Origin of the sequence: Nannocystis sp. RBIL2 (assembly GCF_026626745.1) — a bacterium.
Lineage (GTDB): Bacteria > Myxococcota_A > Polyangia > Nannocystales > Nannocystaceae > Nannocystis.
Genome location: NZ_JAPNJW010000001.1, coordinates 1,490,858 through 1,548,528, shown reverse-complemented (window position 1 = coordinate 1,548,528; position 57,671 = coordinate 1,490,858). Strand labels below are relative to the sequence as shown.

General features: G+C 70.6%; 43 protein-coding genes (2 of these 43 running past the window's edge). 16 read left to right on the top strand and 27 right to left on the bottom strand.

What is annotated here, in order from left to right; all coding sequences use genetic code 11:
- Positions 1-1,267: the 3' portion of a hypothetical protein gene (locus tag OV090_RS06085; RefSeq protein WP_267702531.1), read on the top strand. Its footprint begins 122 nt before the window's first position; 1,267 of the gene's 1,389 nt are visible here — the last part of the coding sequence; the start codon falls outside the window, past its left edge; the stop codon is at positions 1,265-1,267.
- Positions 1,268-1,389: 122 nt separating this feature from the next.
- Here the strand turns inward: OV090_RS06085 and OV090_RS06080 are convergent, their stop codons facing one another.
- Positions 1,390-1,923 carry a hypothetical protein gene (locus OV090_RS06080; protein ID WP_267702530.1) on the bottom strand — a complete coding sequence of 178 codons (534 nt, stop codon included), beginning with the start codon at positions 1,921-1,923 and terminating at the stop codon, positions 1,390-1,392.
- Positions 1,924-2,025: 102 nt separating this feature from the next.
- A complete protein-coding gene (locus OV090_RS06075; protein ID WP_267702529.1) occupies positions 2,026-3,675 on the bottom strand; it encodes a hypothetical protein in 1,650 nt (549 codons plus the stop codon).
- 147 nt (positions 3,676-3,822) lie between these two features.
- On the opposite strand from OV090_RS06075, the gene OV090_RS06070 reads away from it, so the two are divergent.
- Positions 3,823-5,496, top strand: coding sequence for a hypothetical protein (locus OV090_RS06070; protein ID WP_267702528.1), 1,674 nt, complete (start codon positions 3,823-3,825; stop codon positions 5,494-5,496).
- 197 nt (positions 5,497-5,693) lie between these two features.
- On the opposite strand, the gene OV090_RS06065 is transcribed toward OV090_RS06070, so the two are convergent.
- Positions 5,694-6,269 carry a hypothetical protein gene (locus OV090_RS06065; RefSeq protein ID WP_267702527.1) on the bottom strand — a complete coding sequence of 192 codons (576 nt, stop codon included), beginning with the start codon at positions 6,267-6,269 and terminating at the stop codon, positions 5,694-5,696.
- 618 nt (positions 6,270-6,887) lie between these two features.
- Positions 6,888-8,186 (bottom strand): helix-turn-helix transcriptional regulator, encoded by a 1,299-nt coding sequence (locus OV090_RS06060; RefSeq protein WP_267702526.1) that lies wholly within the window; start codon positions 8,184-8,186, stop codon positions 6,888-6,890.
- A 143-nt stretch (positions 8,187-8,329) separates the two neighbouring features.
- Here OV090_RS06060 and OV090_RS06055 point away from each other — a divergent pair, with 143 nt between their 5' ends.
- Both OV090_RS06055 and OV090_RS06050 read left to right on the top strand, forming a co-directional pair.
- Positions 8,330-9,706: a hypothetical protein gene (locus tag OV090_RS06055; RefSeq protein WP_267702525.1), complete on the top strand. Its 1,377-nt coding sequence runs from the start codon at positions 8,330-8,332 to the stop codon at positions 9,704-9,706.
- 767 nt (positions 9,707-10,473) lie between these two features.
- A complete protein-coding gene (locus tag OV090_RS06050) occupies positions 10,474-11,511 on the top strand; it encodes an SDR family oxidoreductase (protein WP_267702524.1) in 1,038 nt (345 codons plus the stop codon).
- Positions 11,512-11,514: 3 nt separating this feature from the next.
- Here OV090_RS06050 and OV090_RS06045 read toward each other — a convergent pair whose 3' ends face one another.
- Positions 11,515-11,727, bottom strand: a complete 213-nt coding sequence (locus tag OV090_RS06045; protein WP_267702523.1) for a hypothetical protein — start codon at positions 11,725-11,727, stop codon at positions 11,515-11,517.
- Positions 11,728-11,946: 219 nt separating this feature from the next.
- On the opposite strand from OV090_RS06045, the gene OV090_RS06040 reads away from it, so the two are divergent.
- Positions 11,947-12,342, top strand: coding sequence for a hypothetical protein (locus tag OV090_RS06040; protein ID WP_267702522.1), 396 nt, complete (start codon positions 11,947-11,949; stop codon positions 12,340-12,342).
- Positions 12,343-12,634: 292 nt separating this feature from the next.
- Here OV090_RS06040 and OV090_RS06035 read toward each other — a convergent pair whose 3' ends face one another.
- The 5 genes from OV090_RS06035 to OV090_RS06015 form a co-directional block, all read right to left on the bottom strand.
- Complete coding sequence (locus OV090_RS06035; protein ID WP_267702521.1) at positions 12,635-13,489, bottom strand: hypothetical protein; 855 nt, start codon at positions 13,487-13,489, stop codon at positions 12,635-12,637.
- A gap of 216 nt (positions 13,490-13,705) precedes the next feature.
- The gene (istB, locus tag OV090_RS06030; RefSeq protein WP_267702520.1) at positions 13,706-14,494 is read right to left on the bottom strand and encodes an IS21-like element helper ATPase IstB; all 789 of its coding nucleotides are present in this window, start codon (positions 14,492-14,494) and stop codon (positions 13,706-13,708) included.
- Positions 14,491-15,561 carry an integrase core domain-containing protein gene (locus OV090_RS06025; protein ID WP_267702519.1) on the bottom strand — a complete coding sequence of 357 codons (1,071 nt, stop codon included), beginning with the start codon at positions 15,559-15,561 and terminating at the stop codon, positions 14,491-14,493. The genes istB and OV090_RS06025 overlap by 4 nt, the downstream gene beginning before the upstream one ends.
- Positions 15,468-16,037: a hypothetical protein gene (locus OV090_RS06020; protein WP_267702518.1), complete on the bottom strand. Its 570-nt coding sequence runs from the start codon at positions 16,035-16,037 to the stop codon at positions 15,468-15,470. Before OV090_RS06020 ends, OV090_RS06025 begins: the two co-directional genes overlap by 94 nt.
- 75 nt (positions 16,038-16,112) lie before the next feature.
- Entirely contained in the window at positions 16,113-16,985 is an 873-nt protein-coding gene (locus OV090_RS06015; protein ID WP_267702517.1) for a tetratricopeptide repeat protein, read from the bottom strand.
- A 375-nt stretch (positions 16,986-17,360) separates the two neighbouring features.
- On the opposite strand from OV090_RS06015, the gene OV090_RS06010 reads away from it, so the two are divergent.
- The gene (locus tag OV090_RS06010; RefSeq protein WP_267702516.1) at positions 17,361-17,816 is read left to right on the top strand and encodes an SMI1/KNR4 family protein; all 456 of its coding nucleotides are present in this window, start codon (positions 17,361-17,363) and stop codon (positions 17,814-17,816) included.
- A 385-nt stretch (positions 17,817-18,201) separates the two neighbouring features.
- Positions 18,202-18,375 carry a hypothetical protein gene (locus OV090_RS06005; RefSeq protein WP_267702515.1) on the top strand — a complete coding sequence of 58 codons (174 nt, stop codon included), beginning with the start codon at positions 18,202-18,204 and terminating at the stop codon, positions 18,373-18,375.
- A gap of 77 nt (positions 18,376-18,452) precedes the next feature.
- Here the strand turns inward: OV090_RS06005 and OV090_RS06000 are convergent, their stop codons facing one another.
- From OV090_RS06000 to OV090_RS05960, 9 genes are all read right to left on the bottom strand, one after another.
- Complete coding sequence (locus tag OV090_RS06000; protein ID WP_267702514.1) at positions 18,453-19,109, bottom strand: hypothetical protein; 657 nt, start codon at positions 19,107-19,109, stop codon at positions 18,453-18,455.
- A 434-nt stretch (positions 19,110-19,543) separates the two neighbouring features.
- The gene (locus OV090_RS05995; protein WP_267702513.1) at positions 19,544-19,924 is read right to left on the bottom strand and encodes a GFA family protein; all 381 of its coding nucleotides are present in this window, start codon (positions 19,922-19,924) and stop codon (positions 19,544-19,546) included.
- An 89-nt stretch (positions 19,925-20,013) separates the two neighbouring features.
- Complete coding sequence (locus OV090_RS05990) at positions 20,014-22,065, bottom strand: M13 family metallopeptidase (RefSeq protein ID WP_267707070.1); 2,052 nt, start codon at positions 22,063-22,065, stop codon at positions 20,014-20,016.
- 19 nt (positions 22,066-22,084) lie between these two features.
- Positions 22,085-22,360 carry a hypothetical protein gene (locus OV090_RS05985; RefSeq protein WP_267702512.1) on the bottom strand — a complete coding sequence of 92 codons (276 nt, stop codon included), beginning with the start codon at positions 22,358-22,360 and terminating at the stop codon, positions 22,085-22,087.
- A gap of 360 nt (positions 22,361-22,720) precedes the next feature.
- Positions 22,721-23,638: an MBL fold metallo-hydrolase gene (locus tag OV090_RS05980; RefSeq protein WP_346660384.1), complete on the bottom strand. Its 918-nt coding sequence runs from the start codon at positions 23,636-23,638 to the stop codon at positions 22,721-22,723.
- 164 nt (positions 23,639-23,802) lie between these two features.
- A complete protein-coding gene (gene tnpB, locus OV090_RS05975; RefSeq protein WP_267702510.1) occupies positions 23,803-24,018 on the bottom strand; it encodes an IS66 family insertion sequence element accessory protein TnpB in 216 nt (71 codons plus the stop codon).
- A 224-nt stretch (positions 24,019-24,242) separates the two neighbouring features.
- Positions 24,243-24,608: a PQQ-binding-like beta-propeller repeat protein gene (locus OV090_RS05970; protein WP_267702509.1), complete on the bottom strand. Its 366-nt coding sequence runs from the start codon at positions 24,606-24,608 to the stop codon at positions 24,243-24,245.
- 242 nt (positions 24,609-24,850) lie between these two features.
- Positions 24,851-25,768, bottom strand: a complete 918-nt coding sequence (locus tag OV090_RS05965) for an FHA domain-containing protein (protein WP_267702508.1) — start codon at positions 25,766-25,768, stop codon at positions 24,851-24,853.
- 32 nt (positions 25,769-25,800) lie between these two features.
- Positions 25,801-27,930, bottom strand: coding sequence for a protein kinase (locus tag OV090_RS05960; protein WP_267702507.1), 2,130 nt, complete (start codon positions 27,928-27,930; stop codon positions 25,801-25,803).
- A 21-nt stretch (positions 27,931-27,951) separates the two neighbouring features.
- On the opposite strand from OV090_RS05960, the gene OV090_RS05955 reads away from it, so the two are divergent.
- The 3 genes from OV090_RS05955 to OV090_RS05945 all read left to right on the top strand — a co-directional run bounded on the left by OV090_RS05955 (position 27,952) and on the right by OV090_RS05945 (position 31,897).
- On the top strand, positions 27,952-28,881 hold the full coding sequence (locus tag OV090_RS05955; protein ID WP_267702506.1) for a hypothetical protein: 930 nt from the start codon (positions 27,952-27,954) through the stop codon (positions 28,879-28,881).
- 74 nt (positions 28,882-28,955) lie between these two features.
- Positions 28,956-30,530 (top strand): thrombospondin type 3 repeat-containing protein, encoded by a 1,575-nt coding sequence (locus OV090_RS05950; RefSeq protein WP_267702505.1) that lies wholly within the window; start codon positions 28,956-28,958, stop codon positions 30,528-30,530.
- Positions 30,530-31,897 carry a hypothetical protein gene (locus tag OV090_RS05945; protein WP_267702504.1) on the top strand — a complete coding sequence of 456 codons (1,368 nt, stop codon included), beginning with the start codon at positions 30,530-30,532 and terminating at the stop codon, positions 31,895-31,897. Before OV090_RS05950 ends, OV090_RS05945 begins: the two co-directional genes overlap by 1 nt.
- Before the next feature lie 195 nt (positions 31,898-32,092).
- On the opposite strand, the gene OV090_RS05940 is transcribed toward OV090_RS05945, so the two are convergent.
- Entirely contained in the window at positions 32,093-33,307 is a 1,215-nt protein-coding gene (locus tag OV090_RS05940) for a CHAT domain-containing protein (RefSeq protein ID WP_267702503.1), read from the bottom strand.
- A 325-nt stretch (positions 33,308-33,632) separates the two neighbouring features.
- Between OV090_RS05940 and OV090_RS05935 the strand changes: the two genes are divergently transcribed.
- Entirely contained in the window at positions 33,633-33,977 is a 345-nt protein-coding gene (locus OV090_RS05935) for an RCC1 domain-containing protein (protein ID WP_267702502.1), read from the top strand.
- Between the two features lie 3 nt (positions 33,978-33,980).
- Here the strand turns inward: OV090_RS05935 and OV090_RS05930 are convergent, their stop codons facing one another.
- From OV090_RS05930 to OV090_RS05915, 4 genes are all read right to left on the bottom strand, one after another.
- Complete coding sequence (locus tag OV090_RS05930; protein WP_267702501.1) at positions 33,981-34,388, bottom strand: response regulator; 408 nt, start codon at positions 34,386-34,388, stop codon at positions 33,981-33,983.
- Positions 34,385-39,700 (bottom strand): AAA family ATPase, encoded by a 5,316-nt coding sequence (locus tag OV090_RS05925; protein ID WP_267702500.1) that lies wholly within the window; start codon positions 39,698-39,700, stop codon positions 34,385-34,387. The genes OV090_RS05930 and OV090_RS05925 overlap by 4 nt, the downstream gene beginning before the upstream one ends.
- Positions 39,701-40,261: 561 nt before the next feature.
- Positions 40,262-40,669: an ester cyclase gene (locus tag OV090_RS05920; protein WP_267702499.1), complete on the bottom strand. Its 408-nt coding sequence runs from the start codon at positions 40,667-40,669 to the stop codon at positions 40,262-40,264.
- A gap of 13 nt (positions 40,670-40,682) precedes the next feature.
- Complete coding sequence (locus tag OV090_RS05915) at positions 40,683-49,376, bottom strand: non-ribosomal peptide synthetase/type I polyketide synthase (RefSeq protein ID WP_267702498.1); 8,694 nt, start codon at positions 49,374-49,376, stop codon at positions 40,683-40,685.
- A gap of 1,179 nt (positions 49,377-50,555) precedes the next feature.
- Here OV090_RS05915 and OV090_RS05910 point away from each other — a divergent pair.
- Complete coding sequence (locus tag OV090_RS05910; protein ID WP_267702497.1) at positions 50,556-51,392, top strand: hypothetical protein; 837 nt, start codon at positions 50,556-50,558, stop codon at positions 51,390-51,392.
- Positions 51,393-51,432: 40 nt separating this feature from the next.
- Here OV090_RS05910 and OV090_RS05905 read toward each other — a convergent pair whose 3' ends face one another.
- A complete protein-coding gene (locus tag OV090_RS05905; protein ID WP_267702496.1) occupies positions 51,433-52,365 on the bottom strand; it encodes a hypothetical protein in 933 nt (310 codons plus the stop codon).
- Between the two features lie 198 nt (positions 52,366-52,563).
- Here OV090_RS05905 and OV090_RS05900 point away from each other — a divergent pair, with 198 nt between their 5' ends.
- The 4 genes from OV090_RS05900 to OV090_RS05885 all read left to right on the top strand — a co-directional run bounded on the left by OV090_RS05900 (position 52,564) and on the right by OV090_RS05885 (position 56,319).
- On the top strand, positions 52,564-53,664 hold the full coding sequence (locus OV090_RS05900) for a histidine kinase (RefSeq protein WP_267702495.1): 1,101 nt from the start codon (positions 52,564-52,566) through the stop codon (positions 53,662-53,664).
- Positions 53,661-54,428 carry a response regulator gene (locus tag OV090_RS05895; RefSeq protein WP_267702494.1) on the top strand — a complete coding sequence of 256 codons (768 nt, stop codon included), beginning with the start codon at positions 53,661-53,663 and terminating at the stop codon, positions 54,426-54,428. Before OV090_RS05900 ends, OV090_RS05895 begins: the two co-directional genes overlap by 4 nt.
- 10 nt (positions 54,429-54,438) lie before the next feature.
- Positions 54,439-55,164 carry a hypothetical protein gene (locus tag OV090_RS05890; RefSeq protein ID WP_267702493.1) on the top strand — a complete coding sequence of 242 codons (726 nt, stop codon included), beginning with the start codon at positions 54,439-54,441 and terminating at the stop codon, positions 55,162-55,164.
- A gap of 330 nt (positions 55,165-55,494) precedes the next feature.
- Entirely contained in the window at positions 55,495-56,319 is an 825-nt protein-coding gene (locus OV090_RS05885) for a class I SAM-dependent methyltransferase (RefSeq protein ID WP_267702492.1), read from the top strand.
- Positions 56,320-56,358: 39 nt separating this feature from the next.
- On the opposite strand, the gene OV090_RS05880 is transcribed toward OV090_RS05885, so the two are convergent.
- Both OV090_RS05880 and OV090_RS05875 read right to left on the bottom strand, forming a co-directional pair.
- Positions 56,359-57,528: a DUF2169 domain-containing protein gene (locus tag OV090_RS05880; protein WP_267702491.1), complete on the bottom strand. Its 1,170-nt coding sequence runs from the start codon at positions 57,526-57,528 to the stop codon at positions 56,359-56,361.
- A protein-coding gene (locus OV090_RS05875) for a hypothetical protein (RefSeq protein ID WP_267702490.1) crosses the window boundary here: on the bottom strand, positions 57,525-57,671 show its final stretch. The gene runs 750 nt beyond the window's last position; 147 of the gene's 897 nt are visible here — the last part of the coding sequence; its start codon lies off the right edge, out of view; it ends in the stop codon at positions 57,525-57,527. The genes OV090_RS05880 and OV090_RS05875 overlap by 4 nt, the downstream gene beginning before the upstream one ends.

The following is a 57,671-nucleotide window of genomic DNA, read 5'->3' as shown; positions in this document are numbered from 1 at the left end:
CCTCACCGAGGGCGCTACCCCCACCGAGGGCTCGAGCTCCACCGAGGGCTCCGACCCCACCGAGGGATCGAACGCGCCCACGTACTACAAGGACATCGCTCGCATCGTCAACAATGAGTGCCTCGGCTGCCACCGGGACGGCGGCGTGGCGCCGTTCTCCCTGGAAGACCCCGAGGCCGCAGCGTCGTTGAGCGGATTGCTAGCGGCTTCGGTCCTGTCGCGCACGATGCCGCCGATGCCGGTCAACAACGACGGCTCGTGCCACACGTACAAGAACGCGCGGTGGCTGAGCGACGAGGAGATCGCGCTCTTCCAGGGCTGGTCGCAAGCCGGCGCGCCGCTCGGCGACCCCGCGGACGCACCACCACCCCCCGTGGACGACAGCCCGAAGCTCACCGGCGAATTGGCGACCTTCGACATCGGCCTCGATTACACGCCCCAGCCCGCCCCGGGCGAGCAGGACGAATATCGCTGCTTCGTCGTCGATCCCGGAATCACCGAGGACTCCTTCATCACGGGCTACGACATCCTCCCGGGCGACCCCCGCGTCGTGCACCACGTGTCGCTCTTCTACCTGCTGGACGCCGAGGCCGAGGCCGCGGCCGCGGCGCTGGACGAGGCCGACCCCGAGCCCGGGTATCGCTGCTTTGGTGCCGCCGGCGTCCAGAAGTCCATCCTGTACGGCGTCTGGGTCCCTGGCAGCGGGGCCACCCTCCTCCCCGAAGGCACAGGGATCTTTCACGGCGCAGGCCGCCAGGTGGTCGTGCAAGTCCACTACAACGTGCCGGTGCCAGGCCTCTACTCCGACCGCTCGAAGGTGACGTACCAGATCGAGCAGGGCGCGACGTTGGAGCGGGCGTACCTGGTGCCGGCCGGCAGCTTCGAGTTCTCGGTGCCTCCCGGTGACCCGAAGGCCAACGTCAGCGCCGAGATGACGATGGAGATGCTCGGGTGGTACGCCGGAATCACCATCCCCGGCGGACTCCGCGTCTGGGGCTCGATGCCTCACATGCATGTGATCGGCAAGACGCAGCAGACCACGCTGCACCAACAAGGATCTGAGCAATGCCTCACCGACGTCGACCGTTGGGACTTCCATTGGCAGGATCTGTGGTGGTACGAAACCCCGATCGACGTGTCCCCCAACGACACCATCAGCATCTCGTGTAACTTCGACACGTCGGGACGCGAGATGCCCACGACTTGGGGCGAGGGAACCCAGGACGAGATGTGCACGAACATCTTGTACGCGACGTTGCTTGACTGAACGGCATCCACGGGCCCCGACTCGCGGGCCGCGCCCGCGCGCCTCCTTCTCGCCGAGGGATCGGCGTGGGCGAGCCGGGACCGCGGTCGATCACGCGGCGCAGTCGCGTCTCAGCAACCGCATCACTCCGGGACACGGACGACGACGGGCTCGCTCGCTGCAGCACAATAAGGGCCGCACTCCATGCCATTAGGCCAATTACCCATGTACTCGGGATGGTGCGTCTCCTCGATCTGGACCAGGTCGTCACGCATCACGGTGATCGTGAGCTGCTCCGGGCCGGTGATGATCTTGCCCTCCTCCCGGATCTCGACGAGCTCGATCGCCAGGCCGTCGCCGTCGTGAGCGACATCGACGACCCAGCGCACGGGCCCATCTTTGGACTCGCCCATGGCCGTGAGCGAGGAGCGGTCACAGGCGGGATCGGGGGCGTCGTCAGCGGCCAGGACGCACTCCCACTCGAGAGTCATGTCGGCGGATTGCAGGCGGAACAGGTATTTGCCCGCCCGGAGGTGGCCGCCCGTGGTTCCTTCGTCGACGACGCGGATCCACGGCTCCGAGGCGCACCCTGACTGGGTGCAGACATCCGGCTCGGGGCAGGCGGCCCCGGACATGAGGGCGGCGAGAGCCAGGTGCGTCCGGAAACGTTCAATCACGCCCGCATTTTAGCATGCAGCCCCCGCGTCCTCACCCAGCGGGGGACTGCCCGCGGGGCTGGCATCCTCCGTCTCGGGCAGGACCAGCCCGCGGCGGGCAGCTCACTCGCCGATGATGCAGTCCCATCCGTCGCTGCCCGGGGCGCAGGTGCCATTCTCGTCGCACTCGCCGTCATCGACCCAGGGGCAGGGGTCTGCGGGTGGGGCGATGTCGCCCTTGTTGCGGACGATCTTGCGGGTCCCGCCGACGTCGATCGGCTCACCCCATTTCACGGCCTCGGTCTGCGGGAGCTCGGCGTTGTCCACGACCCGGAGATCGCCGCCGACATGGGTGAGCCCGGCGAGGTCTGCGAGCGTCGTCAGCGTGTCATTGTCGCGGATCTCGAAGTTGCCGACGACGCTCTCGAGCGCGGACAGATCGGGCAGAGCTGCGATCTTGGGGTTGTATTCGAGTACCAGCGAGGCCATCTCGGAGAAGCCGGCGAGGCCCGAAAGCGCGGTCAGCTCGGCGTTCTCGCGGATCCGTACCGCGCCGACGGCGGTCAGGCCGGGCAGCAGCAGGTCGGTGAGCGCCGAGCGCTCGATGTCCAGGGCGCCGAAGGAGCGGAGGTTGGCGAGGGCGCTGATGTCGACCAGGCTCGGATTGTCGCTGAGATCCAGCGAACCGTGGACGACGGTCAGCGACTCGAGGCCGCTCAGGTCGACGAGATTGTCGACCTCGAGCAGCGTCAGGCTGTCGAGCTCGGGGACGCCGGCGAAGGTGTCGAGGCTGGAGACCTGCGAGCGATAGATCCAGATCGAGTGCGCCTCGTGCCACTCGATGGCGAGGGCGTCGAGCGACGTCAGCTCCGACAGGAGGTAGAGGGTGACCTGGACCGGCTCGCCGCCGGGCGTGCCGACCTCAGTGAGCGCCTCGAGGCCGTGGAGCGTGGTGATCGGGAGCTGCCCGAGGTACAGGCGCCCGTCGATGCCCTGCAGGCCGCGCAGGCCGCCGAGGTCCGCGAGCTGCGGGCACTCGTCGATCGACAACCGGCCGCCGATGTGCGCGATGTTGTGCAAGCCCTCGAGGGACGTCAGCGCGGAGAGTTCGGCGAGCTCGAGCGTGTCGGGCAGGTCGGTCAGGCCGGCGAGCGCTTCGACCTCGGTGAGCTTGGGGAGGCCGCTGATCGTCAGCGGACCGCCTATGTGCTCGAGGTTGTGAAGACCGGCGAGCGACTCGAGCTCCTCGAGCCGTTCGAGGTCGAGCGCGCCCGCGAGGCTCGTCAGGCCGGCGAGCGGCTCCAGGCTGGTGATCGCGAGGTGCTCGAGCTCGACGCTGCGCACGGACACGAGGCCCTCCAGGCCCGCGAGCGAGAACAGCTGCTTCTCGCCGACGTCGTCGATGTAGAGCGAGCCGGCGATGCGCCGCAGGCTGGCGAGCGGGGTCAGATCGGTGACGGTGCCGGTGATCTGCAGGGAGCCGTCGATGTCGGTGCAGCCGGCGAGGATCTGCAGCTCGTCCTGGGTCTGCACGACGGTGTCGAAGACGCCGTCCTGGTCGAGCTCCCACTTGTGATGCGGATCGATCGGCGGGCAGGGGATCGACGGCTCGCTCACCGTGGTGGTGGGGTCGGTGGCGGTAGCGGTGGCGTCGGTCTCCGTGGCGAGGGTGTCGGTCGCGGTGCCGCTCGTCGGGCCATTACCGGCAGGCGGGACACAAGCGAGGGAGATGGCCACGACGCCGAGCGAGGCGAAGAGGAGCGGACGATGCACGACTCGTCACGATACCCTGGCGGCGCCAGTCTCGGACATAGGTCCGAGGCCGAGAAATGCGGACCGCGTGCGAAACCGAATTCGCGGTTCGCGCGTCCGTCGGCGCCTCTGGACAGACTGCTCGCGGGATGTGACCCTCGGGTCGTCATGCCCATCTCGATACGGCCCTTTATCATCCTCGTCGGGGCGGCGCTCGCGGCCTGCAACAACGATTCAGGCGAATCGACCGACAGTCCGACCGGGTCGACCTCGACGAGCACGACCACCGGCATCGGCACGACCGATGATACCACCACCGATTCGCCGACCGGCGGCGGTTCGACGACCATGCCGACGACGAGCGGCGAAACCACCGACGGCGAGCCGCTGACCCGCGTCGAGAAGATCCTCGCGGCGCTCGATGTGGCGATGTACGAGTGCCCCGAGCGGATCTGGCCCGACGTCGAGGCCAATTATCGCGCGCGCCAGGTGCTGCTGGCCTCGGAGTCGGAGAACCGCGCCTGGGTGTGGAATTATCAGCAGGGCGACGGCGAGCCGCCGAGAGTCACCGAGGGGCCGCTCGACACGCTGCCGCCGGAGTGGACCGCCTTCTTCAACATCAACCAGCTCGGCGGAGCGCTGACCCTGGGGATCTCGCTCGACGGGACGCAGGAGACCAATGATGCGATCACGATGAACGGCGGGGTGCTCTGGCCCGACTTCGCCACCGCCTTGACCTTCCACGAGGGTTTCCACTTCCTCAGCGACCAGAACGACTGGAACGTCGGCAATGGCAGCCGCTCCGCGCCGTACCCCGAGCCGTGGGAGCCCCGCTACCTGCGCGCGCAGCTGCTGCGGTCGCTGCTGGCCGAAGTGCACGGCGAGGACGGCCTGGCCGCCGCGGCGCACTGGCGCGAGCGCCTGCACTCCGAGCACGCCGAGGAGATGGCGGCGAGCCGCCGCTACGATTGCACCGAGGGCTCGGCGGAGTACGTCAGCCTGATGATGAGCGCCCTCGCCGAGCTCGGATGCGACGCCGCCGACGATGAATTGCTCGCGCTCGCGGTCTCTCACCTCGCCGACGGCATCTTCCTCGGCGGCGACACCTTCGACAGCGGTCGTGAATTCTATGACCTCGGCGTGCTCTCCGGCCTGCTCCTGCGCCGCGACGCCGTCCCGGGCTGGGAGCTCAAGGTCGAGGACGGCGACCCGCCCGCGGACCTGCTGCTCGCCGAGGTCGCCGCCGCCGCCCAGCCGGACGACGGGGCGCTACAGGCGGACGCGCAGGCGGCCGTCGATGCCCGCAACACCGTCGTCGGCGCCGAGATCGAGCCGATGCTGGCCGCGATGCAGGACCCCGAGTTCACGCGCATCGTCGTCAGCATGAACTGGATCGCCGGCTCGTTCGGCGTCGGCGGATTTTACTACCTCACCGAGGACCCGAACCAATCGGAGGTCTTCCTGACCTTCTCCGCGACCATGGACCCGCCGTCGAGCGTGCCGATCGAGATCGAAGGGCTCACGGTGCTCGCCGGAGTCACCACCCCTTGCGTGCTCTCGGGCGGCAGCGCCGTCGTCCTGACCGTCCCCACCGCCGACGTCGCGCTCGCCGGCAATCTGGCCACCACGATCAACCCGAAGGTCCAATTCACCGACCTCGAGGTCGAGCTGACGATGGATGACGACAACTTGCCGTGGCTCTGCCCCACCGACGCCGGCGGCTCCAACGGAGCGCCTGCGCCGCAGCCGAACCTCGAACTGCACACCCTCCGCGCCTCCGGCAACGGAAAGAAGGCGGTCCTGTGGCCCCGCGCGGCCGCTCGGGCCAGCCATGGGCATTGACGGGATCGATACGTGCGTCGTCCTCACCCCCGGCACCCTGCGCTGCCGGGGTTATGACGGCGGGGGACCCAAGCTCCACGGCCGGAGGCCGTCTGGCCGTAGAGACAGAGTTGCCGGCCTCTTCCGGGCCCACCACCGTGCAGAGGCTCCACCCAGCACGTCGGCCAGGCGCATGTCCTTCGGGCCGTCTATCCTGTTCACGACGACTCGACGTCGCCCTCGGCGCTCATGTAGTAGGCGTTCCCGCAGTGGAGCACGTAGCTGCCCTGCTCGATCCACGCGCGCACGCCCGCGGGGTCGCCGTCGTTGCGACCGAGCGCGTCGTCGTGCAGGTGGAACGGGAACGGGACGAGCGCGTAGTGCCAGATCTGGGGGTGCTTGAAGGCCAGGACCGGGGCGTCGCCGACGTGGATGAACCCGATCTCCTCGACGGCGGCGTCGAGGATCGCCTCCCACTCGAGCGCGTCGTCGAAGGCGATCGCCCGCGTCGTCACCGCGCCGGTCGACAGGTCGAACGACACCGCATTGAGCGGGTGGAGGTTCTCGGCCGCCAAGCGCGGCGTGCCGACAAACAGGATCGTCGGCTTGCGCTCGGTGTTCGCGCCGACGAGCCAGCCGTACTCGGGGCAGCTCTTGAGCCAATAGCGGCGCCCGGGGTCGACGAACGCTGCGACCGCCTCGCGCGGCAGGCCGACCCGCGCGGCGATGGCGGCCGCGTCGTACGCCTGCAGGTCGACCGCTTCGAGGAATTGCTTGTCGAGGAACCAGGTCACGCGCGCCCAGCATACCCGCGGGGCGTGCGCGCTCGCAACTTCGACCGGTTCAATGGCAACGCCGTGGCAACGCCCGGCAACCCGACCTGAATTCGCGGCTATAGGCCTTCACAGGGTAGCAACCAGTTTTTCGAGCCCAAAACACGCCCGACGTAAGATGGAGACCTGCCCGTGCCCGTCCCCGAGCCCGCACCCCGCGCCCGCGCTCGTGCCTGAGCCGGCTCCCCGCCTCAGCCAGTCCCACACTCCCAGCCAAACGCCGCGTCGGAGCCGGCCCCATTCCGGGAGCAAGCCGATGATCGCGTTCCAGTCGGCGACCTCCTCGCCGGCGCCGCCGACTCCGTTCGGCGGACTCTGTTCGTACGGGCTCGCCGTTTCCACGCTTCCGGCTAGCTTGAACCAGCGGTGGTGAGCATGTACTCCGTCGACGTCTGGCCATTCTTTCGCGGCTCGAAAGAATCTCAGCGGAATCCAGACGACATCTCTGGCTGAACACGTCAATAACCATAAACCACGCCGACTTTGCATAGCACGCCTGCACGCCGAGCTGAGTACCTGCTCGTCGCCCACCTGCGCAGCGGGGAGAGCCCGTGGCGCAGGAACGCGATCGAACGGCGCTCACCCCCGCGCCAGCCCATTGAGGCGGGTGAGGTGGCGGGCGAGCTGGCTGCGGTTGTCGACGCCGAGCTTGGCATAAATGGTCTGTAGCTGCTTGGCCACGGTGCTCGGCGCCACGCCGCGCGCGCTGGCGATTTGTGCATTGCGGAGGCCACGCGCTACGCCGGTGGCGACCTCGCGTTCGGAGGGGGTGAGCACCGAGTCGGGGTCGGCGACGCTCACGTCCACTGCCAACACCCGCAGCCTGTCCTCGGCGAAGGCCACGTCGAGCGACCCGGCGCTGCGGGCCTGGAGCAGGGCGGCCAGCTCCACCCGCGAACGGACACGCAGCTTCTTGAGGATCTGCGTCACACACGACGACACGGTCTTCTCCGGCAGACCGAGCGCATAGCTGGCTTGTTTGTTGGTCGCGCCCAGCGCCAGGTGGCGGAGCACGCTTTGCTCGGTCGAGGTCAGCGCGCGCGGGTCGAGCACGCCGGGGCGGTTGGCGTAGGCGGCGAGGTAACGGCGGCCGTCTCGCTCCCAGTGCTCCACGAGCGACCAGCGGCCGGCGACCAGGCCGCGCCACAGATCGAGGGCGCGCTCGGGGGAGCCGCGCAACTCGGTGCTGCGCGCGCGGTCCATGGCCTGCACCGCTTCGGTGAGCGCACGCCGTGCGTCTCCATCGGCCGCGACCTCGGCGCTGGCGTCCTCGACCCGCCCCGCCGGCGACAGCAAGGCGTCGCGGCTCATCGCACGCGCCGCCAGCTTGCGCCGCAAACGCAACCCCGCCACCAGATGCAAGCCCACGCGCTGCCAGATCCCGCGCACGCGCGGCGACGGGGCCACGACGGCGGCGGACGGTGCCGACAGGGTGACGCTGCCACCCTCGGTGTCCTGGGCGAACATGCAGAATCCGTCGGAAATCCCCGCGGGTGCCATCACGCGGCGAAAATGCTCGACCACCGGGGAGCCTCGGCCGAGGACCTGCTCCAGTCCGCCGCAGGTCACCAGTCGTTTGCGCAGCAGCTCGAAGATCGCGTCGGGGGCGGTCTCGTTGAGCTCGAGCAGGCGCGCCTGGAACGCCGGCGAGAGAGCCCGCGCGGCGAACACTGGGCTGCGGGCGTAGTCTGGAGCGGTGCTGTCACCGGTGAATGCGTACAACCCCGCGCCCACGTCGAGGTCGGGTCGGGCGCGCGCGGTCACGGCCTCGAGCCACTCGGTCTCCGTGCCGTCGAGCTGGTAGGCGGCCTCGACGAGATCGATGGCGGTCGTGCCGCGGACGAGCGGGGGGCGGCTCGTGGGGATGCGGGTGAACATGCTCGGTCTCCGAAAGGGTGACGCCGAATGGCCAATGCGCCGGGTGATCGGAGTATGGCGGAGCTGCGCAAAACCTTGGAGCATGTCGTGCGGGCGGTGAGTTTTTTCGGGGTGCATCCTCGCGCGCCGCCCAAGGAGCTTTCATGCCGTCACTTCGCTCGTTGCCAGGGTCCGCTCTCCTGTTCTGCGCCGCCGCCGTGGTCGCCTGCGAGGGCGAAGACGGGGCCGATCCTGGCACCGACACCGGGACCGACGCCCCGGTGCCCGCGACGTGCAGTGTCCCGAGCGGTGAGGGCACCGTGCACGCGACCGCCGCGCTCGAGTCCGACGACGCGGTGTGGACCGCGGCCGCAAGCCCCCACATCGTGGATTTTCCGCCGACCATCCAGGAGGGGCAGCGACTGACCATCGAGCCCTGCGCGGTGGTGCGCTTCGCCGATCGCGTCGGCATGCAGATCGAAGGGGAGCTGATCGCCGAGGGCGCGGCCGACAAACCCATCGTCTTCGAGCGGGCCGGCGCCGCCGCCTGGGACAGCCTCCGCGTCACCGAGACCGGCCGTGTGCGCCTGGCCCACGCCTCGCTGCGTGGTGGCGGCGCGCTCGGCAGCTCGCGCATCGACGGCACCGGCACCCTGGTCCTGGTCGGCGATCCGCGCTCGGCCCAGGGGCTGATGCCGCTGGCCAGCGTGCAGCACGTGACCATCGAAGATTCGGCCTCTCTCGGCGCCTTGCTGAGCCAAAACGCCACGTTCAGCGACGACTCGCGCGAGCTCACCGTCACCGGCAGCGGCTCGGCGCCGCTGCGCCTGTGGCAACGTGCAGTGAGCAGCGTGCCCAGTGGTCATTACACCGGCAACCAGGACGATGAGATCACGATCGAGGAGGGCTTCGGCAACTCGGAGATCGTCGGTGAGGCCACCCTGCACGATCGCGGCGTGCCCTATCACATGGTCGCCGGCATGCTGGTGGTCGGCAGCAGCGGCGACGATCGCACACCCGGCAGCTTGATCATCGAGCCGGGCGTGCAGCTGCGTTTCCAGCAGGGCTCGCGGCTGCTGGTGCAGGCCTACGACACCGACGAAGCCGCCACCGGCAGCTTGCGCGCGCTCGGCACCGCGGAGAAACCGATCGTGCTCACCTCGGCGGCCGACACGCCGGCGCCGGGTGACTGGGTGGGCATTACGTTCAAGGGCACACCCGCCGCCGACAACCGCCTCGAGCACACCACCATCGCCTACGCCGGCGGCGACTCGGGGATCTCCAGCTACGACTGCGCGCTGTCGGGCGACACCTTCTCCAACCACGGCGCGGTGGTGTTCTATGGCCAGCAGCCGGCTTCGGTGTTCCTCACGGGCAGCCGCATCGAGCACAGCGCCCGCGACGGTGTGGTGCGCGGCTGGACCGGAGATCCGCTCGACTTCACCGCGACCAACACCTTCGTCGATGTCGCGCGCTGCCTACAGACCTTCCCCCAGCCGCCGAACGACTCGTGTCCGGCAGATCCGCCCTGCCCGAAGTGAGCCTGGCCGGGCGCCGCGATCGACGAAACACCCGGCGGCGGCGGTGCAGGGGCTCAGCTCCGCTGGGGCAGCGTGGCGAGCTGGTACATCGAGAGGCCAGGGGAAGCACGGATTGCTCAGACGTTGAAATCGATCGCGGCGCCGCAGTCCGGGCAGACATCATCGATCACAGCCGGGATCGCACCGCCGCGCATCCGGGCCCTGAGCCGGCCTGGACACCCCGCCTGGCCAAGCCTCGAGGCGGCTGGCCGGCTGGTTGTCGTGCCACGTCCGGGAGCCCTCGTCCCGCGAGGCTGAGCATCTGCGTGACACTGCAGTACCCACGCACGTGAACCATCGGACAGATCACGCTCAACCTGCCTTCGACCCATGAGCGGCGAAGCTCGCACGACGGGTCTGTATATCAGCACTCGACCTCGTCGAGCTCGCCGGCGCGGGCGGGCTCCGACTTCGCCTCGCGGGTGACGGCCGGTGCTGTAGACCCGGATGCGAGAGATGCAGAGGCGCTGAGTGTGGTGATCCATCACCCCGTCGATCGGGCGACTCGCGGTTCAATGCGTCAAGATGTCTGAATAGGCAGGTCGAAACCAATATGTCCTGTGGGGCATTGCGGGGCGCACTCTGCGGTCAGGCTCGCGCACGGGCGAAGGGCCTACGGCCGCGCGGCGGAGCGTCGGGCGGCGCGCCGCCTTCGCGTCCTCACGCGGGTTCGCCTGGCACGTCGGGCCGCGCGGCTCATGATTGGCCAATCACTCCGAGGAGGTCTCATGAAAGCCAGAAATACGGACATGCTCTCGCGGCGCCAGGTCGTGGGTGGAATCGGCGTGGGAATCGCCGCAGCGACGGTCGCGGGGCCCGCCGCCGCGGCCCCGGCGAATCCTACCGCCACCGTGAAATCGGGCGCTGCGCAGGCGCCGAAGACGGCCAGGAAGCACAACCCAGTCACGCTGTATCCGCGCCCGCCGTTTCCGCCGCAGCAGCAGCCCTGGCCCGGGCTGGCCAGCAAGATGACGCCGCGGCCGGATCACGGCGAGAACAGCTATCACGGGTCCGGGCGGCTGAGCGGCCGCAGGGCGCTCATCACCGGAGGTGACTCCGGCATCGGTCGCGCAGCTGCGATCGCCTTCGCGCGCGAGGGCGCCGACGTGGCGATCGTCTATCTGCCAGTCGAGGAGTCCGACGCCCAGGAGGTCGTGGCGCTCATCCAGGCCGAGGGCCGCACGGCCGTCGCCATCGCCGGTGACATCCGCGACGAGGGGTTCTGCAAGCAGCTGGTCGCCAGCGCGGCCAAGCAGCTCGGCGGGCTGGACATCGTGGTCAACAACGCGGCGCGGCAGCAGTACCGCGATTCGATCCTCGATCTCACTACCGCGGACCTCGACGCCACTTTCAAGACCAACCTCTACGCGATGTTCTGGATCACCAAGGCCGCGATGCCGCACCTGTCGGCCGGAGCGTCGATCATCAATACCGCCTCCGTCCAGGCCTACGATCCCTCGCCGAATCTGCTCGACTATGCGCAGACCAAGGCCGCGATCGTCGTCTTCTCCAAGTCGCTGGCCAAACAATTGGCCCCTCAGGGGATTCGCGTCAACGCTGTGGTGCCGGGGCCCTTCTGGACCCCGCTCCAGCCGAGCGGCGGACAACCCCCGGAGAACCTGCCGACCTTCGGCGCCAACACGCCCCTTGGTCGCCCGGGCCAGCCGGCGGAGATCGCACCGCTGTACGTCCTGCTGGCATCAGAGGAGTCAAGCTATTGCACCGGCCAGGTCCTCGGCGCCTCGGGAGGCCGTGGATTTCCCTGATCGTCAGAAGCGATAGTTGACGCCGAGGTGGCGCTCTGGATGCCGGACGCGAATCGGTGTCGGGCTGCTCGCGCTTCTGATGGTCGGTGGGGCGCTGCTGCTGCTGGCGATCGAAGGCGTGATCTGTCTGTTGATGGCGGCGCCGAGCGGACGACCGAACTCGCGTGCGAAGCGGGTTCCTGGGGTAAACTTCGCGGCGAAGGGACTGTGGCTCACCGCGGAACGATACCAGCATCATCGGGTCTCACATACGGTGTCGCGGCAGCCGGCCGCGACCTGCGACGACCACCCCGCCTGCTCCAGCGGCTTCGCGATCCTCCACGAGATCATGCACGCGCTCGGCGGCGTCCCGACCTGCGCGCCGAACCATGTCCTGTCGGGTCCGACGAACTGCCCGCTGGATCGCCGGCCGTGCGCTCCTCTACACTCGACGCGATGCGTGACGCACTCGCCCTGTCGCTGCTGCTCGCGTGCAACTCCTCCGCGCCGCCGTCGCCCGTCCCGGCTCCCGCCCCCCTGACAGACGTCGCCGCCGCAGCTCCACCCGCCGGGCCGCTCGAGCTGATAGCCATCGCGCGCGAGCCGACCCGCCTGTCCGATGGGACAGAGATCGAGGTCATCTCCGCCGGCTACGCCCACGGCAAGGACGACCGCAACATGCAGGACTGTCGGCTCGAGGTCCGCCGCGGAGTCGAGCGCGTGAGCCTGTCGCTCGAGCGTGACGACGCCCCTGTGCCGCAGGTCGCGCTCGGCTGGCGCTTCACGCTCGAGACCGTCTCCGCCTACAACCCGCCCACGAAGTGTGTCCTGCAGGTCGAGCCCGCCCCCTGAACCCGGCGGCGCCCGAAGGCGCGTCGATTTTTCGTGACACACTCGAGCCCGGAGCCGACATACCCGCGATCATGCCCCCTTCCGAGCTGGCTTCGCCGGTCGAGACGCTGCGCGTGTTGATGCAGAGTAGGGACATCCGCGCTTTCGACCATGTCGCGGCCGCCCCCTCGTCCTCGTCAAGTTCGCCGGCCCGTGGTGCCCGCCGTGCCGCGCGCTGCAGCCGACGCTCGACGCGACCGCGCTGACCTGCTGGTGCTCAGCGTCGACGTCGACGACAACCTGCGTTCCGCGATCAGCGGAACACGAGCTGCGCGCGCGCGTGGATCAGCTTGATCGGTGAACCACCTTCCCAGCCCTGGATCTTCAGGGTCGCGTCGCAGCGGATCGTGAGGTGGTAGAGCAGGGCGCCGGGGCCGTGAAACGGTCCGCCTGCGGCGACGCGGACGTTGGCGCAGGCGGGGACGCCGGACGACCCGACGCCGCACAGAAACACGAAGCGGGACTTGTCGCCGCCGGGCGGTCCGAGCTCGGCGATCGCGGTGACCTCGGCTCCGCCGTCGCCGAGTCGATCCGCCGCGGTCACCTGCGTGACGTGGGCGATCTGCGGGTCGTCTTCGCGGCGGTGTGGCCAGCGTGTGCGTGCCAGCGAGTGGCCCCACCAGCCCCGGGCCGTGCGCACCAGCAAGAGGTGCTCGGGCTGGTTCTGCGGCCCGGGCGGACGCATCGAGTCGCCCGTGATGCAATGGACGATCTCGGTGAATGGCGGCGCCGAGGCGCGCTGGCGGTCGGTGCATCCATCGCGGTGGAGCTCGTCGCGGTCGGCGAACGGGCCGCGCATCGGCTGGCTGCCCCACTCGCCGAGGTCGTGGGCCGCGTAGGCCTCGGCGTCGTCGATGAAGCTGTCCTTGTAGGGCGGCGGCACGATGAACGGTGCCGTGCAAGTCGAGGGCGGCGCGGCGGACGGCGCGACGACGGGCGGTGTCTCGACGACGGGCGGTGTCTCGACGACGGGCGGTGCGACGGGTGGCGCCTCCGGTGGGGGCGTCGACACGGGGCCTGGCGGCGGGTCGGCGGTCTGATGACCGGGACCGTCGCAGGCCAGGAGGAGCGCCAGGACGGCGATGCGGGGCAGTTGGAGGGGCGACATCATGAGAGGGAATCGGGCGTCGAATCAGGCGTCGCTCGTGCGTGTCAGTCGACGATCGCAAGATCGGAGAAGCGAGCAGTGCACTCCAACAGAGCCGCCAGCGTGGCCTGCCACACGACATTCCTCGGCTCGCGCCTGGTGTCGGTTTTCACCAGCATGGGACCCCGGCCTTCTCACGACCTTTCCGCCTTGGTCCATCCTGCGTGACGAGGGGGATCATGCTCGCGTGCGCGAGCGGGATCCAGTTTTCGGCGGACGGGTGAGCGAGGGTTTCTGGCGGCTTCGGTACGACTCGCCTTCGATGACGAGGTCGTAGGCGTTGCTGGTGAAGCGATCGATCGCTGCCTGGGCGCGGACGGGGTCGGCGAAGACTGCGAGCCATTCGTCAGGGCCACGGTTCGAGGTGACGATGATCGAGCCGTGGCGGTGACGCTCGGTGAAGATTTCGTAGGCGTCGCGGCTCTCGGTCGCGTCCATCGCGTCGAGGCCGAAGTCGTCGAGGATCAGCACGTCGACGGCGAGGATCTTGCGCAGCTCGGCGTCGTAGGAGCCGTCGAGTCGAGCGTGGCGGAGGTTCTTGAGCAATCGATCACAGCGGTAGGCGAGGACACTGTATTGACGGCGGCAGGCGGCGTTGCCCAGGGCGTGCGCGAGGAAAGTCTTGCCGACACCGACGGGGCCGACGAGCGCGACGTGAGCGCGAGCCTCGACGAAACGCAGCGAGCAGAGCTCGGCCCACAGCTCTTGATCGAAGTGGACCCGAGTGGTGCTGTCCCATCCCTCGAGCTGGTGCTCGGGATCGAGACGCGCTTTCTGGCCGCGGAGCTGGGCGGAGATGCTGTCCCGGCGGCTGACCTCGTCGGTGAGCAGCGTCAGCAGGAAGTCCTGGTGAGGGACCTTCTGCTGGCGTGCGAGGGCGAGCCGCTCGGGCAGCGTCGATAGCAGGGGGCTGAGTTTGAGTCGCTTGAGGATGGCCTTAAGGTCATGTGAGATGGTATCGGTCATGACGGTTCTCCATGCTTGGTGTTGGCCGAGAGCGCGTAGATCTGCGCGGGTCGGAGGAATCTCGCCGGCGGTGTCGGCCGGTCGAGGGGGATGGGTTGGGGCTTCACGTCGCGCTCGACCATGGCGCGAAGGCGCTTCAGACTCAGCATGTCGGCCGCGAGTGCGATGCCGCAGCAGCGATCGACGACGGCGACGCCGTGGCGCTCGGCGAGGCCACGCACGCCGTGGACGGTGCGCATGCTGGTCCAAGGCAGCGGGCCGGACAGCAGTCGCCGTACGTACGCGCCGATGTTGGGGCCGAGCTCGTCGGCCTGCTTCTGCAAGAATTCGATATCACGCATCGCGTAGGCTCGTTTCTCCTTCGGGAAGTCCTCAGGGTTGATGCTGCGGCCGCCGGGCGGCAGCCGCCGACAGATCCGGATCAGCGTGCTCCGATCGTAGAAGCGGACGCTGCTGCGATCGACTCGAGCCTGCAGCGTGCGACCGATCAGCCGCGTGGGCATCGAGTACAGTGCGCGCTCGACCTGGACGAAGTGATCGCGCGCGACCTTCGGCGTGCACCACCGCGGCACGTCGTAGGGCTGCTCCGGCGCCGGCAGCAGCACCGGCGCCTCGACATTGAGAAAGTGCTCGCGCGGCATCCGACCGGTGGTGCTGTGGCGGTGCGCGCCGTATTCGTCCCGGCACCATCGCTCGGCACGCTCCCGTGCGGCCGCGAGGTCGCGGATCCGTTCACCGCCGAAGCAGTCGTCACGGACGTCGCGGACCGCTCGCTCGACTCGCGCCTTGTCCTGCGGCCTGCGCACCCGCGCGACGTCGATCACGAAGCCGCGTGCCTGCGCGTACTCGAGGAAGGCCTCGCACAGCCGCGGCTCGATCGGGTCGGCGCGCTGGACGATCGCCTTGAGGTTGTCGGGGATCAGCGTCCGGAAGACGCCGCCGTAGAACGCCCAGGCGGCCTCGCACGCTGCGATCACCTCCTCGACGGTCTCGCGCTCGATCGGATAGACGAAGCGGTAGCGCGACACGTTCGGCGAGAAGACGAGGACCTTGATCTTGCGCCGCACGCCGCTGCCGTCGGCTCGTACATCCCGACACTGCCGGGATCGCTCTGCAGCTCGTCGCCGGGCTTGCCATCGACGAGCGGCACCGTCGCCGCCTTCTTGCCGAAGCCGAGTTGCTGCGTGGCAAAGCGGTGCAGCGTCGCGTACGGCACGACGACTCCCTGCCGCTGCAGTAGCTTGCGGATCTTGGTCAGCCGCACGTCGTGCTGGAGATGCCCCTCGATGAAGGTCCGCTCGCGCTCGCATGCCCGCCACGCCTCGCCATGCTCGTGCGGCACCGGCTTCTTCAGCTCGGCGATCACGGCGTCCAGCCGCGCATCCGTCAGCTGCTCGCGGCCACCGCCGGCGACGACGCCGTGCGCCTCACCGACCTCGAGGTAGCGCCGCACGGTCTTCGGATCGAGACGCAACTGCGCGGCGATCCGCTTCTTGGCGACGCCGAGAAGCCTCAGCCTTAGAACTTCCTTGATCTCGATCATCGTGACCTCTCGGTACGCCATGGGCTCCTCGCGCCCGGCTTCCTCGCCGGACTCGGGAGCGGGGTACCCGCTCGGTCACGCAGGGGGGAAAGGTGGTGAGAAACTCAGCCCCCGGCAGGGGGGAAAGATGCTGAGAAACTCGGTCCCCAGAGGGGGGAAAGGTGGTGAGAAATTCGCCCCCGAAGGGGGGATTGCTGCTGAGAACTGACACCTGGCGAGGGATTCCGCGATGGCCAAGCCCCGCTCGGACGCCTCGAGGGCCTGAGCACGCGCTCCCCGCGTGGCATGCTGCTCGGCGAGGCGGCGATAGGCCCGAGAAAGATCGTGGAGCGCGTGGAGGTCGCCGGGTGCACGCTGCGACACCTGGCGTTGGAGCACCAGGCTCTTCTCGAGCATCTCGGTTGCTTCCTTCGGCTCTCCTCTTGCGTCGAGCAACGGGGCCGCCACGGCATACGCGACCGACAGAGCGCTCAGCCGACGCATGTCATCCGGCTGGCGTTCGCAGAGCCTCGTTCGAATGGCGAGGCACGATGAGATGAAGACCTCGGCACCCGTGGGCTCGCCGAGCATCCGACAAAGATCCGCGAGCCGCTCGTAGGTGACAGAGAGATCCTCCTGCCAGAGATCGTTGTCGGGATCACGCGCGGAGAGCTGCAGTCGAATAGCGAGACTTCGCTCGGAGAGCGTTCGCGCCTCGCGCAGCTCGAACCTCAGGGCGAGCACGTTGGCCACCTTCTCGTAGGCGATGGCCAACCCCCGCTGCCACCGAGGCTCGTCGGGGGCGCGCTCCACGAGCGCGCGGCTGAGCTCGAGGCTCCGTTGGGCCATCTCGAGGGACTTGGACAACTCCTTCTGCTCGCGCGCGACCGCCTCCTCGCATGCTCTGAGCTCGTCGAGCCGATCGACGTCCTTTGGCGCTGGGGTCACGCTCGTCGGGCGCAGACGCATTGCGGGCTCTTGCGCGCGCCGGGGGAGTGTAGCGCAAGGCCGGCGAGGTGCGTGGGTGGTGATGCGTCCGCCGGAGCCGCAAGAGCTGGAGCCGAGGGAGGACTCGAAGGCCCCCGGGCCTGAGGAGCCCAGGCTCACGTTCGACACGCTCGAGGTCGGACCGCGCTGGTCCTTCTCTTCGTGACCTCGCCTCAGCGCCCGTGAGCCTCCTGTAGGGCGGCGATCGGCACCCCGAGGCGCGCCGCGGCAACGTCTCCGCGGGAGCGCCGCGGGCTGTACACTCGGCGCGTGGCTGCGCGAAAGCGATCGACCTCGAAGCCGTCCGCTGTGCCGAAAGAGCTCCGCGCTCCGTGGGCCGCGTTCCTCCCACCCGCGATGGCGCGGATCGGGCGCGAGCGCGGCCGCTGGTTCGCGCCGCGACCCGTGACCGCCGCGGACCTCGCCGCCATCGCCACGAGCACCGTGCCGCCCGGCTACCTCGAATTCGTCCGCTCTTTCGGCGGAGCGGACACGATCGAGAGGAGCTTCCCGTACTTCGGCGGCGTGCAGTTCCTGCCGGCGCGCGTGGTGCTTCGCGAGCGCGCTACGCTCGACGCGGCACCGTCGTGGCCGAAGGGGGCGCTTCCGATCGCGTCGACCTTCGATCCACCCGACGCGTGCCTCGGCAGCTACCACGCACTCTGTAAAGACGGGGTAGTGCGCTTCTGGACGCGACGCGAGGGTCTCGTGCGCGACGAGCACCCGAGCTTCGACGCGATGCTGACGTGGTTCCTGCGGTCCGTCGCCGGGAGCGGCGTCACCTACGATTCGACGACGGGCTTCAGCTTCTGAGCTCCGAGCGAGATCCAGGTCGTGCGGCATGAGCCTCGCGAGCTCGTCGTCCGTGCCGCGCCGCTCGTCGAGCCGCGCGAACAGGTAGCGGACCGCAGCAGCCCACCCTTCGAAGTAGACCGGCATTCGCGCGTCGGCGATGTTCGCCTGGAACACGACGACGACCTGCTGCTCCTTGACCTCGTAGATCGACCGCGCGCCGTCTCTATCCTCCCAAATGATCAGCCGGAGGGTCGCAACGAGGTGGCCTTCCATCTCCTGAACCCCGCCCCAGGCAGCGCCGAGATGCGCGTCGCCGATCTCGGCGTCGAACTCGAGCGCGAAATACTCGGAGGAGAGCGGAAACTGCTGGGCGAATGCGGCGGCCAGATCCATGCGTCCGCGGATGCTACCGCGACGTCATGCCAGCGCGCAGCCGTCGCTCCTCGACCAGTGGACGGTCGAGTTCGTCGGCGAGCCGGTCGCGCTCCTACGCGTCGCCGACGATCGGCTCGTGTACACGGTCGGCACCCGCGCGGAGCACCATCGCATCCTCACCGGACATCTCGAGGTCCTGTGAAACGAGGGGATGCAACCGTTGCAGTCGGCTACGTCCGGACGGCGACGACAGAACAGCGGCTCAGCGGACTGCGGCGCTCAGCTGCTGTCGTCGCTCGGCGGGTCGTCGCCCAGCCCTGCGGTGAACCCCGTTGCCAGCAGCAGCGCGGAGAGCTCGCCCCGATCGTCGCGGGCCGCCGCCGCGCGCAGGAGGTCGCGCAGGCGACGGCTGCGCGGGTTGGCCGGGGTCTCCGGCGAGCCGAACAGCACCTGCAGGTCGGCCTGCAGCAATCCGGTCTCGTGCTCGCGGATCACCTCGGGCAGGGTGGGCCAGTACTCGCGCAGCCGCTCGTTGCGGGCGACGAGCCGCGCGTACAGCCGCGAGCAGCCCGAGAGCTCCGGTTGCGGCGGGTGGGGCTCGTAGCTCGCGGTCGATGTCATCTCCAGCTCCCTGTTGCGCTGGTCGACCTCGATGATCTCGCGCGTGACTGCGTCGGGATCGTACCTCAGGTCGCCGCGCTCGCGCGGAAGGAGGCGCAGCGTCGGGGGCAGCACCAGAAGGCGCTGAAGCGAGAGCGCCGGGTGCCATGGGTGTGCCAGTGGCGTGACGAGCTCGACGTGGCCGAATCGCTCGGCGCGCACGCTGGCTGCCTCCACCATCACCCCGCACTTCTCGCAGGTCCGCCCGGCCCACTCGATCCTGCGGTACTTGCCGCACAGGCAGTGGTGGTCGAGCGCCGGCCCGAAGATCCTCATTGTCAGGTGTGGCGCGCCCGGTGGCGCTGGTAGAGTGTGATGTGACGGACCCAGCGCACGTGCTCGGACCACGGAGAGTCGTGCAGGACGACCGGGGTGGGCGGGCTCACGCGTCCGGGTGTAGCACCTGCGCCGGTCCCCTCCCAGCCGGAATCGCAGGCGCGACCGGGCCGGCAAGCGCCATGAGTGCGTGTCGTCCCTCCAGCACCTCACGCGCCGAGCAGCAGCGCCCGATCGTCCCGCGCCACGCCGACGAGGAAGTCCAACAGCACGCGCACGCGGCCGCTGCGTGCCGACCACGCGGTCCGATGGGAGCCTTCGGCGTGCGACAGCGAGCCTGCCGCTGTCGCCCCGTCTCGACATCACCGGGCTCGCGCGGCGGCCGACGAGGCGCCGGCAATCGCGGCCGCGAACACGGCGCTGCCGAGGACAGATCAGCCGATCGAAGGGGCTCCGAAGTGATACTCGCCGAGCACCTCCCAGGTGTCCGCGCCGTCCAGCTTGCGGACCCGTACGCCGGCCAGCACCTGCGGCGGCATCAGTCGCACGTTCACGCCCATGCGCTCGGACGTCGCGTCGAGGCTTTGCCAGTGGGTGGTGCAGCCGCAGATCGGGCAATGGTGGGTCGCGAGGGTTCGATCACCCTGCACGTAGGCGATCGTCGCGCCGGATACTCGCCGCACTTGCTCCGGACGATAATAGGCCCACAGCCCGCCCAGCCGGCGGCACAGCGAACAATTGCAGTCGGTCAAGATCTCGGGCGTATGGTCGATCTCCATCCGAACGGCGCCGCAATGGCAGGTGGCTTCGATCATGGTGGGGCTCCCTCTTCCGCGACGACCTCTACCAGGTGGCGGTGGCGAGCCGCAGGCCACAGCGATCGCTAGCGACGGCGCGAACGATCTCACCAGACCTCGCAACGCTGCCGGGGGTTCATGGGCGCGCCCTCGGCGCACGAGAACGCGGCGGCGAACTCGGGCATGTTGGTGACCGCCCCGTTCACCCGGAATCGCTTCGGCGCGTGGATCCCGGTCTTGAGCAGCGCGCGTTCTCGCGGTTCGCGCCACTTCGTACACTGCTTCTGAGCGAGCGCCAGGAAGAACTGCTGATCTTCGTCGAAGCCGTCGGCCACGAGGCGCTCCGCAGCGCCGGCGCGTAACGCTCGGTACGCCTCGAACGCGAGCTCGACGCCGCCGAGGTCGGCGAGGTTCTCGCCGAGCGTCAGCTTGCCATTGACCTTCTCGCCGAGCGTCTCGTAGGCCGAGAATTGATCGACGACGCACTGGGTCTTGGCCTCGAAGCGCTTGCGCGTCTCGGGCTCCCACCACGAGACGAGGTCGCCCTTGGCGTCGTACTGCGAGCCCGCGTCGTCGAAGCCGTGCGTCAGCTCGTGGCCGATGGTCTCGCCGGCCGCGCCCATGTTCACGGCAACGCTCGCGCGACGCGAGTAGAACGGTGGCTGCAGATAGCCCGCCGGAAAGCCCATCTGGTTGCGCTGTGGATCGTAGAACGCATTCACCGACGGCGCGGTCATGTGCCACTCCTCGCGGTCGACCGGCTTGCCGACCCTGGACAGCTGGTGCTTGACCTCGAACGCGCGCGCGGCGAGCACGTTCGCCGCGTGCACCTTGGGGTCGAGCGGGAAGTCGTAGACGCGCCAGGTGCTCGGATAACCGATCAGCGAGCTCATCTGCTTGCTCTTCTCGCGGGCGCGCTGCTTGGTCTTGGCGTCCATCCAATCGAGCTGATCGAGCCGCTTGCCGAACGCCTCGCGGATCACGGCGATCATCCCGCGCACGGCCTCGCGGTCGCCTTCCGCGAAGTGGCGGCCGACGAACAGCCGGCCGAGCGCATCGCCGAGCAGCTCGTCGGTCGTCATCACGCATCGCTTCCAGCGGTCGGGGAGCCGCTCCATCCCGGTCACCAGGTGGCGCAGCGCGAACGCTTCGTCTTCGAACCGCTTGGGCAGCGCGGCGGCGGCGGTGCTCAGCACCTGCCACTCGAGGTAGGCGCGCCACAGCTCCGGCTTGGTCGACCCGAGCAGCCGCTCGATGCCCTGCAGGAGCGCCGGCGCGGTGACGTTGACCTCGCGCAGGCCTGCGAACCCGAGCGCCTCGAAGTACGCGTCCCAGTCCCACGCCGGCGCGAGGCGCGCGAGCCCGGCGCGGTCGAGCTTGTTGTACATCCCCGCCGGATCGCGCCGCTCGACCGGCGTCTTCCACACCTTTGCGAGTTCGATCTCGAGCGCCACGATACCGGCCGCCGCCTGCTTCGCCTCGGCGGGCTTGGTGCCCGCGAGCTGCAGCATGCGGCCGACGTGCTCGACGTAGAACGCGCGGATCTCCTTCGCTCGCGCATCGTCGTCGAGGTAGTGGTGCCGGTCGAGCATCCCGAAGGCGCTCTGATCGATGCTCGCGATCATCTGCGACGCGTCGCGCGCGTCTTGTTCGCTGGCGATCACGAACAGCGCGGCGACTTTGTGACGGTGGAGCTCGGCGACCGCGGCGATCAGCGACTTTCGATCGCGCACCGCGCGCACGGTCTTGAGCAGTGGATCGATGCCGGCGGTGCCGGCGGCTTCGCGAGCCGCGTCGTCGACGCACGTCGCGTAGAACGTGCCGGCGGGCTCCGATGCTGCGCTCTCGAGCAGCGCCCGCAGCTCGCCCTGGATTCGATCGCCGACCTCGATGTTCTTGCCCCACCGCACGCGATCGGCCGGGATCTCGTGCGTGGCGAGCCAGCCACCGCACGCGTACTGATAGAAGTCCTGACATGGATCGGCCGTGCGATCGAGCGAGGCCGCATCGAGTCCGACGTCGGCGAGCGTGACGCGCTTCTCGGACGGCTTCGCGCTCTCGCGCGGAGGCGGCTGGGTGACGGCGCGAGGGCGCGTCGCGTCGCAGGCGGTCGCACCCACCGCGAGGATGGTGAACAGGAGAGGATGGAGGTTGTACATCACCCGCGCTTGAGAAGTTTCAGACCACAATTCTCGCGCCGGGTCCAGCGCTCGAGGTGCCGATGGCCTCGTCGGGGTCGGTGACGACCTGGGCGACACGCATCCGGCCGCCGCACTTGCGACAGATGGTGACGTCGACGGCGAAGACGCGGGCGAGCCGGTTGGCCCAGCCGAGGCGGCGGGTTAGCGAGGCGGCGGCCTCGGTCGTCTCGGCGGGGCCGTGGTCGGCAGCGCCGGCGAGACGGAGCGGGAGTTGTTGGGCGGGCGCGGGGACGACGGAGGGCCTGGACGGCATCGTGGGCGACGTCAGGAAGGGTGGCGGCCGGCGATCGGGTCGCGGTATGCGAGAGCATCGAAGAGGGGGGCAGGCTGCTCTTGAGTCGGGCTTCGCCGATCTGTTCTACGCCGACGAGACCAGCCGCTTGATCGTATCGCACGGCGCCGGCACGCTCGAGCTCTACATGGCCGGAGAGACTTGCCCGCAGTCGATCGCGGGCGTCGACCCGCACGCTGACGACCACCGGCGCGGTCCTCGGCACGCCGGCGTGCATGGGCCCGTGGGTTCGGGGGCAGCGCGAGGGAACCGCAACGGGCTGATCGTCGACATGTGCATCACGCATGCCCCTGGCCGCGCCGAGGCCGCCTGTGGACGAGATCAGAAATCCCAGATGACCGGTACCCAGCGGAAGGCTTCACCTTCAATAGCCACGCGGCCGACGGAGGGGAACGGCAAGTGCGACGCCACCAGCAGGCCGCCCGTCCTGGCAAGTTCGCGGAACAAGCCGATGCGCACGCGCGCCGACTCCTCCGGGTCGTGCTCGAATCCGTTGTGCCAGTCCGGGTGGTCGAACGCGACCACGAACATGGCGTCGCCGGCGAAGGTCAGGCGCTCGCCGTCCGACGCCAGGTCAACTACGCTGTGGCCAGGGGTGTGGCCGCCGGTGAGGCGAACCACCACGCCTGGCGCCACCTCGTAGCTGTCGTGGAAAATGCGCAGGCGGTCGCGGTACTCTTCCAGAAAGCGCGTGGCGGTAGTGCGCAGCACGTTCGGCACCGGCGTAGGCATGGACGTTTGGGAGAAGTCCGGCGTGCCCCAGAACTCCACTTCGGCGGCAGCCACGTGGATGCGCACATCGGGATTGAGGCGCTGCTTCACATCGTCCACCAGCAGACCGCCCACGTGGTCCATGTGCATGTGGGTGATGATGATGTCGGTGACGGCCGCCAGGTCGATGCCGGCCGCCTTCAGGCGCTGCGGGAATTGGCCGGCGCGGGGAAAGCCAGCGTACTGGCCGCCCAGGCCCGCGTCGACCAGGATGATCTGCTCGCCGCTGCGCGCCACCATCACGTTCAGCGGCCAGTCGAACGCGTCCTGGGGCATGTACATGCGGTCCAGCCAGGCCGACAGGTCGGCCGGATCGACGTTGGTGGCCATGGTCGCGGTGGGCAGCGGCAGCACGCCGTCGCTGACGACCAGCACGTCGATCTCGCCGACCTGCAGCGCGTAGCGGGACGGAACCAGTTCGTTGAACTGCTGGCTACCTTGGTGCGCGGTGTTATCTACTGCAAACATGATGAAAACCTCCATGAAAACGGCCCGCATGGGCGGGCCAAGCCAGTCGGGCGACTGGCTGCAATTGGCTGGTCTTCATCGTAGACAGGGAGCGTACCGTGCGGTAGGCACGCCGAGGGGATCACTGTGGTGCCTGAAGTGCACCAAAGGATAAGTGCGGGTGTTCAGTCTCGCTCGTTCGTGAATACGAACAGCGCGCCGCTCTGCGGATGCTCGCCGAGCACTTGCCGGGCCGCCGGCGCGAGTCCGTCGAAGCTACGTCGCACGTCCTGCGGCCTCGTGCATACGACGATCCGCACCGACGCCGGGATACGTGCCTCCACGGCATCAAGCACCCGCTCGAGCGACTCGGCTTCGACCTGGCCGCGCACGCGGATCACCCCGCGACCCACGGCCAGCCGGCTGTCACGCCGACGGGCCCCACGTCGTGGGCGAGGGGACCGGCCAAGGCGCGCTCGAGCGTCTCTTGGTCAGGCCGAGGTCGTCGATCTCGAGAGCGGCGAAGGCGGCTTTGATCCCCTCTGGGGTAGTTCCGCCGAGAACGCGCACTCGATGAAGGAGCGCGATCGCCTCACGGGCGCTGCCTCGCGAACGCTGCGCGATCTCAGCGGCGACCCCAGTTGTCGCCTTGTTGAGCGAGACCGGGCACGGCGAGCGACACGGAAACGGGGAACCTCTCTTCCACACGATCGAGCCGGCGTTGCCACATCAGCTTGCCCGTCTCGAGCACCAGGACCACCAGGATCTCGGCGTGAACGACGAAGACCTGTCCGCCCTCGACCAACAGCGTCGCCGTGAAATGCGAGATGACTTGGTTCGCCTTGACCACATGCTCCCAGAGCAGCTTGCCGGTCGCGTACTCGAGGCAGCACACGTGCGCCGTGGCGTCGGCGGTGGCGAACATGCCGGACTCGTTCATGCGCGCCGCCACCATCACCACCCGGTGTTCGTCTGCATAGATCCGCGTCACGTGGCGATGGTCCGCCTTCCCTTCGGGAACCGTCCCCGCCACCGGTTCGCTCGCGCTCGCCTTCGTCGGTTGTGGCGACGACGGGCGCCTGTGGCCCAAAGGAGTGCCCAGCCGACATGCAACGCGGCGATGTTGGTGATGGGGTCGACCTGCTTCCAGGCGCCGCCATGCGTGTCAGCAGGCGTCATGGACGAAGACGCAGGAGCGATTCCCTCGACGATGGGAGCGCCGAGAGTGCGCGGTCACAGCGGATCGATCGTCACGTCGGCGAGGCCGAAGCGGAGGAGGCCGGCGCCGAGGCGGCGCTCCACCACCCGCGCGGGGTCCGGCACCCCGGCCTGGGTGAACTGCAGGCGGATGCGATGGATGCTCAGGTGGAGGTAGCCGGCGTCGACCTTGAGCATCTGCAGCAGGCGGTCCTGGGGCAGCCAGCCCTGCTCGCCGTCGGGGACGCCGGCGGCGCGGTCGGCCAGGCGGGCGCGGGCGAGGAGGAGCAGCGGATAGTGATGCGCCCGAGCCTTGAGATCGATCCGCCGCTCGCCGACGCGGGCGACGAGCTCGACGTGCTCCTCGTCGGCGCTGACGCGGAATTGCAGGTGCACGGGCGGAGCGTCGGGTTCGCTCGCGGCCTGCCAGGTGGCCGCGACGCCGTCCGTGAGGTGCACGCGCCACGGCTCGCCGCCGGCGGTCAGGACTGCGCGGTCCTCGACGCGGGTGGCCGGGCCGCCGGCGGGCTCGGCGAACCACACGCCGGCGTCCGAGCGGCGCAGCCACAGGGCGGGCTCGTCGGCGTCGGGCAGGGCGAGCTCGTCGACATCGACGAGGACGACCCGGCCGTCGACGAGGTTGACGGCCATCGGTCGCGGCGGAGCGTCGTCGACGAGCTGCCACCGGCCGAGGGTCTCGCCGAAGCGAATCTCGGCGCCGCGCGCGAGCGGCAGGCACTCGCGCGCGACGAGCCGGCGACCCGCGAGGTAGGTGCCGTTGCGGCTGCCGAGGTCCTGCAGCTCCCACGCGGCGCCGGTCCAGTGGACGACGGCGTGCTCGCGCGAGACGTCGCGGACGTCGAGCACGAGGTCGCAGGCGGGCGAGCGACCGACGACACACCGGGCCGGGAGGGCGCCCAGGCGCCGGGCTTCGGGTCCGAGGAGCGCCGCCATCGCCTACCAGTACACGGCCTCGTTCGCGGCGATCAACCCCCGCCGCGCCGGGGAAGCGTCAGGGACACGTCGAAGGCCCGCGCGGCGTCGACGCCCTCGGCGAGCCCGGCGAGGACGCGCGCGAGCTCCCGCTCGAGGCAGTCGACGGTGCCGGGGGCGAGTCGACTGTCGGCGAGCATGGCGAGCCCCGCGAGCTTGCCGGCCTCACCCGGGGTGACGCGGACGGCGATCTCCTCGGCGACGTACGGCGAGCCGCAGGAGGCGAGCTCGCGCTCGAGACGACCGCGCAGGGCGTCGCGGCCGAGCGGGCGCACGGATGGGGCGGAGGCGTCGCGTGGCGGCTTGACGGGCGCGGGGCGCGAGGCCGCGGGCGCAGGGGGGCTGGCTGCAGGGACAGGTGCGTGAGGCGAGAGGCCGGGTCTGGCCGAAGGGGCAGGTGGGACGGGCGGGTCTTCGGTGCTGGCCGAAGGGTCAGGTGAGCCTGCGGATGGGCTGGCCGCAGGGGCAGGTGGGGTAGATGAGTCTTCGGGGCTGGCCGCAGGGACAGGCGGGCCTGCGGATGGGCTGGCCGAAGGGGCAGGTGAGACGGGCGAGCCGTCGGGGCTGGTCGCAGGGACAGGTGCGTCGGCGTCGGGGCTGGCCGCAGGGGCAGGTCCAGTCGCGGCGGCTGCAGGTGGTGATGTCGCAGGCGCCGGCGGGGCGGACCCCTTGTCGACAGGCCAGACCTGCCAGGCGATCACTGCCGCGAGCAGGGCGACGGCGAGGCCGCGAGCGACGCGCGAGCGCGACAGGGCGGCGGAGCTGTCCGCGGGGACAGGAGCCTCGGCGGCGCGGGTGGCGGAAGAGCTGGCCGGGGGGACAGGCGCCGGAGAGGTGAGGGAGCTGTCCGTGGGGACAGGTGTGTGGGGAGCAGAGGCGCTGCCCGGGGGGGCAGGTGCACGGAGGGCAGAGGAGCTGTCGGCAGGGACAGGTGCAGGGACGGCGGAAGAGCTGTCCGTGAGGACAGGTTCTGGGGGGGCGGAGGAGCTGTCCGTGAGGACCGACGCGGAGGTGGCAGAGGAGTCGTCCGCAGGGGCATATGTGCCAGGGATGCGGGTGTCCGAGCGGGGAGGAGCGTCAAGGGGGGCGGCGGTGTCCGCGGGGGCATGGACGCTCCGGGCGTGCTCCGTGAGGCGCAGGCCCAATGATAATATGTCCTCCGGGCCAGGTACGGCGGTGACTGGCATGTCCGCGGGGACAGGCGTGCCGCCGGCCGTGGTCTCGCCCTCGGGCTGCGCGAGCACGGACGCGGGGCGGTCGAACGTCTGCGGTTCGGCGGTGACGGGGATGTCGGCGATCGCGGCGGCGAGCGCTTCCATCGACGCGAAGCGCTCGTCGGGGTCCCGGGCGACCGCGGTGGCGATCAGTCGGTCGATGGCAGGGTCGACCGCGCACACGCTGGCGAGCGCGGGCGCCGGGGCGAGCAGCATGCGGGCGAGGATCTCGTACGCGTTGCCGGTGTGGAGCGGGCGGCCGGCGAGCATCTCGAACATCATGGCGCCGAGGGCGTAGATGTCGGCGCGGCGGTCGCCCTGGCCCTCGAGCTGCTCGGGGGCCATGTAGCCGATCGTGCCGAGCAGCTCGCCGGCGCCGGTCAGCTGCGAGGCGCCGCCGGCCTCGCGCGGGACCTTGGCGACCCCGAAGTCGAGCAGCTTGATGGGGACTGCGCCGCCTTCCGCGTCGACGCAGAAGCAGTTCTCGGGCTTGAGGTCGCGGTGGACGACGCCGCGGGTGTGGGTCAGCCGCAGCGCCGCGCACACCTGCAGGGCGATCGCCCGCGTCTGCGGCCAGCCCATGCCGCCGAGACGGCGCAGGCGTCGGCGCAGGTCCTCGCCCGCGAGCAGCTCCATGACGTAATAAGCGGAGCCGTCGTGCTCGCCCATGTCGATCACGCCGACCAGGTTGTCGTGGCGCATCGCCGAGAGGACGCGGGCCTCCTGCAGGAACCGCTGGACTGCGCCGGGCTTGCGGGCGATGTCGACGCGCAGGAACTTGATCGCGCGCGGCTGGGCGAGGCCGACGTGCTCGGCGACGTACACGGTCCCCATGCCGCCCTGGCCGAGCCGCGCCTGGACGCGGTAGCGGCCGTCGAGGAGGACGCCGGTGTAGTCTGCCTCGACCACGCCGCATGGTACGATACGCCGGTGCTGGCGTGCCCACGTCTGGTCCTCGCCGCGGCGATCGCGGCCTCGCCGGTGACCCCGACGCAGGCGGCCGGGACGTGTCCGAACGAGCGCGCCGACGCGGGCGCCGACGCGAACCTCGGTAACTGCCTCGGCGACGCGCGCGAATCGAGGCGAGCGAATGAGCCGCGGCTGGCGGCGGCGGCCTACGCCCGGGCGCTGATGTTCGCGCGCGAGGCCTACGCGGCCGGCAAGAAGGAGGGGGCCGCGGCGGACTGGTACGCCGCGGCGGGCGAGCAGATCGTGCACTACGGGACGGAGGGCTGCGCGCTCGCGTCGAACCTGACGGGCGAGGCGCCGCGGGCGATGCTGACCGCGTGCTTCGAGTTGCTCGACGAGTTCCTCGCGGACCTCGAGGCGGTGAACGCGGGAGCGTCGCGGTCGGCCGCGGCCGCGCGGCAGCGACGCGCGGAGCTGGAGCCGCTGCTCGCCGGGCTGCCCGCGCCGCCCCAGCCGGAGGCGCCGCCGATTGCGAGGCCCACGGCGCCGCGCGGCGAACCGACGTCGGCGTCGCCGAGGCCGGTGCTGTCGCTGCGGCGGCCGACCGGGCTCGACGCGGGGCTCGGCGTGTCGGCTGCTGTCGCGGGCCTGGCGATCGCCGGGCTCGTGGTCGGCGACGGGCTCGGGCGCAGGGCCCACGCGGCGGCGCTGTCCGGGCCCGACGCGGCCGGTGCCCCGGTGGGCGTCGACTTGTGCGAGGCGATGGCGTCGGCCGTCGGGTGCGACGACTTGCGGTCGGCGCGGCGGCTGTTCGTCGCGAGCGGTGTCACTCTCGGCGTCGCGCTGGCGGCGACGGCGTTGTTCGCCGGGCTGCGCGTCCGCCATGCCCGACGCGCGCGCGTCTCTGCTTCGTGGAGCGGACCGCGTGCCGGCGTCGCGGTCCATTTCTGAGCGCGCCGACGATGGGACCGGCCCTGAAAGCCCGTGAAAGTGACGCCCGGCGGCTGGCTGCTATCGTCGATCGCATGCGACCTGGACTGTGGAGCGTGATCTTGATGATGGCCGCGTGTACGACGAACGCGGGGCTCGGCGACGAGACTGCGACCAAGACGACGAGCGCGTCCGACACGACGAGCACGTCCGATCCGGAGCCGACCGGCGGGGGCGCGCCGCTGACCCTGCACGGCGTGGCGCAGAAGGGGCCGTTCGTGCTCGGGGCGTCGATCTCGGTGTCGCCGCTGACGAACGCCGGGCAGCCGACGGGCCAGCAATTCGAGGTGCCGACGAGCAACGACGGCGGCGAATTCTCGGTCGACGGGGTGCCGCTGGGCCCGGTGGCGCTGCTGGCCAACGGGTATCACTACGACGAGATCCGCGGCGGGCCGTCGATGGCGCCGCTGACCCTGCGCGCGCTCCACCGGGTCAGCGGCGAGGCGACGACGGTCAACATCCACGTGCTGAGCCACCTGAGCGAGCAGCGGGCGCGGATGCTGATCGCCGAGCAGGTGACCGTCGAGGACGCGCTGGCGCTGGCCGACGCGGAGGTCGTGGCGGCGCTGGGGATCGGCAAGCCTGGGTTCGCGCTCGCCGGGGCGGCCGCGGAGGCGAGCGTGCTCGGGCCCGACACCGACGACAACGCGTATCTGTTCGCGGTCAGCGCGGTCGTCATGCAGGCGGCGTACATGGCAGATCCGGAGGCGGCCGACGCGGCGGTGCAGACGCTGCTCAACCAGCTCGCGGCCGACCTCGCGGGCGACGGCACGCTCGACGACGGCGCGCTGCGAGGCCGGCTCGAGGCGGCCGAGACGGCGCTCGAGGCGAAGCCGGTGCGGGCGGCCCTGGCCAACTACATGGCGGGCCTGGGCCTGCCCGGGACGCCGCCGGACTACGCGCGGATCCTCGATCAGGACCACGACGGGCTGGCCAACAGCGAGGACAACTGCCCGCTCGTGGCCAACCTCGATCAGGTCGACGCCGACGGCGACGACCGCGGCGACGTGTGCGACGCGTGCCCGAACAGCGGGGTCGACATGGACGGCGACGGCTACGACGACGGCTGCGACAACTGCCCCGCGGTCGCCAACGCGGACCCGCCGCAGGCGCCGTCGCAGTTCGATCCGCTCAGCGACATCGACGAGGACGGCCTCGGCAACGCATGCGACTTCTGCCCGAACTCGAAGGGCCCCGGCGCCGATCCTGACGACGTATGTTGCGACCCGCGGGTCGGGGGCTGCATCGAGGACAACGGGGCGCCGAGCCTGGGCTGCCTGCCCGAGGGCGCCTCGTTCGCGTGCAAGGAGGCGCTCGGCGGGTGCGGGCCCTACGAGCAGTGCTACTGCGAGGACCTCGTGTGCATGAAGGCGGGCGCGATCCGGTCGGACCCCGAATGCTACCATGACGGGTGCCGGTGCGACGAGTTCCGCTGCATCGCCGAGTGGTGCACCGTCGGCGAGACTGTGTGCAAATTCGGAAACACGTGCGTCCCGTACTACGGCCCGGGCGAGGCGCCGGAGCCGGCGGTGGAGAATCTCGGTTTGTGCCTCGACGCCGACAGCGGCCCGTGCGTCGGCAAGACCGCGCTCGAATGTCTCGATTGGTGATGGCAAGACTGTGGGGCACCGGAGTCGCGCTCGCGGTCGTCGTGACTGCGGGCGCGGCGTGCCCTGTGTGGTGGGAGGCGGTCCCCGGGGCCGGTCCGCCGGGCTGCGGCGACGGCGAGGTCGGGGAGGGCGAGGTGTGCGACGACGGCGACGCGCTCGACCACGACGCGTGCGCGGCGGACTGCTCGCGCGAGACGGTCGTCGCGGACATGTGCGCGGCCCGCTCGCACACCTGTGTGGTGTTTGCCGACGGGGCGGTGCGCTGCTGGGGCTCGGGCGCGGCGGGGCGGCTCGGCAGCGGCGACGCTGCGACGATCGGGGATGCGGCGACCGAGCTGCCGGCGGCCGACGTGGCGGTCGGCGGCGCGGCGGCCCAGGTGGTGTGCAGCGATGATTTCACCTGTGCGCGGCTGGTCGACGGCGATGTGCGCTGTTGGGGCGGCAACGCGTGGGGGCAGCTCGGGCGGGGCGACACTCTCGAGGTCGGCGAAGAGCCCGGGTCGCTGCCGGTCGCCTCGCTCGCGCTCGGCGGGCCGGCAGAGCAGATCTGGGCGGGCCACGGGCATGTGTGTGCAATCCTCGGCGGCGGGCAGCTGCGCTGTTGGGGCTGGAACCTGCTCGGCCAGCTCGGGATCGGCAGCACCGAGGCGGTCGGCGACGAGGCGAACGAACTGCCGCCGCCGACGATCGCGCTCGCGGACGTGGTCGAGGTCGTGGCCGGGGTCAGCCACACGTGCGCCCGCGTGAAGGCCGGCACGGTCCACTGCTGGGGCAGCGGCTCGCGCGGAGAGCTCGGCTACGGCGACACGCTCCGCCGCGGCGACGCGCCCGGCGACCTGCCGACCCCGGCGGTCGCGCTCGGCGGCGCGGCGGTCCAGCTGGCGGCCGGCGGCCACCACACCTGCGCGCTGCTGGCCGATGCGTCGCTGCGCTGCTGGGGAGCCAACGACGCGGGGCAGCTCGGTCAGGCGCGCGCGGGAGACATCGGTGACGACGCCGGCGAGATGCCGCCGCCGTCCATCGAGGTCGAGGGGGTCGTCCAGGTGGTCGCGGGGGCGAATCATACGTGCACGCGTCACGAGGACGGCGCGGTGCGCTGCTGGGGCGCGGGCGCGGTGGGGCAGCTCGGCGACGGCAAGACCGCGGACATCGGGGTCGATCCACTGACGTTCCCGCCGGCCCCGGTCGACCTCGGTGGCGAGGCCGATCGGCTGGCGGCGAACGGCGGCGACACGACGTGCGCGCGGCTCACCGACGGGTCGCTGCGCTGCTGGGGCGCGAACGAGTCGGGGCAGCTGGGCCTCGGGTTCGCGCGGGCCGAGCCGTCGACGACGACGCCGGCGGTCGCGGGGCGGGTGCGGTTCTGAGGTTGTCTCGGCGCGCTAGCACATCGGCGGCCGTGGGACACGCTCGTTCGCTGTGCCGAGACGGGCTCGCCGAGCGACGCGAGCATCAGCGACGAGGTCAAACTGACTCCGGCGGCAGTGAGTGCGTATTTCGAAATGAGATCCGCAGGCCATCGCAATCTTTTCGGAACGTTACGTCCTGATCGCAGTGGTAGGTCAATCAGCAGACGGTACCGTTGGCCCAACGCTTTCGGATGCTTCGACCAAGATCGTTTGGTTTTCCCCTGAGATAGGTATTGTCGGCGTTGTGTGCTCCATCAGCCGGGCAAGTATGTCCCCCGGGGATGCCATAAGCGCCGGGTTCGCAGAAATCCTACGCTGCTCTTCGCGAGTGAGCTGCTTCACCACGAGAGTGCTCTTCCCGTCAGGGCCCGGGTACTGAACGATCAACAGAGTGTCCAAGACGAATGCGACATTGGTTGGCGCATTGGGATTGCTGAACGAATTCATGATGCGCTCGATTGCCAATGAGTACTCGCTGGTGACGCGACTGAGCGGCATGTCGCGGCCTCGGGCCAGGACCGCGTCTTCTGCCTCGCGCAAGCGCTGATGAAGTTGCTCGTCGTTCTTGAACCATAGCCAGAAGCGCTTCAGAAATGAACCAGTGATGGCCGGTTCAGTTGCAACCAGGTCTGCATTTAGCTTCCGCGCGAGATGTTCCATTGCAAAATGGAGCCCGGGGACGTCGTCCGCGGTGAGGGTCGCATTGGAAACAACTATGGCGAGAATCAGGCCCTCCCCGGTGTGGCCACGATCAAATAACACTGGGTGGCCAGATGCGATGCGTTCTTGTGCAGATACTATTCTCGCCATGCTGAATGCGCTCGGGATAGCTAGCCCGCCCGCAAGAGATGAATAGAAGGCCCCTGAGAACCGGATGGCTGCGCTGTCTGCGACCGGCCGCATGAATGCCATGGTCTTTATGCCCTGCATGGAGAGAAAATACGCTGAAGATAGAGCGTCGTTCGTAGCGAAGATGACCAATTCTACTCCTCCGGCGGTATGGATCATTTCGGCAATTATCTGGATTGGCACGAGAGTGGATCCTTGTTCGGATTCGCTCTCAAGACTTATGGCTCCAGATGTCGAATGGGCAGAGATGTGGATGATCTGTGGTCGGCATCGGATTATTTCTTCAAGAATGTCAGACAGAGTTGCCGCCGTAATTGCACTGAGATGCACGCGCTCAAACGGTACTTTGCGAAATGCGCGCGACAGCGAACGTAGCTCTTTGTCGATGTCCAAGCGGGGCGCGTTAGGAGGGGAGGCGGCGACGAATAGGACTCTCAAAGCTGGGAGACCTGCATCCGCCGGATGGCTCGCCAGTTCAGGCGAAGGCATGGGAAACGAGTCCGTCTTGAGCGAAGTCATGGGACTGATGATGGGGGAATTCGATGCTTCGTGTCAACCGGTCGCTGACCCGCCGCTGTGTTCGGGTGTTCGTGGCGGCGTGCGTTGACGCCGCTCCTTCCTCGACGAAGTCGCGGTTGTCGTAGACCTTGTCTACGGCGACTTTTTGTCGGCTCCGAGCTGGAACGGTGTGCTCTAAAAGCATGCACGCGAGGTCGGGCAGATCAACGCGCCGGCTCATTCGTGGTCGCCGACAACGCCCATGCCTGCCCCGAATACAGGGCCCTGGTGCGCGCCCGGCTCCGGCTACCTGTCGATTCCGTTGGCTCGTAATGGAGAGCTGCCGATGGAGAATCCAGCGCGCGTGCGGGCGTCGTGGTCGCCGGGACCATGGCCCTGGTGCAGCCAGGTCCCAACGAACACGCCTCGCTATAACTGGCGTCGGCAGCTCGGCGACGGCAAGACCGCGGACATCGGGGTCGATCCACTGACGTTCCCGCCGGCCCCGGTCGACCTCGGTGGCGAGGCCGATCGGCTGGCGGCGAACGGCGGCGACACGACGTGCGCGCGGCTCACCGACGGGTCGCTGCGCTGCTGGGGCGCGAACGAGTCGGGGCAGCTGGGCCTCGGGTTCGCGCGGGCCGAGCCGTCGACGACGACGCCGGCGGTCGCGGGGCGGGTGCGGTTCTGACTGTCAGGCGCGAAACGGACTGTTCCGCGACGATCGCCACTGGGTGATGATCTCCACCAGTCGCTCGATGTTGAACGGCTTCTGCAGCACTGGCCGGTCGAGATCGGACTCGCGCAGGCCTGCTTTTCCGTACCCGGTCATGAAGACGAACGGGAGACCCCGCTCGGCGAGGACGTCGGCCACGGGATAGACCTTCTCGCCGGCGACGTTGATGTCCAGGCCCGCCCCATCGATCCTCGCCTCGCGGGCCAACCGAAGCGCGTCCTTCATGTTCAAGGCCGGGCCGATCACCTCGCAGCCGAGGTCGGTCAGGGCGTCTTCGAGGAACGCGGCGATCATCGGTTCATCCTCGACGATGAGGACCCGTAGACCCTGCAGCTCGCCCGCGTCTCGGGGGTCCTGGTTCGTCATATGGCTACGCGGTCCAGGGGCAGGTCCATCACGCAACGCACTCCCTCGGGCAGGAACTCGAGGCGCACGTCGCCGGTGAACTGTCGCTTGAGGTCGCGCTCGATCAGGCGCGAACCGAAGCCCTTGCGCTGCGGCGCCCGCACCGGCGGCCCGTTCGTCTCGTGCCATTCCAGGTGGATCCGCGGCTCGGCCGCGCAGGTGTCCACGTTCCACGCGACTTCGACCTGGCCGGACGGCACGGACAGCGCTCCGTACTTGGCCGCGTTGGTCGACAGCTCGTGGAAGACCATGCCGAGCGTCACCGCCGCCTCCGGGCGGAGGGGCACGTCCCGGCCGGCCAGGCTGAAGCGGCGGGCGTCACCCTCGGCATACAGCGCCAGCTCGGCCCATACGATGTCGTGGAGGCTGGCGCTCTGCCACGAGGTCTCGTTCAACAGGTTGTGCGTCTGGGAGAGGGCCAGGAGGCGGGCCCCGAAGGCCTCCGTGAAGGCCTTGGGCGAATCCGTCGTGCGCAGCGTCTGCGCCGCGATCGCCTGCACGATCACCAGAGTGTTCTTCACCCGATGGTTCAGCTCGTTCAGCAACAGCTTCTGGCGCTCCTCCGCCTGCTTGCGCTCGGTCAAGTCGAGGAAGAACGCCACCCCCTCGCTCTGCGACCCCTCGAAGCGGGCGCCGCCGAGGAGCACCGGGATCCGGCTGCCGTCCTTGCGGACATACTCTTTCTCGAACGGCCTGAACTCGCCCGTCAGACGCAGCTCCTCCAGCGCCCGCTCGTCGGCCTCGTGAAATTCCGGCGGCGTGGATTTCGCCCAGTAGAGCTTTCCGGCGTCCACGTCCTCCCGGCTGTAGCCGAGGAAGCGCAACAATGCGTCGTTCGCGTAGGTAATCCTGCCGCCCAGATCCCAGAACGCGATGCCGATGATATTGGAGTCCACCAGGCACCGGATCCGCGCTTCTCTCTCCCGCAGCGCCAGCTCCACCCGCCGGCGCTCGCTGTTTTCTTGCTGCAGCTGGGTGTAGAGACGGGCGTTCTCCAGCGAAATGGCCGACTGGGACGCCAGGAGCTCCAGCATGGCGATCCGATCGGCGGTGAAGACGCGCGGGGTCAGGTTGTTCTCCAGATAGAGGACTCCCACCAGAGTGCCCTGTTTCACCAGGGCGAGGCAGAGCACGGAGCGGGGCTGGCGCTCGCGCACGTAGGGGTCGTCCGAGAACAGGTTGGGCGCGGCAGCGTCGTCGAGGATCACGGTCTCCCGCGTGCGCATCACATAATGCAGAATGGCAGTGGGGAGATCGTCGGGGGTGATGGGAGCCTGGCGCAGGGTGACCTCGACCCGGTCGCGCACGGTGACGACCTCGGCCTCGAGGTCGCATTCGGCGCCACGAGGGTGGATCAAGAGGCCGCGCTCGGCGCCCGCGTTCTCGACCGCGATCGTCAGCAGCGTCTCGATGAGCCGGTCGAGGACGAGCTCGCCGGAGACCGCCTGCGAGGCCTTGAGCACGGCGGCGAAGTCCAGCTCGACCTGCCCGGCCGCCCGCCGGCGCGTCGCCTCGCGCTGGAGGAGGCGCGGGAAGTCCCGCTCCAGGCGCTCGGTGATGCGAAAGGCGCCCCAGCGAGCGTACAGGCGATGCGCCTCGGTCATGTACGCGCTCGCCAGGAACTCCCTGTCGAGGTCGAGGTAATGGCGGGCGCAGAGCTCGCTGGCCAGCGCCGCGTCATGCAGGAATCGTCCCTCCCGCGCGGCGGCGATCCCATGGTCGTAAAGGGCGCCCGCGCCGTCGCGTCCCAGGGCCCGGGCGAGCTCTGCCTGCAGGATCAGGCTGCGGTGGCGGAAGCTCGCCGGGCCGAACCGCGCCCACAGCTCCACCTTGCGCGCGCATTCGCCGAGCCGCGCCAGGTAGACCTCCTTGAGCGCCGGGGCGGCGGTCCCTGCGGCCCGCGAGAAAGCCAGGCCGCCGTAATAATAATAGCAAGGGCTCGCGATCCAGGCCGCGAGCATCCCCAGGCGCCCCGGGTCGGTCGAGCCCCACATCTCTGCCACCTCGGCGTACTCGCCCCGGAACACGCCGGCGAGGACGTCGAAGGTGTTCAAGAAGTAGAGGGACGCCCGGTTGTCGATCCTGCGGGCCTCCTCGGTGACTGCGTCGATGTCCGCCCACGCCGCGGACATCGGCCCGCCGTCGACCGGCGCGCCGAACGCCTCGGCGAAGCGCGCGACGCCCCCGATGATCCACGTGATCGCGTTGAACTTGTCGAGCTTGCAGAGCGGCAGGTACAGCCTCGCCTCCTCGAGGACCTCGCGCAGGTGCGCCCCGCGGAGCAGGCTGTTCAGGCACGCGTTGCACGTGTTGTAGAAGGCCCAGATGTATTGCCCCGTCTCGATGCCCGCGTGGATGCCCTTGCGCAGGGACGCCTTCGAGTGCTCGTAGGAGTCCTTCCAGTGCTGGACCCACGCGCCCCACATGTTGCACAGCATGGACTCGGACTTCTTGTCCGGGTGGAGCTCGTCGAGGCGGACCGCCGCCTGCCCGAACTCGTGGCCCTTCTCGATGTCGAGCCTGGCGCACAGGAGCGTCCCGAAATTCACGTACGCGTAGATCGAATTCCTCGATATGCCGTGCTCGATCGAGTTCTGCAGGATCCGCATCACGGTGATGCCGAAATTGTTGGTGCCGAGCTGATAGGTGGGCGAAAACATCTCCTGCAGGACATCCTGCAGGACGGCGATCTCGGGGTCGTTCAGGGCCGGCAGGTCGACGAGAGATGCGATGGGGCGGTCGCCGAGGATGGCGATCGTCCGATCGAACTCGGCGGAGAGCATGTCGTCGTCGGGGTAGGGCGGCAGATGGATATCGAACGCCCGCAGGGCCGCGAGCCCCTCTTCCAGGGCCGCGGGCAGGTCGTTCTTGAGGATCTCCACGTTCATCTTCAGGCGCCGCACCTCTGTCTTGTGCAGGCGTCCCCTCGCATGATCGAAGCAGCCGGCGAGGGTCGCCAGCGCGTCGTCGTGCCGCCCGCAGAGCGACTCCATCACGCCTTTTTCCGTGTGATAGACGAATGCCAGCTCGTAGTCGGAGGTCCACGCGTCCGCGGGCAGCATGGTCATGCCGTGCTCGAGGTACTTCAAGGCCGCGGTGAAGGCCGCCGACTCCTCGGCGCGCCTGGCCGCCTGAAGATTGAGCCTGGCGGATTGCATGCGCTCTGGCGCGGCCCGGAGCAGGTCGCCCGCGCTGTTCAGGTGATTGACGACATCGAACAGGTTGCGCCCGGCGTCGAGATCCAGCTTGCCGAGCAGGAGCCTTGCGATCCGGTAGTGAAACGCGGGCCGGTCGCCTGCCGGGATCAGCGAGTACGCGGCCTCCTGGACCTTGTCGTGCGCGAAGCGGTAGCGCCCGTCGTCCCTCACGATCAAACCTTCCGCGAGGGCTCTGTCGAGGCTCCCGTACGTCTCCTCGAGCGAGCGCTCGCTGACGGTGTTCAGGACGTCGAGGTCGAAGGTGTTGCCGATCGTCGAGGCCAGCCGCAGCACCTCCTGCGTCGCCCGCGGCAGGCGCCGAAGGGTCTCCGCCATGAGGCTGAGGACGTTGTCGGTGTACTCCAGCCGCGCGATTCGTGGCAGGTCCCAGCCCCAGCCCGCCTGGGGATCGAAGACGAGCACCTTCGTCTCGTGGAGGTGCCGCATGAATTGCTTCACGAAGAACGGGTTGCCCCCGGTCTTCTGCAGGACCGCGTCGGCGAGCGTGCCGCCGTCGGCGATCTGCAGGCTGTCGTGGATGAGCTCGAGCAGGTGGGCCCGCCGGAGGGGCTCCAGGACGATGTGGACCACCTCGAGGCCGCCCTCTCGCAGCGCCTCCAAAGCGATGAGGAACGGGTGCGTCGGGGACACTTCGTTGTCCCGATACGCGCCGCAAAAAAACAGCGACTCCATGCCCTCGCTAGCGAGAAGGGTCGTGATGAGGCCGAGGCTGGCCGAGTCCACCCATTGTAGGTCGTCGATGAACAGGGCCAGCGGGTGAGCGTGTCGGGCGAACACCGCCACGAACTTTTGAAAGTACAGGTTGAAGCGGTTCTGGGCCTCGACCGGGCCGAGCGTGGGGACCGGCGGCTGCTCGCCGAGCATGTGCTTCAGGCAGGGGAGGACGTCGCAGATGACCTGCCCGTTGCTCCCGAGGGCGTCCAGGAGGGCGCCCCGCCACTTCGTGATCCTCTCCTCGCTCTCGGAGAGGAGCTGTCGGATGAGCGAGTCGAACGCCTGAACGATGGCGCTGTAGGGCGTGTCGCGGTTGTGCTGGTCGTACTTCCCGCTGATGTAGTAGCCCTTCTCGCGCGCCAGCGGCTTCAGGATCTCCTGGACGAGAGACGACTTGCCGATGCCCGAATAACCGGACACGAGGACGATCGCGCGCTTCCCCTGGAGGACGGCGGCGAACGAGTCGATGAGCCGTCGGATGTCCTTCTCGCGGCCGTAGAGCTTCTGGTGGATCTCGAAGCGGTCTCTCCTGTCGTACTGGCCGGGGCTGAACGACCCGATCCCGCCGCTGCCTGCCCATCGCCGCCGGCACTCTTCCAGATCGGCGCCGAGGCCCCTGGCGCTGTGATAACGGTCCTCGGCGTTCTTGCTGAGGAGCTTCGTCGTGATGGCACAGAGCGCCTGGGGGACGTCAGGGTCGATCTCCGCCGGCGGGACCGGCCTCACGGCCATGTGCGCGTGCATCAGCTCGAGCGGGTCCGTCGCCTCGAACGGCCTGCGCCCTGCGAGCATCTCGTAGAACACGATCCCGAGCGAGTACATGTCGGTGCGGTAGTCCACGCTGCGGTTCATGCGGCCGGTCTGCTCGGGCGAGGTGTAGGGGAGCACCTGCGAGAGGACGCGGGGGCTGTAGATCTCCTCCTTTTCGCGCGTCACGTCGCAATCGACGCCGAATCCCGTCAGCTTCACCTGACCTCCCTCGCCGAGCAGGATGTTCGGAGGCCTCACGTCGCCGTGGATGAGACCGCGCCGGTGGATGTCGGCCAGGGCTTCGACCATCGAGATGGCGGCGTCCAGGAACGTGCGGACGTCGAGCTTGCCGCGCGGCGTCGCGGACAGAGCCCTGCCCGGGAAATACTCGGTGACGAGGATCAGCCCATCCCCGTGCTCCTCGACATCGAGCACCTTGACGACCCGCTCCGAATCGATGCGCTTGATGATGCCGTAGGCGTGCTTGAAGCGCGTGATGTCGGCCATCCGTGTGTATTCGGTGTGCAGCACCTTCATCGCCACCCGGACCCCGTCGGCCTCGCGGTGGGCCAGATACGTGGCCGAGCCCACGGTCTCGTCAATCTTCGCGGTGACGTGATACCCTTTGATCCGAACCGTTCGTTGCTCCGTCGAAAGGTGTGTCATGGGGATGTCCTCCGCATGCCTGCAGTCGAGCAGGCTCCCCCGTCCCGGGGGGGCGGATCGGGCAAGCTCTGGAACAGCCGCCACGACCTTCGGAGCCAACCAGCTTAGCAGAAGCGGCGCGCCGACAAGGGCGCGGAGCGGCGCGGCTCCCGAACCGCGAGAGACGCAACGGCGCCCGGAGCATCGCAGACGCGCGGCGCTCCGAGCGGCAGGAGGCAGAGCCGCAGGTCCACTCTATCCAGCCCGATCGCCGGCGGCTCTCGTCCGCTGCTGCCGCCGGACCGCCGCGGGGCGAGCGGTCTAAGCCGCAAATACGGGGGGGTGCCGGGCCGAGATGCAGGTCTCGCCTGCGAGGGCGTTTCGTCGTCCTCGCCCAGATGCAGGCCCAGCATGGAGGCGCTCCAGCCGCCTCCGCGGCGATGGCCGCGTCGGACGGGAGCTTCGCGCACCCGTGCGGCGGCGGGTGTTCATATTAGCGCGCCGGGTTCAGGCCAGCCCGAGCTGGCGCAGCATGCCCTGGCGGTCGTGGCATTGCCACGACTCGACGAGCATCCCGTCGGCGACGCGGAACACCGCCATGCCCGAGAAGCCGATCACTCGGCCGGTCGGGGCGACGCCGAGGAATTCGCCGCGGTGGGTGCCGCGGGCCGTCCAGCGCAGCACGACCCTGTCGCCCTCGGCGATCACGTCCTCGGCGGTCTCCTCGAAGTCGGGGAAGGCGGCGTGGAAGACGGCTGCGACCTGGCGGAAGCCGGTGGGGCCGGGCGGCGTGGGGACGACCGCGTCGCGGAGCAGGAACTCGGGGGCGACGATTGCCTCGAACGCGGCCGCGTCGTCGCGGTTGAGCGCCTCGACGAGGCGGCGCACGAGGTCCTTGTTGGCTTCGATCGACATGGTGAGCAGTCCTTCAGGCCACGCCGCGCAGCGGGGCGACTTCGGGGCGGCCGGGATCGAGGCGCTCGCGGAGCACGCGGGCGACCGCCGCGACGTGCGGGTCTTCCATCACCGAGAAGTGGTTGCCCGGCACGTCGTGGGCCTCGAAGCCGCCGGCCGTCTGGGCGCGCCACCAGGCGTCTGCGTGCGGATCGAGCACCGGGTCGCGCTCGCTGGCGCGGAGGTACACGAGGGGCACGGCGTGACGCGCCGGCTGGTAGAGCGCGAGGGCCTTGTTGGTGGCGAGGATGACCTCGCCGAGCCGCGGGTCGGAGCGCATGGCGACGAGCAGCGAGGTCGCCAGCTCGGAGGAGATGGCCTTGAACGATTCGACCAGCTGGATGGCGTCGTGCATGTCGCGGACGCCGAGGCGGTGCGATTGCTCGACGGTCACGGTGTCGACCTGGATGACCCGCTCGACGACGTGGCCGCGCGCGAGCAGCTGGCCGGCGATCTCGTAGGCGATCACGCCGCCGGAGGAGTGGCCGCCGAGCAGGTAGGGGCCCTCGGGCTGGAGCTCGAGCAACTCCTCGACGTAGCGGCGGGCCATCTCCGGGACGCTGCCTTCCGGGACCTCGCCGTCCTCGAGGCCGAGGGCCCGGAAGGCGTACACGGGGCGCTCCGCGCCGAGCTCGCGCGCGAGGGCCATGTACGTGTAGACGGTGCCGCCGATCGGCTGGACGAGGATCAGCGGGGTGTGCCCCGGGGCGCCCACCTGCAGGCGGATCAGCAGCGGGCTCGCTGCGCGTCGCGTCGACTGCGGGCGCGCCTCGTCGACGACGCGGGCGAGGGCGCCGAGGGTGCGGTGCTCGAGGATCGCGTGCGCGGTCAGGGGGACGCGCAGGCGATCCTTGACGGCGCGGATCATCTGCACCGCCAGCAGCGAGGTGCCGCCGAGGTCGAAGAAGTCGCTGCCGGCGGCGAGCTGCGCCGCGTCGACGCCGAGGAGCTCCTCCCACAGCGCCGCGAGCACGCGCTCGGTCGCGGGCGCGGGCTCCGGCGCCTCGGCAGCGAGGACCGGCCGCGGCAGGTGGACGACGGGCTCGGGGCGGCGCGCGGGGGCCCGGTCGAGCATGTGGCGCTGGCGCGCGAACGGGTAGGTGGGGAGCGGGACGCGGCGCCGCGGGGCGCTGCCGTGGAGGGCCGTCCAGTCGATCTCGACGCCCGCGCACCACAGCTCGCCGATCGCCTCGAGGAGGGCGGCGCGGTCGTCGTCCGCGGCGCGGTCGCCGAGGGCGCTGACGATCACCGACTGCGGCCCCGCGTCGGGGTGCAGCTGCGCGAGCGTGGCGAGGGACTTGCCCGGGCCGACCTCGAGCAAGATCCGCCCGGGGTCTTGCAGGACGCGCGCGAGCCCCTCCGAGAAGCGCACGGTCTGCCGCAGGTGGCGCGCCCAGTAGCTCGGGTCGCGCGCGTCGTCGTCGCGCAGCCAGTCGGCGGTCACGTTGGACACGACCGGCAGGGTCGGCGCGTGCAGGCGCATGGCGGCGGCGCGGGCGGTCAGCGGGGCCATCGCCGGCTCGACCAGCGGGGAGTGGAAGCCGCCCGCGAGCTGCAGGCGGTGGGTCTGGACGCCGCGACCGCGCAGCTGCTCCTCGAGGTCGTCGATCGCGCGCGCGAGGCCCGAGACGACGACGTGCTTCGGGCCGTTGACCGCGGCGAGCGCGAGGCCGTCGCCGAGCAGCGGCGCGAGCTCGGTCGGCGGCAGCGGCACGACCAGCATCGCCGAGGCCGGCATCGAGTCGCACAGCCGGCCGCGGAGGGCGACCAGGGCCGCCGCGTCCTCCAGCGCGAGGATCCCCGCGAGGCAGGCGGCGGTGTACTCGCCGAGGCTGTGGCCGATCATCGCCGCCGGGCGCACGCCCCACGCGGCGAGCAGCTGCGACAGCGCGTATTCGGTGGCGAACACGGAGGCCATGTTCCACGAGGGCAGGCGCAGCTGCGCGGCCGCGGCGTCGCGGTCCTGCGCGGGCGGGAACAGGAGGGCGCGCAGGTCACCGCCGAGCTCGCGGGCGAACAGGGCGGCGCAGCGATCGATCGCGTCGCGGTAGACCGGCTCGCTGCGGTAGAGCCCCGCGCCCATGCCGACGCGCTGGCTGCCGCCGCCGGGGAACAGGAACACGACCTCGGGGGCGCGCGGCCGGGCGCGGCGGAGCGGGGCCGGGGCAGCGAGCGCGCGCCGGGCCTCGTCGACGCTGCGGCACACGACCGCGCGGCGGTGGGCGAGCGCGGCGCGGCCCTGCTGCAGGGTGAACGCGACGTCGGCCAGCGACTGCGTCGGGTGGTCCGCGAGGTGGTCGGCGAGGCGGCGCGAGGCCGCGTCGATGCCGTCCTCGCGCCGCGTCGACAGCACGAGCAGCGCCGGCTCCGACGCGTGCGCGGGGGCCGAGGCCGCGGGGGCCTGCTCGAGGATCACGTGCGCGTTGGTGCCGCCGATGCCGAACGAGCTCACGCCCGCGCGGCGCACGACGCCCGCCGGCGTGAGCCACGGCGCGCCCTCGCGGCGGACGTAGAACGGGCTGCCCGCGAGCTGCAGCTCGGGGTTCTCGCGCTCGAAGTGGAGGGTGCCCGGCAGGTACGCGTGCTCGATCGCCAGCGCCGCCTTGATCAGGCCGGCGACGCCCGCGGCGGCGTCGAGGTGGCCGAGGTTGCTCTTGAGCGAGCCGAGGGCGCAGTACGGCGCTTCGCAGGGAGCGGCGCCGAAGGCCAGGCGCAGGGCCTGGACCTCGATCGGATCGCCGAGCGGGGTCGCGGTGCCGTGGGCCTCGACGAAGCCGATGTCGTGCGGGCGCACGCCGGCGGCGGCGTGGGCCGCGGCGATGACGTCGCGCTGGCCCTGCACGCTGGGCGCGGTGAAGCCGATCTTGTCGGCGCCGTCGTTGTTGATCGCCGAGCCGCGGATGACCGCGTGGATCGTGTCGCCGTCGGCGAGCGCTCGCTCGAGGCGCTTGAGCACCACCACGCCGACGCCGCTGGCCGGGACGGTGCCCTGGGCGCGGGCGTCGAACGGCCGGCAGCGGCCGTCGGGCGAGAGGATGCTGCCCTCCTCGTAGACGTAGCCGGCCTCGCCGAGGGTGGCGAGCGAGACGCCGCCGGCGAGGGCCACGTCGCACTCGCCCGTCAGCAGGCTCTGGCAGGCCATGTGCACCGCGACCAGAGAGGTCGAGCACGCGGTCTGCACCGTCAGCGCTGGGCCGCGCAGGCCGAGCTTGTAGGCGGTCGTCGTCGCCAGGAACTGCCAGGGGTTGCCGAGGATCGCCTGGTACCACGCGGCCGTCGGCGCGCCGCCGCCTTGCAGGGCGACCTGCTCGAGCCAGTAGCGCGGCACGCCCGAGCCGGCGAACACGCCCGTCTTGCCGACGCGCTGCGCGTCGTAGCCCGCGCGCTCGAGCGCCTCCCAGGCGCACTCGAGGAACAGCCGCTGCTGCGGGTCGGTCAGCCGCGCGTCCTTCGGGGTGTAGCCGAAGAACTCGGCGTCGAACTCGTCGGCGCCCGCGAGCAGGCCGGCCGCGCGCACGTACGCTGGATCGTCCGCGGGCTCGTCGGTGCGGGTGATGCCCTCCTTGCCCTCGACGAGCAGGGTCCACAGGGCGTCGACGTCGCCCGCGCCGGGGAAGCGGCCCGCCATGCCGATGATGGCGATCCCGCCGGGGCGCGGCGCCGCAGCGCGCTCGACTGGCCGCTCGTCTCGCGCGGGCCGGACCTCGCCGCCCAGGTGACGCGCCAGCGCCTCGAGGGTCGGGAACTGGAACAGGGTCGCCATGCTGGGCCGGACGCCGAGCGCGGCGGCGATCTCGGCCTGGACGCGCGCGAGCAGCAGGGAGCTGCCCCCGAGGTCGAAGAAGCCGTCGCGCAGGCCGACCTCGGCGATCCCGAGGACGCGGCGCCAGATGTCCGCCAGGACCTCCTGGGTGCCCTTCGCGGGCCGCTCCGCCTCGGGGCGACCCCAGCGCTCGGGCAGCGGCAGCGCCTTGCGGTCGAGCTTGTCGTTGGGCCCGAGCGGCAGCGCGTCCATCACCACGATCTCGGCCGGCACCATGTAGTCCGGGAGCCGGCCGCGGAGGCGCTCCTTGAGGCTGCGCGGCAGGTCCTCGCGCGCGCCGGCGGGCGCTGCGACGTAGCCGACCAGGCGCCTGTCGCCCGCGATCGACTGCACGACCACGGCGGCGTCGCGGACCCCGGGGTGCTGCCGCAGCGCGGCCTCGATCTCGCCGAGCTCGATGCGGAAGCCGCGGAGCTTGACCTGATGATCGAGGCGCCCGAGGAACTCGAGCTCGCCGCCGGGCAGGAAGCGCACGCGGTCGCCGGTCTTGTAGAGCGTCGCGCCGCCGGCCACGGGGACCGCGACGAAGCGCTCGGCCTGCAGCTCCGGGCGCCGCAGATAGCCGCGAGAGAGGCCGGTGCCGCCGATGTAGAGCTCGCCGGGCACGCCGGCGGGGACGAGCTGCAGCGCGGCGTCGAGGACGTAGGTGTCGGCCCCCGCGATCGGCCGACCGATCGGCGGTTTGCGGCCCGCGACGCACTCGGCGATGGTCGCCAGCACCGTGGTCTCGGTCGGACCGTAGACGTTGAAGAAGCTGCGCCCGGGCGCCCAGGCGTCGACGAGCGCCTGCGGGCAATCCTCGCCGGCGGCGATGAGCACCCGCAGCTCCGGCAGCGCGCGCGCGGGCACCATGGCCAGCGCCGAGGGCGGGAGGCACACGAGGCCGATCCGGCGCCGCGCGAGCAGCTCGGCGAGCTCGAAGCCGGGGATCAGGTCGCGCTGATGCGCCAGGTGGACCGTGCCCCCGGACGCGAGGGTCACGAAGATCTCGATCACCGAGGCATCGAAGCCGAGGCGGGCGAATTGCAGCACCCGCAGGCCGGGGCCGAAGCCCAGCGGCGCCGCGACGCTGCGGCAGAAGTGATACGCGCTGCGGTGCTCGATCAGCGCGCCCTTGGGCGTCCCCGTCGAGCCGGAGGTGTAGATGACGTACGCCAGGTCGTCGGCCGCGACCGCGACGTCGAGGTCGTCGCCCGGCGCGGCGGCCAGGACGTCGCGGAGCTCGTCGAGGCAGAGGAACGTGGCGCCGGAGCCGGCGACGAGCTCGCGCGTCGACGTCTCGCCGACGATCCAGCGGATGCTCGTGTCCGCGAGGATGAAGGCGAGCCGCGCCGGCGGGTACGAGGCGTCGAGCGGCACGTAGGCGGCCCCGGCCTTGAGGATGGCGAGCACGCCGACGACCATGTCGAGCGAGCGCTCGATGCAGATGCCGACCATGTCGCCGACGCCGACGCCGACGTCGCGGAGGTGACGCGCCAGGCGATTGGCGGCGGCGTTCAATTCGCGATAGGTGAGGGAGCGCTCCTCGAACACCGCCGCGGGCGCGTCGGGGGTGCGCGACGCCTGCTGCTCGAACAATCGATGCAGCGCCTCGGCCGGCGCGTCCACGCGGGGCCCACGGCTCCACGCGAGGAGCTGCGCGGTCTCCGGCCCGCGGAGCAGCGGGAGTTGGCGGAGCGGTGCGTCCGGCCGCTGCGTGGCGCCGCGCAGCAGCTCGAGGTAGTGACCGGCCATCGCCTCGATCTGCCAGGCGTCGAACCGATCGGTGCTGTACTCGATGCGGACGAGGACGCCGTCGGGGCGCTCGTCGAGCTCGAACGAGAGGTCGAACCTGGCGGCGCCGGTGTCGATCTCGAACTGCTCCATCCGCCACGCCGAGCCGGGCGCCGACAGGGCCGGCTCGAGCGTGAACGAGGCCTGGAACAGCGGGTTCATGTTCGCGTGGCGCTCGGGGTTGACCGCCTCGATGATCGAGGGCAGCGGCGCGTCGTGCTCGAAGGCCTCGAGGCAGGCGGCGCGGACCGCCGCCAGGAGGTCGCGGAACGGCAGGTCCGCGGCGGCGCGCAGGCGGATCGGCAGGAGGTTGGCGAACATGCCCATGACCGCGCCGAGCTCGGGCCGGGCGCGGCCGGAGAAGGTGGCGCCGATCGCGAAGTCGTCGCTGCCGGAGGTGCGCTGCAGCAGGACGCCGTAGAGCGCCAGGAAGGTCATGAAGGGGGTCGCGCCGGCGGACCGACCCAGCTCCTTGACGTCGGCCGCGAGCGCCGCGGGGATGTGCAGGTAGTGCCGCGCGCCGCGGTGGCTCGGGGTCGCCGGGCGTGGGCGGGCGCCGGGCAGCTCGAGGGTGCCGACGCCTCGCAGCTGCGAGGTCCAGTACTCGAGGTGCGGCGCGTTCGCTCGCAGCTGGTGCTCGTCCGTCTGCCAGGCCGCGAAGTCGGCGTATTGCAGCGAGAGCGGGGCGAGCTCGGGGCGCTGGCCCGCTGCCAGAGCGGCGTGGCACGCCTCGAGCTCGCGCAGGAACAGCGCCATCGACAGGCCATCGATGACGACGTGGTGGCACGTCAGGTAGAGCCGGCACGCGGCGTCGTCGAGCCGCACGAACGTGGCGCGCAGCAGGGGGCCGCGCTCGAGGTCGAAGCGCGCCCGGGCGTCGCGCGTGGCGAGCTCCCGCGCCCGCTCCTCGCGCAGCTCCGCCGGCGTCCCCCGCAGGTCCTCGCGCGCGAAGGTCGGCGGCAGGGCGGCGTGCACGATGCGGACGGGCCCGTCCGCGGCGAGGGCGTAGGTGGTGCGCAAGATCTCGTGGCGCTCGACGACCCCCCGCAGCGCCTGCTCGAGCAGCTCCGGATCGGTGTCCGCGGCGAGGTGCAGGGTGAACGGCTCGTTGTAGGACCTGCTGTCCGGGGCCATCTGGGCCACGAACCACAGCTGCCGCTCGGCGAACGACAGCGGCAGCGGCCGGGACCTGTCGACCGGCGTCAGCGGGGCGGTCGCAGTCGCCTCGCCGGCCGCACGCACGGCCTCGACCGCGCGCGCGAGCCCCTCGATGGTCGCCGCCTCGAACACTGCGCGGGCCGAGAGGATGACGCCGTGCTCGCGGTGGATGCGATCGAGCACGCTCAGGGCGAGCAGCGAGTCGCCGCCGTGCTCGAGGAAGCGGTCGTGGACGCCGACCTCGGCGAGCCGGAGGACGTCGGCCCAGATTTGGGCGAGCGAGGCCTCGAGCGCGTCGCGGGGGGCGACCCGCGCGTCGGCCTCGAAGCGCGGCGCGGGCAGCTTCAGCGGGTCGACCTTGCCGTGGACGTTGAGCGGCAGCTCGGCGAGCGCCACGAACGCCTGCGGGACCATGTACGGCGGGAGCTGCTGCGCGAGGTGCTCGCGCAGGGCTGTGACGTCGACGGCGTGGCCGGGCCGCGGCGAGACGTAGGCGACGAGCTTCTTGTCGCCGGGCACGTCCTCGCGGACCCGGACGATCGCGTCGCCGACGGCCGCGTGAGCCCGCAGGGCGCCCTCGATCTCACCGAGCTCGATGCGAAAGCCTCGGACCTTGACCTGATTGTCGACGCGCCCGAGGAACTCGAGGTTGCCGTCCGGCAGCCAGCGCGCGCGGTCGCCGGTGCGGTACAGACGGGCGCCGGGATCGGCGGCGAACGGGTCGCGGACGAAGCGCTCGGCGGTCAGCTCGGGGCGGTTCAAATAGCCGCGCCCGACCCCGTCGCCGCCGATCCAGACCTCCCCGGGCTCGCCGAGCGCGACCGGCTCGAGGCGCTCGTCGAGGAGGTACACGGTGGTGTTGGCGATCGGCCGGCCGATCGGGATGCTCGCCGCGAGCTCGGGCGGCGCCTGCAGCTCGAACCACGTCGAGCCAGTGGTGCACTCGGTAGGGCCGTAGATGTTGACGAGGCGCTCGGGCTTGCCGGCCGCGAACAGCTCGCGGGCCCACTTCGGATCGAGGACGTCGCCGCCGACGACGAGCGTGCGCAGCCCGGCGAAGGCGCCCGGTACGATCGACGCGAAGCGATGCAGCAGCGGCGTGCTCAGGACCAGGAAGGTGAGCCGCTCGTCCGCGAGCGTCCGCGCCAGCAAGGCAGGGGACAGCAGGACGTTGCGGGGGATGATGCACAGGCAGGCCCCGTTGAGGAGCGCGCCCCAGACCTCGACTGTGGCGATGTCGAACGAGAAGCTGCCGACCTGCGCGACGCGATCGTCCGGCCCGATCCGGATCCAGTCGGTGTCGACGACCAACCGCAGCACGCCGCGGTGCAGGATGCTCGCGCCCTTGGGCCGGCCGGTCGAGCCGGAGGTGAAGAGGACGTGCGCGATGTCCTCCGGACCGGCGCCGCCGCGCACGTCGACGTCGTCGCCGTCATCGGTCGGCGCGTCCAGGTCCGCGCCGGGGTACTCGATGCAATCGCCGGTGAACCCGCATCGAGCGGCCAGCTCGCGGCTCCCGAGCAGGACAGTCGGCCGGGTGTCCTCGATCATCCTGGCGAGGCGGTTCGCCGGGTGCTGTAGATCGAGCGGGACATAGGCGCCGCCCGCCTTGACGATCGCGAGGAAGGCGATGACCACCGCGGGCGACGGGTCGAGCAAAATCCCGACAGGGGCGTCGATCCCTACGCCGTGGGCCCGAAGCCGCCGCGCCAGGCGATTCGCCCGCCGGTTGAGCTCGCGGTAGCTGGTGTCCTGGCCCTCGAACCGCAGCGCGATCGCATCCGGGGCGCGGCGTACCTGCTCTTCGAAGACGTCTGCGATGCTGCGATCGCGCGGGAAGTCGGTGCGCCGGCCGAAGGCCAGCTCGCGGAGGGCGGCAGAGAGGACGATAGGGGTCGAATCGTGGGTGGGCACGGGAAATCTTCCTTGGATCGCGAATGCGGGCACGAAGGTGCGGCCTCGCAGCGGTCGGCTGTTTCGCCCCCCGTTGCACGCGGCCGACCATGAAAGAACGCAGTGATTTCGCCTCGGTCGGCCAGTGACGGGCCGCCGCGAGGCGGGCGGTGTGCCGGCACGTGCCGGCACAGCGAGCCCCTGATGGCAGTATCAGGCCCGGGGGCGGCTCGGGGCGCCGCGGCCTGCTGCGAAGCTCCGGAGGGTGCAGCGAGCCTCGCGCGGGGAGACGGTGCGCTGGCCGGGCTGCGAATCATGACGAGTCACGGGGAATCTTCTTTCGCGCGAGAATGCAGGCACAGGCCGTCGAAGGGTCTAGCGAGGAGAGTCGTCAGTCGGCGCCGATGTCGGATGTGGTATGTGCAATGCGAGGATTTCGTCCGGACGCGGGAGTCGTGCGAATCGACAATCGCGTGTGAACCGGATCTCGTGTTCGGCGTGAGTATTTCCGGCGATCGCCGGCTGGCTCGGTGTCTAGAGCTTTTGTGCGGGCCGGAATCCGAACAATTGGTCGCGCATTCGGGGTGCGGTCGTGAGCTGGCTCATGGGTCGGGCAGGTCGCTCCACGGCCTCACGCAGGGCCGCGGACGGGCAGTCGTCGGCGCGCGCAGGCGGGCTCTTTCGCGGCGAGCAATTGCCGGCCGCGGCGGCGCCACTGGTCTCTCGCACCCGCCGGCGCGGGATCGGGGCTGACTCCACGCGGGACGCGGGCGAGCTTCGTCGACCTCTGCGGGGAGCCGGAGGTGGATGCGCGGGTCATTGGCTGGCATCGCTTGCAGCGAGCATCGGCCATTGCTCGCTGTGTCGATTCGTGGGTGCGCTGTGCTGTCATTTATCCATCGGCGCCCAGGGCCGTGCCCCGATTGCCGGCCGGGTTCGATGACGCGCGTCCTCAAGGTCGTGGCCGAGCGGGGCTCGATCGTCATGAGCGCGTGGCGGTCATTGGGATGAAGCGCGCCCGAACGAGAGGGGTCCGCCAGAGTCGCACCGCGATCGCTGGCCGCGCCGCGGCGAGGTCACCGCGGACCGATCACTCGGCCGCGCCGAGGCCGCTGCACCCTGTGCTGAGTTAGCTGGGGGCGGTGCGGCCGCCGCTCGCTCGACGTTGCCGGATCGGCCGGCTCCTCCACCCTCGCCGTCATGTCCCTCCCGCTGCGACGCGCCAACTTCCGGTCCGGGGCAGCGCGCCTCGCGTTCGGTGCGGCCTGCCTGGCCATCACGAGCCCCGGAGTCGCCGCGGGCGCCGCGCGGGCCGGCGAGGCGATCGTGGCCGGCGCCGGCGCCCCCTGCGACGCCGCGCTCACGCGCCTCGCCGAGGCCGGAGGGGCCCTCGGCTACAGCCTCGGCGCCGACGAGTCCGGGTTCACGGGGACGAGGGACGCGAGGGTCCTCCGCGTCGCCTGTTCCGAGGGCCAGGTGACGATCGAGCTCGTCGAGCGCGGCGCGAGCGTCAGCGTGCATTTTTTCGATCGCGCGGGCCCGGCGTTCGGCCTCGAGATCGTGGGACGGTTCTCCGCGCTCGGCAGCGTCCGGCACACGTCGATGCTGGGCGGGACCGCGGACCGACTGGAGGGCTCGCTGGTGTTCGCCGCCGACACTGCCGAGGCCGCGGCGTTCGTCGCGTTCGACCTCGCGGGCGAGGTCGTGGCGGCGGACGGCGACGCGGACCGCGTGAACGAGCGCCTGGCGCCCGTCCTGGCCGCCTCGATGGCGTGGAAGGACGCGCACGCGCTGACGCACGCGCTCGCCGACCTGGGCGAGGCCCGAGCGGACGCGGCGATGACGATCGCGGTCCCGAATCCGGGCCGGCGGGGCGTCCAGGAGCGCACGAGCAGCCACGCGCTCGCTCGCGGCGCCGCGACGATCACGTGCACCGTCGCCGCCGCGGGGTTCGTGCCCGCTGCAGGCGGCCGCGTCGATGCGGCAGGAGGGTGCGCCCTGGCCGTCGCGCGCTCGCTGGTGAGCCGCCTCGATTGACAGCGCGGCGAGTCGAGCCCGGCGGGGGTCGTGGCCCGAATCAGTCGCTCCCCGCGGGCAGCTTCAGCGCGTGGAGGTCGCCGGCCTCCCACGGCTCGTAGGCGTGGCGGACGAAGAACAGGCGGCCGCGATCGAGGGTGGGGTGATACTCGTCGAGCGGCGTATTCACGCAGGGCCCCAGGTCGAGGACAGGGCCCCAGGTGCCGTCTTCGCCGCGGAAGCTGGCCCACAGGTCACCCAGGCCGTGGCCGCCGGGCCTGTCGAGGCCGGTGAATACGAGCACCTGCCCGTCGGCGGCGATCCACGGGTTGAATTCCCACACCTCGGTGTTGACTGCGCCCGCGATCGGCTCGGCCTGGCCGAATACACCGCCCGTCGCCTCGGCGCGGAAGATGTCCCAGCCGCGGATGGCGGCGTCGCGGTCGCTGCCGAACAGGAGCTCGCCGTCGGCGGTCACGCTGGGGTACAGCTCGTCCGCCGGGCTGTTGACCGCGGCGCCGAGGTGCACCGGATCACCCCATTCGCCGCCCGGTCCGCGCTCGACCATCCACAGGTCGGTGTCGGTGCGCGGCTGACCGTCGACCGGACGGATCGATGAGAAGTACAGGCGCGAACCGTCCGGCGCAATGAACGGATCGATGTCGCTGTGCTGTCCGGAGAATGGCGCGACCTCGGGGACGGTCCAGGCGCCGTCGACGAGGTGCGTCACCATGATCGTCGCCTGGCGCGCGATCGGGAAGAACTCCTCGCTCACGCCGAAATAGGCGGTCTTGCCGTCGGGGGTGAACGCGATCCGCCACTCCTCCGCAGGGCTCGAGACGACCCCCGGCGCGAAGGCCGGCGAGTCGGGGCAATCGACGCTTTCTGCCAGCTCGGTGAGGACGTCGCGGAGATCGGGCTCGGGTGGGTTTGCGCCCGGCGGGTCGCAGCCCGCGGCGCTCATGACGAGCACGAGCGAAAGCACGGGGGCCATGCACAGCAACTCTCGCATCTCGGATCCTCCTTGCGCCTCGCGGCGTCCGTGGAGCGGCCACTATGGCGACTCGCGCGGCGGTGGAACGCGGCGCCGGGATGAAACGCGCCGGCGCGGGGACGAAGCGCGATCGGCCGGGGACGGGCCCGGAAGCCGCGAATTGCCCGGATCTCGGGGGGTGCGCTATCATCATGAGGCATGAGTGACACGCGCGACGAACCTCCCGCTCTCGCGCGCTCGTGGCTGTGGCCCGTCACATGGGTGTGGTGGACCGTCGACGGCCTCGCCACCCTCGGTCAATACCACTTCATGCAGGCGACCGCGGGCCGCCCGACCGCGTGGGAGCACGCGCTGCTCACGTCGATGGCGAGCGCGTGGCTGTGGGTCCCGCTGACTCTGGCGATCGTGTGGCTCACCGAGCGGTCCCCGCTGGGGCGCGAGCGACTGGCGGGCCGGCTGATCGTGCACGTGGCAGGCGCGCTGTTCGTCGTGTCCGTCCGCGCAGGCGCCGTCTGGCTCCTCGATCCGTGGATCGGGTGGTACGGGTCGCTCCCGCCGTTCCGCGTGGTCCTCCTGCAGAGCCTCCTCAACAACTTCATGCTGTACTGGATGATCGTCGGGGTCGCGCACGCGGGGCTCTACGCGCGGCGCGAGCGACGGCGGGCGACCGAGGCCGCGCAGCTGTCGGCCCAGCTCGCCGAGGCCCAGCTGGCCGCGCTCAAGGCCCAGCTCCACCCGCACTTCCTCTTCAATGCGCTCGGATCGATCTCCGAGCTCGTCCACCTCGATCCCGACGGGGCCGACCGCATGCTCGTCAAGCTGTCCGCGCTGCTGCGGCGGGCCCTCGACGTCGCGTCGACGCAGGAGGTGACTCTGGCGGAGGAGCTGTCGTTCCTGCAGCCGTACCTCGAGATCGAGCAGGTGCGCTTCGCCGATCGGCTGACTGTCCGCTGGGACATCGATCCGCAGGCCCGGGCGGCGCTGGTGCCCCACCTGGCGCTGCAGCCGTTGCTCGAGAACGCGATCGTCCACGGCATCGCCCCGCGCGCCGGCGGCGGCACCGTGGGGGTCGCGGCGCGGGTGGTCGGCGAGCGGCTGGTGCTCGCGGTCCGCGACGACGGGGTCGGCAGCGCGGCGCGGGTGCGGGCCGGCGTCGGCGTCGGGCTGACGAACACGCGCGCGCGGCTCGAGCGGCTGTACGGCGCGGCGCATCGCTTCTCCGTCGGCGACGTCGCGGGTGGCGGGGTGGAGGTGGCGCTCGAGCTGCCGCTGCGCAGGTCGGTCGGAGGTGCTCCGTGACGACCTCGCGGCGGGTGATGATCGTCGACGACGAGCCGCTCGCGCGGGCCCGGCTGCGCCGGCTGCTCGCGCGGGAGAGCGGCTTCGAGGTGGCCGGCGAGCACGGCGACGGCCGCTCGGCGCTGGCGGCGGCGGTCGCCGAGCGGCCCGACATCCTCCTGCTCGACGTGCAGATGCCGGAGATGACGGGGCTCGAGGTCGCGGTCGCGCTGCCCCGCGACGACGCGCCGGTCGTCATCTTCGTCACCGCCCACGATGAATTCGCGCTGCGGGCGTTCGAGGCCCACGCGGTCGACTATCTGCTGAAGCCGGTCGACCCGGATCGGCTGCGCGAGGCGCTGGCGCGGGCGCGGCGGTGGCTCGGCGAGGGGCGCGGCCCGGACCCGCGGGTCGCGTCGCTGGTGCAGGACCTGCCGGCCCGCGGGGTCCAGCTCGAGCGCCTGCCCGTGCGCGACGGCGCGAAGATCCGCCTGATGAAGGTCGACGAGATCGAGTACCTCGAGGCCGACGCCAATTACGTCAAGATCCACGCCGCCGGGCGCACCTTCGTGGTGCGCGAGACTCTGGCGGGATTGGAGGCGCGCCTCGACGCGCGCCGGTTCCTCCGGATCCACCGCTCGCTGCTGGTGCGCATCGACGCGATCGAGGAGATCGAGCCGGGGCTGCAGGGCGACCTCCTGCTGGTCTTGCGCGGCGGGGCCCGGCTGATCTCGGGGCGCAGCTATCGCCTGAAGATCCGCGAGACCCTGGCGCTGGACCGCTGATTCGCAGGCCATGCAATCCTCGTCACGTGCATCGATAGGGCGTCCAGGCGGCTTCTTCGTCGTCTCGGCGGCGGTCGCCCTGGCGCTGCCGGCGATCGGCTTCGGCCGCAGCTTCGTCGTCCCCTGGTCTCGAGGACAGCTCACGCCGTCGCCGCTGCTGGTCGCCCACGCGGTCGCGTTCTTCGCCTGGGTGGTGCTGCTGCTCGTGCAGGCGCTGCTGGTCCGCGGGCGGCGCGTCGACCTCCACCGCCGGCTCGGCTGGGCCGGCGTGGGCCTGGCGGTGCTGATGTTGGGGACCGGCCTGGCGGTCGCGCTCGGGTCGACCGCCCGCGCGCTCGCCGAGGGCGGCGGCCCGGCTGCGTCCGGCTTCCTGCTGCGCCTGTTGCTCGAGCTCGGCCTGTTCGCCGCGTTCGCCGGGGTCGGCATCGCCCTGCGACGACGTCCGGAGGCGCACCGCCGGCTGATGCTGCTGGCGACGATGTCGCTGATGGCAGCGGCGAGCGCCCGCGTGCCGCTCCTCGTCGACTGGCCGATCGCGGTGATGCTCGTCCTCGTCGGATCGCTCGCGGTCTTCGATCTCGCGGACAGGCGGCGCGTGCACGCAGCGACGCTGTGGGGCGGCGCAGCTCTGATGAGCGTCCAGCTCGCCTGGCAGCCGCTGAGCGAGACGAGAACGTGGCAGGCGACGGCGCCGTGGCTCCTCGGGGCGCTCGAGCTGCTGCCGAGGGGGGGCTGACAGCGCTCGAGCGAGCGGAGACGGAACCCTCGAGAGCTGAACACGACGCAGACAGTGTGGGGCAGCAGAGTCGGGATGCCGCGCATCGTTGGGATAACAGCGCCCCGTCCGGCGTCCGAACGCTGTTCCCGGTGGTTCCTGCGCGCGACGCAGGGATTGCCGATCCCGGCTCCCCGCGACGATCCGCGCTCGCGTTCGCAGGGCCCGTGAAATCGGTGATACTCCACCGAGCCGATGGAGACCTCGAGAGAGCGCGCTGCCGCCTCGACGAGAGCTTTCCTTTCGAACATGTCGCTTCAGACAGCCTCTCTTCCACTCTCGAGCGTGCCCATGACCGACACGAACACCTACGCCCTCGCCGACGCCGCCCACGACTCCGAGCTCGCCCGCCTGCGGACCATCGAGGCCGACTGGGATGCCAAGACGCGGCGGCACCTCCTCGACCTCGGGCTCGGACCCGGACATCGCTGCCTCGAAGCGGGCGCCGGCGCCGGCGGCGTCGCCAGATGGCTCTCGGGACAGGTCGGTCCGGGCGGCAAGGTCGTCGCCACCGACATCGACCCGCGCTTCCTCGCCGACCTGAAAGCCGACAACCTCGAGGTGCGCCGGCACGACATCGCCGTCGACCCGCTCGAGACCGAGAGCTACGACCTCGTCCATTGCCGCGTCCTCCTGATCCACATGCGCGACCCTGCCGCCGTCCTGCAGCGGCTGTTCGCCGCCGTGCGGCCCGGCGGCGTCCTCTTGCTCGAGGAGACCACCGGCCGCGCGGGCTCCGGCGCTCCCGGCTGGAGCGGCGCCGCGGCCTTCGATCGCGCCGAGGCGCGATACCTCGCCATGCTCGCGGCGATCGGCGTGCGGATGACCTTCGGCGCCCACCTGCCGAGCCTGCTGCTCGGCCTCGGCGCGGTCGACGTCGGCGCCGAGGAGACCGCACACTTGCTGCGACCCGGCCCGCAGGTCGCCCTCAGGCTGGCGACCGTGCGAGCCTTGCGAACCCACGCGGTCGCCTCCGGCTCGTTCACGGAGGCCGAAATCGACGAGTACTGCGCCCTGCTCGCGGACCCCGATCTCGTCGCCGTCAACTCGCCCCTGCTCAGCGTGTGGGGCCGCCGCCCCTCGACGTACGCGTCGCCCTTCCATGAACGGGGGTGATGTCTTTCAGGACATGTCCGAAAGATAGTCGCGGTCCGATCAATCGCGCCAGGCCACGCGCATCGGCATTTTTAAAAATTCGTGAGGGGCGTGGCGCCGTCGGGTGGGGCCGCAGCCGCGCCACACGACGGTCAGGCGCCGGAGATCGGGCGCGAGCAGGAGGGTGTGAAGGACCGGTTCGACGGCTTGCACCGCGCCGCCCTTGCGAGCGTCGATCGCCAGCTCGGGCGCCGTCGGGACGCGCAGCTCGAGGCGGGGGCGACGCGGGTGGATGTGCTGGAGGACGACCGCCTCGCCGCCGCGCAAGTAGGGCAGCTGCAGGGTGAGCGAGGCGCCGCTGCTGACTTCGAGGGCGTGGTGCGGCGGCTTTTTGCCGTCGCCCGCGGCGAGCGCCGGCGGCACGAGGCCGCGCGCGACCTCGGCGGGCGGGCGCTCGAAGTCGCCGGCGACGGGCACGACGCCGAGCATGGCGACCCGCGGGTACCAGCCGTAGTCGATCCAGTCGGTCCCGCGCGGCAGCGGCATGCGGTGCCAGTGCATGAAGTTGCCGACGGCCAGGCGATCGGTGCGGACGAGGTCGTCGGGGTCCTCGATCTGCGGCAGCTCGAGCGCCTCCACTGCCTCGCGCGTGGGCTCGATCAGGTAGCCGCGGCCGTGAGGGTTGCGCGGGTAGAGAAAGGGCGAGGCGGCGTCGAGCTGCGCGTCGGTCATGCCGCGGAAGCGCGGGTCCTCGCGCGCGGGGTTGCCGTGGCGCGCCTCGTGGACGCGGTCGCGGCCGCCGTAGGCGTGGGTGTAGCGCAGCGGCACGCGCTCGATCGCGGCCGCGGGGGAGAAGCGGAGCTCGCCGGTCGCCGCGAGGGCGCAGCGACGCTCGCCGACGACGCGCAGGCGGGTGGTGCGGCCGGCGACCGCGACCTCGGCGTCGACCCGCGCGGCAGTGCCGTCGCCGTAGACGTGGCCCTGGACGACCACGTCAGTGCGCAGCTTGTACATGTACGTGTCGATGTCGGCGACCAGCAGCTCGGGGAAGGCGGGGTCCCAGACAGGCGCGAGGACGAAGCCGGGCTGCTCGTCGGCGGGGCCGAGGCGGCCGGCGTCGTCGAACTCGTAGGTGCGCTTGGCGAGGATCTCGAGCGCCCAGCGACCGTCGGGCAGGCGGACGGACAGCTGGGTGGCAGTGTCGGAGGGGGCGGTCTGGATCTGGGTCATGAGCCTGCCTGCGGCTGCTCGCGCGGGGCGCCGAACTCCTCGATGCCGCTGAGGCTCAGGAGCTCCATGCCGAGCATGTGGACGAGGGACATCGGCGCCTCCATGCCGAGGTCGAAGAAGATGTCCTTGACCATGTCGAGGAG

Excerpts from the sequence above, each read along its gene's own strand:
- OV090_RS06070 (WP_267702528.1), top strand. The coding sequence starts at position 3,823 with ATGCCCATCTCGATACGGCCCTTTATCATCCTCGTCGGGGCGGCGCTC.
- OV090_RS06060 (WP_267702526.1), bottom strand. The coding sequence starts at position 8,186 with ATGTTCACCCGCATCCCCACGAGCCGCCCCCCGCTCGTCCGCGGCACG.
- OV090_RS06055 (WP_267702525.1), top strand. The coding sequence starts at position 8,330 with ATGCCGTCACTTCGCTCGTTGCCAGGGTCCGCTCTCCTGTTCTGCGCC.
- OV090_RS06050 (WP_267702524.1), top strand. The coding sequence starts at position 10,474 with ATGAAAGCCAGAAATACGGACATGCTCTCGCGGCGCCAGGTCGTGGGT.
- OV090_RS06040 (WP_267702522.1), top strand. The coding sequence starts at position 11,947 with ATGCGTGACGCACTCGCCCTGTCGCTGCTGCTCGCGTGCAACTCCTCC.
- OV090_RS06035 (WP_267702521.1), bottom strand. The coding sequence starts at position 13,489 with ATGTCGCCCCTCCAACTGCCCCGCATCGCCGTCCTGGCGCTCCTCCTG.
- istB (WP_267702520.1), bottom strand. The coding sequence starts at position 14,494 with ATGACCGATACCATCTCACATGACCTTAAGGCCATCCTCAAGCGACTC.
- OV090_RS06020 (WP_267702518.1), bottom strand. The coding sequence starts at position 16,037 with ATGATCGAGATCAAGGAAGTTCTAAGGCTGAGGCTTCTCGGCGTCGCC.
- OV090_RS06015 (WP_267702517.1), bottom strand. The coding sequence starts at position 16,985 with ATGCGTCTGCGCCCGACGAGCGTGACCCCAGCGCCAAAGGACGTCGAT.
- OV090_RS06010 (WP_267702516.1), top strand. The coding sequence starts at position 17,361 with ATGGCGCGGATCGGGCGCGAGCGCGGCCGCTGGTTCGCGCCGCGACCC.
- OV090_RS06005 (WP_267702515.1), top strand. The coding sequence starts at position 18,202 with ATGCTACCGCGACGTCATGCCAGCGCGCAGCCGTCGCTCCTCGACCAG.
- OV090_RS06000 (WP_267702514.1), bottom strand. The coding sequence starts at position 19,109 with ATGAGGATCTTCGGGCCGGCGCTCGACCACCACTGCCTGTGCGGCAAG.
- OV090_RS05995 (WP_267702513.1), bottom strand. The coding sequence starts at position 19,924 with ATGATCGAAGCCACCTGCCATTGCGGCGCCGTTCGGATGGAGATCGAC.
- OV090_RS05990 (WP_267707070.1), bottom strand. The coding sequence starts at position 22,065 with ATGTACAACCTCCATCCTCTCCTGTTCACCATCCTCGCGGTGGGTGCG.
- OV090_RS05985 (WP_267702512.1), bottom strand. The coding sequence starts at position 22,360 with ATGCCGTCCAGGCCCTCCGTCGTCCCCGCGCCCGCCCAACAACTCCCG.
- OV090_RS05980 (WP_346660384.1), bottom strand. The coding sequence starts at position 23,638 with ATGTTTGCAGTAGATAACACCGCGCACCAAGGTAGCCAGCAGTTCAAC.
- OV090_RS05965 (WP_267702508.1), bottom strand. The coding sequence starts at position 25,768 with ATGGCGGCGCTCCTCGGACCCGAAGCCCGGCGCCTGGGCGCCCTCCCG.
- OV090_RS05950 (WP_267702505.1), top strand. The coding sequence starts at position 28,956 with ATGCGACCTGGACTGTGGAGCGTGATCTTGATGATGGCCGCGTGTACG.
- OV090_RS05945 (WP_267702504.1), top strand. The coding sequence starts at position 30,530 with ATGGCAAGACTGTGGGGCACCGGAGTCGCGCTCGCGGTCGTCGTGACT.
- OV090_RS05940 (WP_267702503.1), bottom strand. The coding sequence starts at position 33,307 with ATGACTTCGCTCAAGACGGACTCGTTTCCCATGCCTTCGCCTGAACTG.
- OV090_RS05935 (WP_267702502.1), top strand. The coding sequence starts at position 33,633 with ATGGAGAATCCAGCGCGCGTGCGGGCGTCGTGGTCGCCGGGACCATGG.
- OV090_RS05930 (WP_267702501.1), bottom strand. The coding sequence starts at position 34,388 with ATGACGAACCAGGACCCCCGAGACGCGGGCGAGCTGCAGGGTCTACGG.
- OV090_RS05920 (WP_267702499.1), bottom strand. The coding sequence starts at position 40,669 with ATGTCGATCGAAGCCAACAAGGACCTCGTGCGCCGCCTCGTCGAGGCG.
- OV090_RS05910 (WP_267702497.1), top strand. The coding sequence starts at position 50,556 with ATGTCCCTCCCGCTGCGACGCGCCAACTTCCGGTCCGGGGCAGCGCGC.
- OV090_RS05905 (WP_267702496.1), bottom strand. The coding sequence starts at position 52,365 with ATGGCCCCCGTGCTTTCGCTCGTGCTCGTCATGAGCGCCGCGGGCTGC.
- OV090_RS05900 (WP_267702495.1), top strand. The coding sequence starts at position 52,564 with ATGAGTGACACGCGCGACGAACCTCCCGCTCTCGCGCGCTCGTGGCTG.
- OV090_RS05890 (WP_267702493.1), top strand. The coding sequence starts at position 54,439 with ATGCAATCCTCGTCACGTGCATCGATAGGGCGTCCAGGCGGCTTCTTC.
- OV090_RS05885 (WP_267702492.1), top strand. The coding sequence starts at position 55,495 with ATGACCGACACGAACACCTACGCCCTCGCCGACGCCGCCCACGACTCC.
- OV090_RS05880 (WP_267702491.1), bottom strand. The coding sequence starts at position 57,528 with ATGACCCAGATCCAGACCGCCCCCTCCGACACTGCCACCCAGCTGTCC.